We start from the raw sequence: 56,345 nt of genomic DNA on the forward strand, positions 1-56,345 counted from the left end.
GGGGCGGAGCCCCGAAGCGCCGCAGGCTTTCGGGAAGGGGCGGGTAGGGGACAGTCCCAGGCCCGCCACCTCGAGCGGACACAGAAGGGGCCCGGGGACAACTCCCCGGGCCCCTCGTCGTACGCGCACGCAGTGACTAGCCGAGCGACGGCAGCCCACCCGTGGGCAGCGTCTCGACCGGCAGCTCGTTCTGCGTGGCGGAGCCCGCCGTCTCACCGAGCGTCTCGGTCGCGCCACCGACAAGGCCACCCGCGGCCTTCTTCGCGACCGGGGCCGTGCTCTTGCCGGTCTTGCCGACGGTCTTGCTGGTCTTGCCGACGGTGCTGCCCGCCTTCTTGCCCGCCGCCGGCACGGTCTTCCCGGTGGCCTTGTCGCTCGCGTTGCCCGCGAGCCCGGAGACGTTGTCGGTGGCACCCTCGACGGTGCTGCCGAGGGCGCCGCTGTCCGGGGCGGTCACGCCACCGAGGCTGCCGGGCGCGCCCGGCAGGTCGACGGCGCTCGCGGAGCCGGCCGCACCGACCACGGAAACTGCTCCCGCTGCGCTGAGCAGCGCGGCACGGGCGATCCGGCGGGTCAGGGGGAGGGACATGGTGCTCCTTGTGTGACGGAAGACAGTTGGTGTGTCCGCGTGGTGCCTCCGGCCTGGACCGGCGTACGGACGCCGTGACTACCGCTCGAAGCCGTCGAAGGTTGCGGGACGGCAACGTAAAGAGTTGGTAATGCGTCGCATTATCGGCTGCGACTAAAACCGGACGAACAATGCGGAAAGGGTGTCCGCGCGGGACGCCCTGCAGAATCCTCACTTCGCTTGGTGCGCAAGGGAATTGGCGATCTCGCGGAGGGGTGTCGGACGTACGTGCGCCGAGACCCGTGCGGCGTCGCCGCGAGCTGACCCCGCTCCCTCGAACGGGTGAGGGTCCGCACTACTGGGCGGTCGTGATCACTACCTCGTCCGCGGCACCGCTCGCGCCGCCCGAGGAGCCCGCCGCACCCGCGGCCTGCTCCGAAGTGTCGCCCGATGTCCCGTCCGAGGCCTTGCGCCAGGTGTGCCCGGAATCCGCGGCATTCCACTCGCGGCCCGCGTAGGAGACCCGTTCGATGCGCAACACGGACGCGTGGGCCACCGCCCAGTGCGCCAGCTCCCAGCCGCGCTGACCGTCCCGGCCGCGCGCCGACACCGCCGCCCCGACCGGCACCCGCAGCGTGGGCGACGCGCCCTTCGCCTTGTCGTCCCCGGCGGGCTCGGCACCCTTCGGGCGCGGCAGCACGTCCTTGCCGAAGTCCCGGACCAGCGCCTCCCGCACCCGCTCCGGCTCGCCCGGCTCCCGGGACGGTTCGGTGCCGCAGGTCAGGGTCGCGGCGGCGCGGCCGGTCAGGGCGGCGGAGAGCAGCGCGGCGTCCGGCTCGTGCTTCGCGTACGCCTGCGGGAAGCCGCTGCGCTGCACGCGCTGCGCGGCCACCGTGAGCGGAAGGCGCGAGTAGCCGGGGACCTTGTCCAGGTGCTCGTAGAACTTCCCCGACGCGTACACCGGGTCCATGATCTGGTCGGTGTCCCCCCAGCCCTGCGAGGGCCGCTGCTGGAACAGGCCGAGCGAGTCACGGTCGCCGTGGTCGATGTTGCGGAGCGCCGACTCCTGCAGGGCCGTCGCGAGCGCGATCGTCACGGCCCGCTCGGGCATGCCGCGCGAGGTGCCGACCGCCGAGATCGTCGCGGCGTTCACGGCCTGCTCGGTGCTCAACTCGTACGCGGCCCCGTCGCCGGCCGCCGAGACCACCCGGCAGCCGGGTGCGGGCCGGCCGCCGCCCTCGTACTGCAGGAGCAGGTAACCGGCGAGCGCGAGCAGCACGGCGAAGGCCGCGCCGGCACGCAGAAGGCGGCCGCGCCTGAAGCGGTTGGGGGGCTGCTCGGACACGCCGCCAACCGTACTGGAGTCCGGGATACGGCTCGCACAACGCCCTTGTGAACGGAGCACGTAGGGTCGATGGCATGCCCGAAACCGCACTTGACCTCACCCTGGACGCCGCCCGGCTGACCGCCCGGCTCGTGGACTTCCCCTCGGAGAGCGGCACCGAGAAGCCGCTGGCCGACGCCATCGAGACCGCGCTGCGCGGCCTGCCGCACCTCACGGTGGACAGGTACGGCAACAACGTCGTGGCCCGTACGAACCTCGGTCACGCCGAACGCGTCGTGCTCGCCGGGCACATCGACACCGTGCCGATCGCGGACAGCCCTCGCAACGTACCTTCCCGCCTCGACGACGACGGCGTCCTGTGGGGCTGCGGCACCTGCGACATGAAGTCCGGGGTCGCGGTCCAGCTGCGCATCGCGCAGACCGTGACGGCGCCCAACCGCGACCTGACCTTCGTCTTCTACGACAACGAAGAGGTCGCCGCCCACCTCAACGGCCTCGGACATGTGGCGGACGCACACCCGGACTGGCTGGAGGGCGACTTCGCGATCCTCCTGGAGCCGTCCGACGGTCAGGTCGAGGGCGGCTGCCAGGGCACGCTGCGGGTCCACCTGAAGCTGTCGGGGGAACGCGCCCACTCCGCGCGCGCCTGGATGGGCGACAACGCGATCCACAAGGCCGCCCCGATCCTGGCCCGGCTCGCGGAGTACGAGCCGCGCAGGCCGTTCGTCGACGGACTCCAGTACCACGAGGGCCTCAACGCCGTCCGGATCGAGGGCGGCGTCGCCACCAACGTGATCCCCGACGCCTGCACCGTGGTGGTCAACTTCCGCTACGCGCCGGACCGGAGCATGGAAGAGGCCGAGAAGTTCGTACGGGAGTACTTCGCGGACTGCGGCGTCGAGGAGTTCGTCGTCGACGACCACACCGGCGGGGCCAGGCCCGGGCTCGACCACCCGGCCGCGGTCGCGTTCATGGCGGCCGTCGGCGGCGAGGCCCGGCCCAAGTACGGCTGGACCGACGTCTCCCGGTTCAGCGCGCTCGGCGTACCCGCGGTGAACTACGGGCCCGGCGCCCCGCTCCTCGCGCACAAGGCGGACGAGCGCGTGCAGACCGCCGAGATCCTGCGCGCGGAGGAGCGGCTGCGGGCCTGGCTGGCCTCCTGAGCCGACCCGCGGCCAGAACCTGCGGCCTGAGCCCGAGGCCTGGACCCGAGGCCTGGACCCGAGGCCTGACCCGAGGCCTGGACCCGAGGCCTGGACCCGAGGCCTGGACCCGAGGCCTGACCCGAGGCCTGGACCCGAGGCCTGAGCCCGAGGCCTGACCCGAGGCCTGACCCGAGGCCTGACCCGAGGCCGTGCCGGGGTCGCCCCGTCCGCCTGTTCACATCGATCTTGCTCGCAATGACGTTGTTCGTCACCCCTGTCCGCCTACGCTGAAACGGCAACAGTGTCAGCGGAAGGGGATGTTCATGGGCAATCCGGAAGCACAGGGCCCGCTGGAGGAACAGCACCTCGGCCCGGTCGTGCGGCGCCGTGAACAGGTCACGCCCGGCACCACGGACCAGCGCCTCCTCGACTCCGAGGGCGACTCCGAGTGGGTGCACACCGACCCCTGGCGGGTCATGCGCATCCAGTCGGAGTTCGTCGAGGGCTTCGGCGCGCTCGCCGAACTCCCGCCCGCGATCAGCGTGTTCGGCTCCGCCCGTACGCCGGTGGGCTCGGCCGAGTACGAGGCCGGCGTGAGCCTCGGCCGCGCGCTCGTCGAGGCCGGCTTCGCCGTGATCACCGGCGGCGGGCCCGGCGCGATGGAGGCGGCGAACAAGGGCGCCCGCGACGCCAGGGGCATCTCCGTCGGCCTCGGCATCGAGCTCCCCTTCGAGCAGGGCCTCAACCCGCACGTCGACATCGGCGTGAACTTCCGCTACTTCTTCGTCCGCAAGACCATGTTCGTGAAGTACGCCCAGGGCTTCGTGGTCCTGCCCGGCGGATTCGGCACCCTGGACGAGCTCTTCGAGGCGCTCACCCTCGTCCAGACCCGCAAGGTCACCCGCTTCCCGATCGTGCTGTTCGGCTCCGAGTACTGGAGCGGCCTCGTCGACTGGATCCGCAAGACCATGATCGCGGGCGGCAAGGCCTCGGAGCCCGACCTGCACCTCTTCCACGTCACGGACGACGTGGAGGAGGCGGTGTCCCTGGTGACGAAGGAGGTCGGGCGGTAGCTCCCGCCCCCGGCCCGTACAGGAAAAGCCCCCGCACGCGCGCGTGCGGGGGCTTTCGCGTGCTCGTGCGCTCGTGCGCTCGCGCGCCCGGGCGCCCGTGTGCCCCGGGCGCCCGTGTGCCCGGGGTCGGCCCCGCCCGCTCAGGCCAGCCCGCGCCTGGCCACCGCCGGGTCCCGGTGCCCGGCGATCGTGGCGACCATGTCCAGGACCTGCCTCGTCTCGGCGACTTCGTGCACCCGGTACACCTGCGCGCCCAGCCACGCCGAGACCGCCGTCGTCGCCAGGGTGCCGATCACCCGCTCCTTCACCGGCCGGTCCAGGGTCTCGCCCACGAAGTCCTTGTTGGACAGCGAGACGAGCACCGGCCAGCCCGTGTCCACCATCTCCCCGAGCCGCCGCGTCGCCTCCAGGGAGTGCCGGGTGTTCTTGCCGAAGTCGTGCCCCGGGTCGATCAGCACGGACTCGCGCGGCACCCCCAACTCCACCGCCCGCTCGGCCAGTTGGACGGTCACCCGCAGGATGTCCGCCATCACGTCGGCGTACGCGATCCGGTGCGGGCGCGTGCGCGGTTCGGCGCCGCCCGCGTGCGTGCAGACCAGGCCCGCGCCGTACCGCCCGGCGACCTCGGCCAGCTTCGGGTCGACGCCGCCCCAGGCGTCGTTGAGCAGATCGGCGCCCGCCTCGCAGACCGCCTCGCCGACCTCGTGGCGCCAGGTGTCGACGCTGATCACCACGTCCGGGAAGCGGCGGCGGACCTCGGCCACGAAGCCGACGGTGCGCCGGACCTCCTCGGCGGCCGTGACCTCCTCGCCCGGTCCGGCTTTGACCCCGCCGATGTCGATGATCGCGGCGCCCTCGGCGACGGCCTGCTCCACGCGCGCCAGGGCGGGCTCGTCGCGGAACGTGGCGCCCTGGTCGTAGAAGGAGTCCGGGGTCCTGTTGACGATCGCCATGATCACTGGCTCGTACGCGCCGAACTCGCGTCGTCCGAGCCGCAGCGGGCTGCCCATCCCCTGATTCCTCCTCGCATCGGTCGCCTGCGACCCTAGCTGTCAGTGGCGCATGGCACGATCGGACGTGGTGAGCCTCCCGGCGCCCGGCCGGGCGCGCGGGACGGCGCGCCCGACAGGAAGACTCTGTCAGTCCGCTTTCCTCGCGCGTCCGGCGGCCCGGACCGGCGCGCGGCCCGCACCCGGGAGTTGTTCGTGTTCTGGTTCCTGCTCATCGCGCTGGTCGTGGTGGTCGCCGCGGTCACCCTCGCCGTCGTGGGCGGCGGCGAGTCCACCGCGCTGCCCGACGCGGAGCCCGAGCGGCTCACCGACCCGCTGCCGGTGACGCGCCCGGTGCACCGAGCCGACGTCGAGGCACTCCGCCTCCCCCTGGCCCTGCGCGGGTACCGCATGCTGGACGTCGACGACGCGCTCAGCCGCCTCGGCGCCGAACTGGCCGAGCGGGACGCCCGGATCGCCGAGCTGGAGGCCGCCCTCGCGGGCGCGCAGGCGATAGCGGTGGGCGGGGGCCGCGGACTGGTCGAGGAGCCCGAGGACACCGCAGGTGCCCCGGACCTTCACGACGCCCCGCCGGGCAGACCGGACCAGCCGGGCACACCCCCGGACGCCCCCGAGGAGCCGCGACGATGACCGAAGGTGCCGCCCTGCCCGGCCCGGACGGCGCGCTGCGCTGCCCCTGGGCCCTCTCCACTGCGGACTACGTCGCGTACCACGACGAGGAGTGGGGCCGCCCGGTCCACGGCGACGACGCGCTGTACGAACGCCTCTGCCTGGAGGCCTTCCAGTCCGGCCTGTCCTGGATCACGATCCTGCGCCGCCGCGAGGGGTTCCGGCGCGCCTTCGCCGCATTCAAGATCTCCGCGGTCGCCGAGTTCACGGACGCCGACGCCGAGCGCCTCCTCGCCGACCCCGGCATCATCCGCAACCGCGCGAAGATCGCAGCGACGCTCGCCAACGCCAAGGTGCTCGTCGACTGGGCGCCGGGTGAACTGGACGCGCTGATCTGGTCGTTCGCCCCCGACGCGGAGGGCAGACCGGTGCCGCGCACGATCTCCGACGTGGCGGCGATCACGCCCGAATCGACCGCGCTCTCCAAGGAGTTGAAGAAGCGCGGCCTCCGCTTCGTCGGCCCCACGACGGCCTACGCCCTGATGCAGGCCTGCGGCCTCGTCGACGACCACCTGAAGGACTGCGTGTCCCGGCGCGCGTAGGGGGCGTCTCCCCGATCTTTGCGGGTCCGCGTCCCCCAGCCTCCGGCCGGGAGGTGCCCCCAGGCACGCTCCCCCAGCCTCCGGCCGGGAGGTGCCCCCAGGCACGCTCCCACAGCCTTCGGCCGGGCCCCCACTCGCCGCCCGCCCGAATCCTCCAAGTACGTCCAGTACGAGGGCGATCCGGGCGCACTCCCCCAACCTCCGGCAGGCGGACCCCATGACGCCGAGGCCTGAACCGCGAAGATCGGGGAGACGCCCCCTGGCCCCGCCGGACCACAAGCCTTGCGTCTCAGTGGCCCAGGTACTTCGGCTGCTCCTTGGCGATGAACGCCTCCACCGCGATGTGGTGGTCCGCGGACGAGCCCGCCCTGGACTGCAGCTCGTCCTCCTTCTCCAGCGTCTCGTCGAGCGAGTGCCCGGCCCCGTACGCCAGGGACTCCTTGAGCGCGGCGTACGCCAGGGTCGGTCCCGCGGCCAGGGCGCGGGCCGTGCGCTCCGCCTCGGCGGCGAGCTCGTCGGCGGGCACCAGCTTGTTGGCGATGCCCAGGTCGTACGCCTCCTGCGCCTTGATGCCGCGCGGGAAGAACAGCAGGTCGGCGGCGCGGCTCTGGCCGATCAGGCGGGGCAGTGTCCAGGAGACCCCGGAGTCGGCGGTCAGCGCGACACCCGCGAAGGACGTGTTGAACGAGGCGGTGTCCGCGACGACGCGGTAGTCCGCGGCGAGCGCGAAGCCGAAGCCCGCGCCCGCGGCCACGCCGTTCACGCCCGCGACGACCGGCTTCGGCATCCCGGTGAGGGCCCGCACGATCGGGTTGTAGTGCTCGCGGACCGTGCTCATCGTGCCGTTCGTGCCCGCGTCCCGGTCCTCGGCGAGCTTGCCGATGTGCTCCTTGAGGTCCTGGCCGACGCAGAAGGCCCGGCCGGTCGCGGTGAGCAGCACGGCCCGTACGGCGGTGTCGGCGGCCGCCTCCTGGAGCGCGTCCCGGAGGGCGGCCTTCGCGTCGGTGTTCATGGCGTTCATCGCGTCGGGGCGGTTCAGCGTGATCGTCGCGAGTCCGTCGCTCACCTCGTAGAGCACGGTGTCGGCCATGTCGGTCCCCTCCATCGGTGCGGCTCCCGGCCGTTCACGGCCGTGGGCGCGGGTCTGCTCGGCGTCGTTCACGCACAGCATGGCGGAGATCATCTCGGCCCGGCATGGGCCCCGGCATGTGACCTGCGTCAAACAATCGATGTGCGGCAGGGCGTGCGAGGTGGCGCAGTATCGCAGCCACATCGCCGAATTGAGTGGTTTTGGTCAAGCGCGTTGCGCAAGCGATGCCTACCGATGTTGGTCATCGGGTCCTGCGATGCGGGATAATGGCTGGGAAGCAATGTGTTCGATGCCGGTGACACAGCGCCTGTCATGGGGCCGCCGGCTGCGATGAGCTGGTTTCAGGAAGGGGAACGAGCATGGCGGCCATGAAGCCGCGGACGGGCGACGGCCCGCTCGAGGTGACCAAGGAGGGGCGGGGCATCGTCATGCGCGTTCCGCTCGAAGGCGGCGGTCGGCTCGTGGTCGAGCTGACGCCGGACGAGGCCAAAGCGCTCGGCGACGAACTGATGAAGGTCGCCGGCTGAGGCGGAAGCGCTCACCACTTTTCAACTGCCCCGGCACACTAACAGCGTGCCGGGGCAGTGTCGTATCGACCCCCGGGGGACTGTTTTCGGGGGCCCGGCCGATCTTGATCAGGGGCGCGGGGAACTGCGCACCGAGCCCCGGAGAGGGGCGCCGGGAGCACGCCCCGAGCCCCGGACAACCTCGATAGGGGCGCGGGGAACTGCGCGACCGAGCCGCGACCGAGCCGCGGGTGACCCGAGCTGACCGGACGACCGGCAGACCCGGCTAGCGCCGCACGGCACAGAGCAGCCCGTCGCCCATCGGCAGCACCGCCGGCACCAGATCACCGCTCTCCCGCACCGCGCGCAGCAGTTCGCGCAGCTTCACGACCTCCGCGGGCTGCGACCCCGAGTCGACCGTACGGCCGTCGGCGAAGACGCCTTCGAAGCAGACGAGACCGCCGGGCCGCAACAGGCGCAACGATTCAGCTAGGTAGTCGAGGTACTCGGTGCGATCGCCGTCGCAGAACACCAGGTCGTATCCGCTGTCCGCGAGCCGCGGCAGTACGTCGAGGGCGCGGCCGGGGATGAAACGGGCGCGGTTGCTGGCGAAACCGGCGGCGCGGAAGGCCTGGCGCGCGAACTGCTGACGCTCGGGCTCCGGGTCGACCGTGGTCAGGACACCGTCGGGTCGCATGCCGTGCAGAAGGTGGATACCGGAGACTCCGGTTCCGGTGCCGATCTCGGCGATGGCCTTGGCGCCCGCGGTCGCGGCGAGCATCCGCAACGCGGTACCGGTGCCGGGCGACACCGGGCGAAGCCCCGTCTCCCGGGCCCGCTCACGGGCCCAGTGCAGGGCTTCGTCCTCGACGACAAAGGCGTCCACGAACGCCAAGGTCGGCTGACGGTTGCCGGTAATCGCCCTCTCCTGTCCCCGTTGTCGACGGCCTTCGGCCTGCCGGTGACTGTATCCGTTGGGGCCGGGAACCCGCAGATGGGACCGGGCGTTAAGAAGGGGTGGAAAGGAAAGCCGGGGAACGCGGGGAACCGCGGCCCGACTTCCAAATTCACGTAAAAACGCTTATCCGGAGCTAACGGGCGAGGTGGCTATGGTAGGGGCTCCACTGGACACCACCAGAGCCGACAGGGGAGGTGCGGCTGCGGCCGAGGGCCGGGGAAGGATGCCGCGACTGCGGCGTCTCCTCAGGTCGGAGGTCGGGCCGAAATCCGTGACCAACACCGCTGACCGATCCCGCGCCGCCGACTCCGTGCAGACCGCGACCTTCGCCGCCGAAGCGGATTCGCAGGCGTGGACTCCGCCCACCTGGGAGGAGATCGTCAGCACCCACAGCGGCCGGGTGTACCGCCTGGCGTATCGTCTGACCGGCAATCAGCACGACGCCGAGGACCTCACGCAGGAGGTCTTCGTCCGCGTCTTCCGCTCGCTGTCGACGTACACCCCGGGCACCTTCGAGGGCTGGCTGCACCGCATCACGACCAACCTCTTCCTCGACATGGTCCGCCGCCGCCAGCGCATCCGCTTCGACGCCCTCGGTGACGACGCGGCCGAGCGCCTGCCCAGCCGCGAGCCCTCGCCCCAGCAGGTCTTCAACGACACGCACTTCGACGCCGACGTCCAGCAGGCGCTCGACACCCTCGCACCCGAGTTCCGCGCCGCCGTCGTCCTGTGCGACATCGAGGGACTCTCGTACGAGGAGATCGCCGCGACCCTCGGCGTGAAGCTCGGCACGGTCCGCAGCCGGATCCACCGCGGCCGGTCCCAGCTCCGCAAGGCCCTGCAGCACCGGTCGCCCGAGGCCCGCGCGGAGCGCCGTTCGCTCGCGGTCACCGGTGTGCCCGTGCTGGGAGGAGGGGGCGCGACGGCGTGAGCGGATCACGGCGAAACCCGGCCGAGCGACACCTCGCCGAGCAGCATCTGGGAGACCGGCTCGCGGCCCTGGTGGACGGCGAGTTGGGCCACGACAGCCGCGAGCGCGTCCTCGCGCACCTCGCGACCTGCGCCAAGTGCAAGGCGGAGGCCGACGCCCAGCGCAGCCTCAAGTCGTACTTCGCGTCCACGGCACCCCCACCCCCCTCCGACTCCTTCCTGGCCCGCCTGCAGGGACTACCCGCGGGCGGTGACGACGACCGCGGCGACTTCAGCGGCCCCGTCACCGACCCGCTCTTCGGTATGCGCGCGGACGGCGTCTTCGGCAGAGGCGGAAACCTCTTCGGGTACGACCCCTCGGGCGCCCACGGCGGGATGCTGCCCGGCGACGCCCTGCCGGGCGGGCCGCTGTCCGGCGGGCTGCTGTCCGGCGGACCGCTTGCCGACGGGCCTCGCGCCGATGGCCCGCTGCCCGACGGGCCGCTCTCCGACGGGCCGCTGTCGGAGCGGGCGTTGCCCGATGCCTCCCCGGAGCGTGGCTTCCGGATCCATGACGTGGGGCGTTCCCTGCAGGAGCGGGCGGCCGCCTCGCGCGGGCGCCGGTTCGCCTTCGCGGCGGCGGGCGCCGTCTCGCTCGCGGCGATCGCGCTCGGCGGCGTCTCCGCGGGCGCGCCCGTCCCGGCCGACCCATCGGCCGACGCCCGCGGCTCCAAGGCCAGCCCGATGCGTACGCAGGGGGCGAACGGGAACGGTGCCCGGGACACCCAGCGGCGGCGCGGCAGCCATCCCGCCGCGGCGCTACCGGGCAGCAGACCCGGGGCGCTCTCCGCACCGATGGCCGCCACCGGAGTGGCGGCGCCGGAAGTGCCGGGAGTGCCGCTCGCACCGCACCGGCCACGCGCCCTGCGGGACTGGATGGCATCACCGATGCTCACCGGCTCCTCGGTGCTCTCCCCGCTGATACGCCGTCCGGCTTTCGGGTTCCCGCAGTACCCGGCACAGCCGAAGGCGAAGAAGCAGGGGGAGCGGTCCGGTTCGTCGTCCGACTCGGAGGAGCCCACCCAGTCCACGGCGTCGACGGCGCTGCCCTCGGCACCGCCCGGCTCCGGGACGGCGCTCTCCTCCGGCCGCTGAACCGGGTCTCCGCACTGGCTCTCTGCACCGGCTCTCTGCACCGGCCGTTCGCAAACCTGGTTGAATCCTCGGTGTCCGTGCCACCCGAGCGGGGGGGCGCGGACACCGAGGACTCTGATGGAGCGGCGGACCGCCGCGTGGCCGCCCGCGGGCCCTGCCGCGGACCAGGTGTGGGGAGAGCATGGACGAGGGCAAGCCCACCGGACCGAAGGCGAAGTGGTGGAGCCGCCCGGCCGCACGCGCGTCCGACGACCGTGAGCGCGCCTCGGGCGGCGAGATATCCGAGGACCGGGGCGCGCAGGGGGAGGGCGTTGCCGCCGACTCCCCTGCTGCGGAAGGGAGTACGGCCGCCGCCGAGCCGACCGTGGAGCGGTCCCCGGAGCCGCCCACCGAGTCCGCTGCCCCCGCTGCCCCCGCTGCCCCCGCTGCTGCCGCGCCCAAGGCCAAGAGCGGCGTGACAATCGCCAAGGGGGCGGGCGCCCGCCGGGAGCAAGCCCAGGACCCGGCCGCTGCCGAGCAGGCCGCCGAACCCTCGGCCGCGCGCCCCAAGCCGCTGCACGACCCCGACCCGTACGGCACACCGCCCTACGGGGAACCCGGCCCCTGGGCTCCCGCCCCGCCCGTACAGCGCCCGGTGCCGACTCCCGCCCAGGGAACGGCAGTTCAGCCCTCGCACGGCACGCCTGCTCAGGGAACGTCGATGCAGGGCACGCCTGCTCAGGGATCGCCGATGCAGGGCGCGCCTGCTCAGGGAACGTCGATGCAGGGCGCGCCTGCTCAGGGATCGCCGATGCAGGGCGCGCCTGCTCAGGGATCGCCGATGCAGGGCGCGCCTGCTCAGGGATCGCCGATGCAGGGCGCGCCTGCTCAGGGAACGTCGATGCAGGGCGCGCCTGCTCAGGGATCGCCGATGCAGGGCGCGCCTGCTCAGGGATCGCCGATGCAGGGCACGCCTGCTCAGGGAACGTCGATGCAGGGCACGCCCTCGCACGGCACGCCCACGCAGGGCACCCCCGCCCAGGGCATGCCCGCCCAGGGCACCCCCGTACCGTCGTACGCCGTGCCGCCCACGCAGACCGCAGCCGCACCCGGCCAGGCCGCACCCGGTCAGGCCGAACCCGCGGCCGCACCCGGCCAGGCGGCCCCCGCAGCCGCACCCGGCCCGGCCGCACCCGCCTCCGCGACCCCCGCCTCCGCGACCCCCGCCTCCGCGACCCCCGCGAACGGCACCCCGCACCCGGCCGCCGCACCCCACCAGAGCGCCCAGCATGCCCCGCCCGGCCCGGCCGCCCAGGCCACCCCGCCGCACGGCGCACAGCCGCAGCCGCAGCCCCAAGCGCAGCCGCAGGCCGGAGGGCACTGGCAGCAGTACGACCCGTGGCGGGCGCCGCAGGCTCAGCGGCCGTTGCTGATGGCCGACGGGCCCGCGCCCGCGAAGGAGCCGCGGCGGGGCCGGCTGTTCGCGGCCGCGCTGGTGCTCGCGCTCGTCGCGGGCGGGGTCGGCGGCGGTGTCGGCGCCTACATGGAGCGGCACGGCGGCATCAGTACCGTCGAACTCCCGCAGGCGGACGCGGGGTCCCAGGAGCGGGCGCCGGAGAGCGTCGCCGGGATCGCCGCGAGCGCGCTGCCCAGCGTCGTCACGCTGCACGTCAGCGGCGACAGCGCGCAGGGCACCGGAACCGGCTTCGTGCTCGACGACAAGGGCCACATCCTCACCAACAACCACGTCGTGGAGCCCGCGGGCGACGGCGGCGAGGTGTCCGTGACGTTCAGCGGCGGTGAGGTGGCCAAGGGGCGGGTGGTCGGCCGGGACTCCGGTTACGACCTCGCGGTGGTCGAGGTGTCCGGGGTGAGCGGACTCAAGCCGCTGCCGCTCGGGAACTCCGACAACGTCCAGGTCGGCGATCCGGTGGTGGCGATCGGCGCTCCCTTCGACCTGTCCAACACGGTGACCTCCGGGATCATCAGCGCCAAGGAGCGGCCGATCACCGCGGGCGGCGAGGAGGGCGACGGCAGCGACGTGTCGTACGTGGACGCGCTGCAGACCGACGCCCCGATCAACCCGGGCAACTCCGGCGGCCCGCTCGTCGACCACAAGGCCCGCGTCATCGGCATCAACAGCGCGATCCGCTCGGCGGGCAACGGCTCGGAGCTCGACGGCGGGCAGTCCGGCTCGATCGGGCTCGGCTTCGCCATCCCCATCAACCAGGCCAAGCGGGTCGCCGAGGAGCTGATCAACACCGGCAAGGCCACGCACCCGGTGATCGAGGTGACCCTGGACACCCGGTACACGGGCGACGGCGCCCGCGTCGCCGAGGAGGGCGGCGACGGCGGTCCCGCGGTCACCCCGGGCGGCCCCGGCGACAAGGCGGGCATCGAGCCGGGCGACGTGATCACCGAGGTGGACGGCCAACGGGTGCACTCCGGTGAGGAGTTGATCGTGAAGATCCGCGCCCACCGCCCCGGCGACCGCCTGGAACTGACCCTGGAACGCGGCGGCGCCGAGCGCACGCTCTCCCTGGAGCTGGGCGCGGCGGGCGGCTGAGGGGGCCCTGTCATCCGCCGCTCGTCCGGACGCCACCGAACCGTCCCGGGACAGTACCGGCAGTACAGGATCGCCGGGTACCGTGGAACCGGCCCGTACCCCGGATTCCGTCCCTCCTGTCCCGGGCCGCGGACATCGCAAGGAGCTGCAAGGTGTTCAATGACATAGGCGCACTTGAGCTGGTGACGCTCGTGGTCCTTGCCGTGCTCATCTTCGGCCCGGACAAGCTGCCCAAGGTCATTCAGGACGTCTCCGGCTTCATCCGTAAGATCCGCGCCTTCTCCGACAGTGCCAAGAAGGACATCCGCGAGGAGCTCGGGCCGGAGTTCAAGGACTTCGAGTTCGAGGATCTCAACCCCAAGACGTTCATCCGCAAGCAGCTGGACGGTGACGAGCTGGGGCTCAAGGAGATCCGTAACGGCTTCGACCTCCGCAAGGAGATGGCCGACGTCACGGACGCGGTGAACGGGCACGAGAGCGAGTCGGCGAGCGGCGCCGCGTCCGGCCCGAGCCTGACCAAGGGCGGCGGCACCGACCTGCAGAAGAAGCCGCAGCCACCGGCCAAGGACGAGCGCCCCCCGTTCGACGCCGACGCCACCTGAGCCGTACGAGCCCCGTACGGAACCCCGTACGAACCTCGTACGGAACACCCCGCGCAAGGGCCCCGTGCGACCCGCGCACCCCGCTGGAATCCGACGCGGCGAACCGGGGTGGCTATTCTCCTCTGTTGTTGTCCGGACTCAGGACGCCCGAGGGGGGCGGGCCGCTCCGGACCGGCAGAGAACGAGGAGGCGGCCGGGTACATGGAGACGACGAGTCACACCGGGGCACGCGCGGTCGACGGCTACTTGCCGGCGGCGTTCCCCTGGTACGGCCTGGATGAGGCATTCACAGGTCCGCGCTGGCTGATGCAGGTCGGGACGGGCGCGGACGGGACGGTCGAGCACGGCTCCATCGGCCACGGTGACGAGCCCGCGCCGCGCGCCGACGAGTCCGGCGCCAAGGACCGGTTCGCGGTCGTGGTGACCGTGGCGTCCAACCCCGTCCGCCGCAGCGGCGACGGCACCGGCGTCCTGGAGGCCACGTCGGTCTCCTCGGCCGCCTGGCTCGCGGGCGTCGGCCTGCTCACCCGGACCTGGCCGCAGCAGATGGACCACGCGCTGCGCGACGACTGGCTGGACCAGCAGACCGAGACCGCCTGGGTGCTCGCGGACGACCTCGACAGCGAGCCCTGGACGACGCTGACCCTCCCGGTCGACGGCGTGCCCACGCCGTTCCACTACCGCGAGTCCGAGTTCGGCTGGGTCCTGGCCGGCTCCACGGAGAGCGGCGCCCACCTCGGTGCGTACGGCCGCGGCATGAGCGCGTACGGCCTGGGCTTCTCGGTGGTCAAGGACATCACCGCGTACGAGGGCCGCTGAGCGTCGATACGCGAAGGGGGGCGCCGTCACCAGGTGACGGCGCCCCCCTTCGCGTACGGGCTCGTGTACGGGCTTGTGCGGCGGTCAGAACGTCAGAACTTGTTCTTCGGCGTGAGGCCGAGCGTCATGCCCGACAGGCCGCGCTGACGACCGCCCAGCTTGCCCGCGATGGACCGCAGCGCGGAGCCCGCGGGGGAGTCCGGGTCGGTCAGGACGACGGGCTTGCCCTCGTCACCGCCCTCGCGCAGGCGGACGTCGATCGGGATGGCGCCGAGCACCGGGACCTGCGTGCCGGTGGTCTTCGTGAGGCCCTCGGCGACCCTCTCGCCGCCGCCCGTGCCGAAGACGTCGACCATCTCGTCGCAGTGCGGGCAGGGCATGCCCGACATGTTCTCGACGACGCCGACGATCTTCTGGTGGGTCTGTACGGCGATGGAGCCGGCGCGCTCGGCGACCTCGGCCGCGGCCTGCTGCGGGGTGGTCACGACGAGGATCTCGGCGTTCGGCACCAGCTGGGCCACCGAGATCGCGATGTCACCGGTGCCGGGCGGCAGGTCGAGCAGGAGGACGTCCAGGTCGCCCCAGTACACGTCGGCGAGGAACTGCTGCAGGGCGCGGTGGAGCATCGGGCCGCGCCACACCACCGGGGTGTTGCCCGGCGTGAACATCCCGATGGAGATGACCTTCACGCCGTTCGCCGACGGCGGCATGATCATGTTCTCGACCTGGGTGGGCTTGCCGTCGGCGCCGAGCATGCGGGGCACGCTGTGGCCGTAGATGTCCGCGTCCACGACGCCGACCTTCAGGCCGTCCGCGGCCATCGCCGCCGCCAGGTTCACCGTCACCGAGGACTTGCCGACGCCGCCCTTGCCGGAGGCCACCGCGTACACCCGGGTCAGGGAGCCGGGCTTGGCGAAGGGGACCTCGCGCTCGGCGGTGCCGCCGCGCAGGGCCTCGGCCAGCTCGCGGCGCTGCTCGTCGCTCATCACGTCGAGCGTGACGGCCACGGAGGTGACGCCCTGGACGCCGGAGACCGCCTCGGTCACCCGGTTCGTGATGGTGTCGCGCATCGGGCAGCCGGAGACCGTGAGGTAGACGGTGACGGCCACCGCTCCGTCGGCCCCGATGTCGACCGATTTGACCATGCCGAGCTCGGTGATCGGCTTGTTGATCTCGGGGTCGTTGACCGTGGCGAGCGCTTCGCGGATCGCCTCGTCGGTCGGATACGTGTCGGTAGCCATACGGGAATGGTACGGCGACGGGGTGACACCCGGGGAAGCCCTATCGGCGGTCGCCTTCGTCACGCGCGAGGGCCGGGCGGCCGGTCTGCTCCGGCGGGAACACGTCGAACCGTTCGTCCATGTCCTTCACCATGTCCTGGAGTTCCGAGCGGATCCAGTCCCGGGTCGCGACCTCGCCGAGGCCCATCCGCAGGGCGGCGATCTCCCGGGTCAGGTACTCGGTGTCCGACATGGAGCGTTCGTTCTGCTTGCGATCCTGCTCCAGGTTGACCCGGTCCCGGTCGTCCTGCCGGTTCTGGGCGAGCAGGATGAGCGGAGCCGCGTACGAGGCCTGCAGCGAGAGCGCCAGGGTGAGGAAGATGAACGGGTACTCGTCGAAGCGCAGCGATGCGGGCATCGACACGTTCCACACCACCCACAGGATGATCACGACCGTCATCCAGACGATGAACCGCCCCGTGCCGAGGAAGCGGGCGATCTTCTCGGAGAGCCGGCCGAAGGCCTCCGGGTCGTACTCGGGCACCAGCTTGCGGCGGGGCGGGCGCGGCAGGTCCAGACGGATCCGGGGGCGGCCCGCCTCGGCCCGTTCACGTTCGCGCTCGCGGTCACGGTCGCGCTCACTCACCGTGGTTCACCTCCTCGGCCAGATGGAACTCGGTCTCGCGCCAGTCGTCGGGCAGCAGATGGTCCAGTACGTCGTCGACGGTGACGGCGCCGAGCAGCGAGCCGCTCTCGTCCACGACGGGCGCCGCGACCATGTCGTACGTGGCGAAGAAGCTCGTGACCTCGGGCAGCGGCGTGTCCGGGCGCAGGCTCTGCAGATCCTGGTCGATCACCGTGCCGACCAGGGTGAACGGCGGGTCGCGCAGGAGGCGTTGGAAGTGCACCAGGCCCAGGTACTTGCCGGTGGGCGTCTGGTCGGGCGGGCGGCAGACGTAGACCTGGGCGGCGAGGGCGGGGGAGAGGTCCTGCTGGCGGACGCGGGCGAGGGCGTCGGCGACCGTGGCGTCGGGCTGGAGCACGATCGGCTCGGTCGTCATCATGCCGCCGGCCGTGCGCTCCTCGTACTGCATCAGGCGCCGCATGTCCGCCGCGTCGTCCGGCTCCATCAGGTCGAGGAGACGCTCCTGGTCCTCCTCGGGCAGCTCGGACAGGAGGTCGGCGGCGTCGTCCGGGTCCATCGCCTCCAGGACGTCGGCGGCGCGCTCCTCCTTGAGTTTGCCGAGGATCTCGATCTGGTCGTCCTCCGGCAGCTCTTCGAGTACGTCGGCGAGCCGGTCGTCGTCGAGCGCCGCTGCGACCTCGGCCCGGCGCTTGGGGGTGAGGTGGTGCAGGACGTTGGCGAGGTCGGCGGGGCGCAGCTGCTCGAACGAGGCGAGCAGACTCTCGGCCCCCTGGCCGTGCTCCTCCAGGGAGAACCCGGTGACGGCCGACCACTCCACGGTCACCGCCTCCCCCTTGCGCCGCAGCGCCCCGCCCTTGCCCTTGCGTACGAAGACCCGGTCGATCTCCCAGTCGCGGCGGGCCGGGAGCTGCTGCACGGAGACGTCGAGGACGGTGACCTCCTCGCCGGTGTCGACCAGGGTGACGCGGCGGTCGAGGAGTTCGCCGAGGACGAGCCGCTCGGTGGGCCGCTGCTCGAAGCGCCGTACGTTGAGCACGCCGGTGGTGATGACCTGGCCGGACTCGATACCGGTGACCCGGGTCATGGGCAGGAAGATGCGGCGCCGGGTGGAGAGTTCGACGACCAGGCCGAGCAGTCGGGGCGGGCGGCGGCCGACGCGGAGCATGGCGACGAGGTCGCGGACACGGCCCACCTGGTCGCCGTTGGGGTCGAAGACGGCGATGCCGGACAGATGGGAGACGAAGATCCGGGAAGCAGCCGCCATGGTCCGTCTCCTTTCGGCCGTATGCTGCTATGTCTGAGTTATGTCTCGTATGTCTGGCTGATGTCTCGCTTCATGCGTACATCTGACGGTTTGCGGGCTTCAGGCTAGCCCGTCCCGGTCGGATACGCCCTGGTGGGCGGCGCAGAAGGCTCTCTGCCGGGTGGCGCTCGTGGCGCGGGTACGCTGCCGTACTGTCGCTCCGAACCCCCACACGAGAGGCAGCCCCGCACGTGACCACCAGCGCTCTGGGCCGAGCCCGCCGCACCGCACTCGCCGGCGCCCTGTGCGTCGGCCTGGTCGCGGGGATGACGGGGCTCGTGGGGTGTGGCGCCGAGGAGGACCCGGACGCCGGGACCAACGGCGTCGGCAAGCTCTCCGCCGCGAAGATCCAGCGCAAGGCGCAGAACGCGGCCAAGAGCGCGGACTCGCTGCGGCTCACCGGTTCGGTGGTCAGCAAGGGCGCCACGTACAAGCTCGACATGAAGCTGACCGAGGACGGCGGCAGCGGTGAAGTCCGGCTCAAGAACCGCACGTTCGAGCTGCTGCGGGTCGACGGCCAGCTCTATCTGAAGGCCGACGCCGACTTCTGGGCCTCGCAGGGCGACAGCTCCCAGGGCGGGCGCGGGCAGGGCAAGCCGGACTCGGCGGACGAGCTGGCGGCGGACAAGCTCGACGGCAAGTACGTGAAGGTCCCCGAGGGCGACCCCGCGTACAAGCAGCTCAGCGGCTTCACCGACAAGGGCCTGCTGCTCGACGGCCTGCTCACGCTGCACGGCACGCTGTCGGCGGGCGAGCGCGGCACCGCCGACGGCAAGCGCACCGTCGAGGTCAGCGGGGACAAGGGCGCGGGCGGCACCCTGCACGTGTCACTGGAGGGCACCGCGTACCCGCTGCGCCTGGAGCGCGCCGGCGGGGCCGGCACGCTCCTGCTGACCGACTGGGACAAGGACTTCGTGTTCCGCAAGCCGGACGCGAGCCACACGGTGGACTACGGAAAGCAGCTGCCGACGTCCTGAGCGGGGCTCAGCCGCGGAGCTGCCCCAGCACCTGGCCGGCCGCCCGTCGCACCGCCTCCCGTGCCGCGTCCGTGTGGTCGATCGTCTCGAAGCCGTGGTGGGCCGCCGGCACCTCGATCACCTCGACGCGGGCCTCGGCGTCCTCGGCGGCGGCCAGGAACGTGTCCTGGGTGGCCGCGATCTCCGGCAGGTCGAGTCCGGCCCTGGTCAGCACGAACGGCAGCCCGCCCGCCGAGCGCACCGCCCGCGCCGGCTGGAACCGGGTCTCGCCGAGCCCCCAGCTCGGCAGCGGCGCGAGGATCGGATACGTCGCCGCCACGCACCGCAGCCAGGCGGGCGGCTCCGCCAGCCAGTCCGCCGCGAGCAGCCCGCCACCGGAGAAGAACCACAGCGCGACCCGGTCGGCGTCCACGCGCGGATCGGCCCGCACGAGCGCGACGGCGGCGGCGACGTCATCCGCGGCCCGCGGGTAGTCGGCCACGTCGTGCAGCCGATGGTCGACGGTCGCGGCGAGCACACCCCGACCGGCCAGGTAGCGGGCGTACCCCACATAGCCAGGCCAGTCGCGGGGCGTCGGCGATACGCCTTCGGGCACGGGGCCGCCGTGCACGAGCAGGACGGCGGGGCGGGGCACGGCTCGGGGCGCCGGGGTCGCAGGGTCCGCAGCGTGCGTCGGGGTCGTCGGGGTCGTCGGGGCCGCAGCGTCCCCAGCGTGCGCCGGGGCCGCAGCGTCCGCAGGGTCCGCCGGGGTCGCCGATTCCGCCGCGTCAGCAGCGTGCGCCGGGTCCGTCGGGGTCGCCGGGTCCGCAGCCTGAGCCGGGGTCGTCGGGGGGGTCGCCTGGGCCGCAGCGTCCGCCGGGGTCGCCGATTCCGCCGGGTCAGCAGCGTGCGCCGGGGTCGTCGGGGTCGCCGCGTCCGCCGGGTCCGCCGGGTCCGCCGGGTCCGCCGGGTCCGCCGGGTCCGTCGGGTCAGCAGTGTGCGCCGGGGCCGCCGGGGTCGCCGGGTCCGCAGCGTCCGCCGGGGCCGCGTCCGGCGGGTAGAGGTCCACGCGGCCCACCCGCTCGCGCGGGCGCTCCGGCAGGTCGAGCAGGAACGGCCGCAGGTGCGAGGGCGGCCCGCTCGGCGCTGTGAGCCGCTCGCCCTCGCCGGCCGCCGCGCGCAGCAGCAGCGCGGCCAGCTCGTCGGGCGCGGACAGCATCGGCCAGTGCCCGGAGGCCAGTTCGAGGAAGCGCACCCGCGGCTCGGTCAGCGCGAGCAGCCGCGGCTCGCCGAGGCCGACGACCTGCCCCAGTACGGCGAGGGTCGAGCCGTTCGCCGTGCACAGCACCCCGGTCGAGGGCAGCGCGGCCACCTCCGGCGGGATCCGCACGGGCCGGGTCAGCGTGCCGGAGGGCTGCGGCGCGGCACGGGCCACGAGCCGGTCGAGGGCCGCGCCGGGCACGTCGTCCAGATGCCCCCAGTGCGGCCAGCGCTCCCTGTCCGGCGGCGGGACGAGCGAGCCGGGACCGTCCGCCCCGGTCAGCGCCTTGCGTACGTCCGGGTCCGGGATCAGCGCGAGCGCCGGGTCGCCGTCCTGCGCCGGCGCGGTGTCGACGTACACGATCCGCGCCACCCGTCCCGTACGGCGGGCCGCGGCCTCCAAGACCGGGTGGATGCCGTAGCAGTGGCCGACCAGGACGACCTCCGCGGTGGCGGGCAGCCGGTCGATGCGGCGGACGACGTCGTCGATGTGCGTGCCGAGGCCGACGTCCCCGAACTCCCCCTCCGCGTGGGCGGCTTGAGCCTCGTCCCGCATACCCGTAAGCGTCACCGGGTGCGCCTCGGCCCCGGCCGCGCGCAGCCGCTCGGCGACCTCCTGCCACACCCAGCCGCCGGTGTGCGCGCCCGGCACGAGCACGAATGCCGTCATCCTCATCTCCTCCTCCAGCCGAAGCCGTACAAGCGGGCGGGCCTCCTCGGCCGTCCGCGCTCGCCGGTACCGTAGGAACTCCCCCTGAGGGAGGTTCAAGCCGTGCCGCAAGCCGTGTCGCAAGCCGTCTCGCCCGACGGTCTGTGGAGCATCGGGGAGCTCGCCGAGCAGGCGGGCGTCACCGTCAAGACCGTGCGCTTCTACTCCGACCGCGGACTGCTGCCCGAGGCCGCGCGCAGCTCCGGCGGCCATCGGCGGTACGGCTCGGACGCGCTCGACCGGCTCCGTACGATCCGCGCGCTGCGCACCCTCGACCTGCCGGTGCCCGATGTGGGGCGGATCCTGGAGGGGGAGGGCGCTCTGGAGGACGTCGTCGCGGACCGGCTGCGCGGCATCGGCTCCCAACTGGCCGCGCTGCGCTGGCGGGAGGCGGCGCTGCGGCTGCTGCACGACTGCCCGCCCGGCGAGCACGCGGAGCGGCTACGGCTGGTCGGCGCGGTCACGGTCCCGCCGAGCACGGACGCGCTGGCCCGGTTCTGGCGCCGCTGGCTGCCGCCGCGCCTCCCGGCCGGGGTGCGGTCGGCGGTGGTCGAGCAGGCGGTGCCGCAGCTGCCCGACGATCCGGCGCCGCACCAGGTCCTCGCCTTCGCCCGGCTGCACGCCTTCGTGTCCGGCCCGTGCCCCGGTGACGCGGTCCGGGACGACTGCCAGCCGGCCGCCCACCGTGTGTCCGACGGCTACCGTCCCGCGGTGCTCTACACGGCCCTCGCGGAGGCTTTCGAGCTCGCGGCTCCGGCACTCCGGTCGGGCCAACCGCCGCACGCGGGCGAGGAGTTGGACGGTTTCGTGGGCGCGTACGCGGCGGCGCAGGGCGTACGGGACACTCCGGCGTTCCGCCGCGCGCTCAGCGCAGCCCTGGCCGGGGATCCTCGCATCGACCGCTACTGGCACCTGGTGACGGACCTGACGGGCCCGGGTGAGCCGAACCCTGGCACGGCTCATGACTGGCTGAGCAGGGCGCTGGCGCAGGAGGTGGGCGCTCTTTTCCCCACCCCGCCCCTTTTCGCAGCTTCGGGGCTCCGCCCCGGACCCCGTATCGCGCTGAGGCGCTCGTCCTCAAACGCCGGACGGGCTGTTTTTAAGGGGCGCGGGGCTGTGACATTTGCGGCTCCGCCGCGGGGCGCGACCGGCCACGACGGTGGGTCAGCCGAACGACAGCCCCGTAAGACCTAACCCCTCCTCCGCCGCCGGAACAGAATCCGAGGCAACGCCCCCGGCAACGGGCCCCGAGTCGTCGCGGACGTAGGCAGCGGTGCCTCCGCCAGCGACCCGTCCGGCTGCACCGTGTCCACCCCCGTCGGCTCAAGCCGCAGAACCCGGCACTCGCGCGCCCACCGCTCGACCATTTCCTCGCTGTCCGGCGCGTTCAGACGCTTGCCCTTGAGCTCGGCGACCGCCGCCTCCCACTCGGTCGAGCGCGGCGCGAGCTCGACGACCCGCGCCGTCCAGACGACGAGCCGGCCGCCCTTGTCCTTGCTGCGGACGGTGACCTCCGCGGTCGCGCCGTCCGCGAGGTCCGGCAGCGGCTGCTCGCCGGGGCCGTCGCCGACGAGGTGCGCGGCGCCCTCGTGCCATACGTGCCACAGGGCGCGCACGGGCCCGGAGCCGCGCACCCAGATCAGGGCCGACTTCTTCGTGGCCTCCTCGACGAGGGCGCGGTCGAGCGGCGAACCGGCGGACGGACCGGCAGGCGAATCGGCGGACGGATCGGCAGACATGGCTGCAGCTTAACTACAGCCAGCCGTTGCGCTTGAGGGTGCGGTGGATGGCGAAGCAGACCGCGGCGATGCCGACCATCACCGTCGGATAGCCGTACTCCCACTTCGTCTCCGGCATGTGCTCGAAGTTCATGCCGTACACCCCGCAGATCATCGTGGGTACGGCGACGATGGCCGCCCACGAGGTGATCTTGCGCATGTCCTCGTTCTGCGCGACGGTCGCCTGCGCGAGGTTGGCCTGCAGGATCGAGTTGAGCAGCTCGTCGAAGCCGATGACCTGCTCCTGCACGCGCGCGAGGTGGTCGGCGACGTCCCGGAAGTACTTCTGGATGTCGGGGTCGACCAGGCGCATGGGCCGCTCGCTCAGCAGCTGCATGGGGCGGAGCAGCGGGGAGACGGCGCGCTTGAACTCCAGTACCTCGCGCTTGAGTTGGTAGATCCGGCCGGCGTCGGTGCCGCGCGGGCTGCCCTTGCCGGGCTGCGAGAAGACGTCGATCTCGACCTCGTCGATGTCGTCCTGCACGGCGTCCGCGACCGCGATGTACCCGTCCACGACGTGGTCGGCGATGGCGTGCAGGACGGCCGAGGGGCCCTTGGCGAGCAGCTCCGGGTCGTCCTGGAGCCGGTGCCGCAGCGCCCGGAGCGAGCCGTGGCCGCCGTGCCGCACGGTGATGAAGAAGTCCCGCCCGGTGAAGCACATCACCTCGCCGGTCTCGACGACCTCGCTGGTCGCGGTGAGCTCGGTGTGCTCGACGTAGTGGATGGTCTTGAAGACGGTGAACAGGGTGTCGTCGTACCGCTCCAGCTTGGGGCGCTGGTGGGCGTGCACCGCGTCCTCGACGGCCAGCGGGTGCAGCCCGAACTCCCGGGCGATACCGGAGAATTCGTCCTCGGTGGGCTCGTGCAGCCCGATCCAGGCGAAGCCGCCGTCACGGCGGACGTCGAGCATCGCCTCGTGCGGCGTGAGCGGCTTCTCGCTCGGCACGCGCCGCCCGTCGCGGTAGACGGCGCAGTCCACGACGGCACTGGCGGCCGTCGCGTCCCGGGTGCTCTCGTACGGGCTGCCGGACGCGGCGTCCTTGCGGAGCTGGGGGCGGACGGCGGCACGCAGGTCACGGATCATCGACATGGCAGGCTCCTTCGCGGCGCGGCCGACGCGCGCGCGGGGTGGAACTGCCCGGAATGGGGACGTAGGGCTCAAAGGTCACGTCCGCAAAGCGGGCGGCACCGGTCCGACGCGGTGGCGGCCTTCGCTCTGACTCAGATCAAGCGGGGACGAAATGCCCTTCCGGGAAGCGTCCGCCGAGCGCGAGATGAGGTTGCCGTGAACTTCGCGGTTTACCCGGCGTATGCACGGGTACGGAAAGCCTCGGTCGCTGGGCGCCGCTAACTGGCGGAAGAGCGGGTAGTACTGCACGGTCGACTTCGATCCATGTCAGCCCCACCTCCTCCGGCCGGTCCCCCGTGGGGGATGTCCCAACGCCGGGCCCCGGAACGCCGCTTGAGCGGTCGGTCCACGTGCTGCCCTGGCCAGCGGCCAAGACTATCAGCCGACTGAAGTGTCAAGCCGCGGCTTTGCCGGTTCTCTACGAGTTCTATGCTCGCGGCATGGCTGATGTTCTCGCTCTCGTCGAAGCCCGGCTGCGCAGCGCCCTGGGGGATCCGGACGCCCGCGCGGCCGTGACGTTCCTCGGTGCGGACCGCATCGAGGTGCTCCGCTTCAGCGACGAGCACGACGGCGGCACCGTGCGGTACGCCACGCTCGGCATGTCGGCCGCCCCGATGGCCGACCCCACGGCTCCCCTGGCCGATCAGGTGCGCGGGCCGCGCGCCGAGCTGATCCTCTCCGTGCGCGCGGGCGTCGCCGACACCGACAAGGCGCTGCGGCCCCTCGCCGTACTCGCCGCATCGCCCCAGGTCGAGGGCCTGGTCGTGGCCCCGGGTGCCTCGCTCGACGTGGGTGAACCGCTGTGGCCCGGCGCCCAGTTCACCTCGGTCCTGGTCGCCGAGCCGGGCGGCCTGGTGGAGGACCTGGACCTGGACGAGCCGATGGAGCCGGTCCGCTTCCTGCCGCTCCTGCCGATGACGCCCAACGAGGCGGCGTGGAAGCGGGTGCACGGCGCGGCCGCCCTGCAGGAGAAGTGGCTGGCACACGGAACGGACCTGCGCGATCCGCTGCGCAGGTCCGTCTCCCTGGACTGACTTCCCGTACGGACTGAGTTCTCGTACGGACTGACTTCCCGTACGGACTGACTTCCCTTACGGAGAGGGTCAGTTGGCGAAGACCGCCACCCCGTCCTCCGTGCGGTGCCTGGGTTCGAGCTCCTCGGCCTCGTGCCGCAGCGAGGCGCGCCGCACCCCGACGATCCCGGCGCCCACGACGGCCGCCACGGCCGCGACCACGAACGGGATGTGGATGTTCGTCCACTCCTCGATCTTCGGCGCGAGGAACGGCGCGGCAGCCGCGGCGAACCAGCGCACGAAGTTGTACCCGGCGCTGGCCACCGGGCGCGGCGCGTCCGAGACGCCCAGGGCGAGCTCCGTGTAGACGGTGTTGTTGAGGCCGATGAACGCGCCCGAGACGATCGTGCCGACGACGGCCGCCGTGTGGTTCCCGTAACCGAGCACCACCAGGTCGACGGCGAGCAGCAGCAGCGAGCCGCCGAGCACCTTCAGCGAGCCGAACCGCTTCTGCAGCCGCGGCGCGACGAGTACCGAGAACACCGCGAGCAGCACGCCCCAGGCGAAGAAGACGGCACCCGAGCGGTACGGCGACATGTTCAGGACGAACGGCGTGAACGCCAGGATCGTGAAGAACGCGTAGTTGTAGAAGAACGCGGAGGCCGCGGCCGAGGCGAGGCCGCCGTGGCCGAGGGCCTTCACCGGGTCGAGCAGTGAGGTCTTCCGCGCGGGCCTGGGCTGCTCCTTCAGGAACGCGGTGATGGCGAGGAAGCCGATGGCCATCAGGGCGGCGGTGCCGAAGAACGGGTAGCGCCAGCTGGCGTCGCCGAGCACCGCGCCGAGCAGCGGGCCGCAGGCCATGCCGAGGCCGAGCGCCGACTCGTAGAGCAGGATCGCCGCGGCGCTGCCTCCGGCCGCGGCGCCGACGATCACGGCGAGCGAGGTCGAGACGAAGAGCGCGTTGCCGAGCCCCCAGCCCGCCCTGAATCCGACGAGTTCGCCGACCGAGCCCGACGTACCGGACAGCGCGGCGAAGACCACGACGAGCGCGAGCCCGGCGAGCAGGGTCTTCTTGCCGCCGATCCGGCTGGACACGAAGCCCGTCACCAGCATCGCGACGGCGGTGATCAGGAAGTACGAGGTGAACAGGAGCGAGACCTGGCTCGGTGTGGCCTCCAGCCCCTTGGCGATCGACGGCAGGATCGGGTCGACCAGGCCGATGCCCATGAAGGCGACGACGGAGGCGCCGGCCGTGGCCCAGACCGCGCCGGGCTGGCGCAGGATGCTCACCGGGCCCGAGCCCTGGTTCAACGGATCGTCCCCTGTCGGGCCGCTGTTGCTGCTTCGCATGCCCTCTCCCTCACTGCTTCGCTGTGTGTCGGATGGTTGATGTCTACACATAGTAAGTTAGGCAAGCTAACTAATGCAAGCTACATCTAATGCTAGATACATCTACATTTCCCGGTTCCTCCGCACTCCGACGGGTGATCGCTCCTTGACGCGGCGACGGCTCCGGAGGACCGTTGAACGCTATGAGGGGCGAACCCAGTTGCCCGAAGTGCGGTGGCCGGGTCAGGGCTCCCGGTCTCTTCGCCGACACGTGGCAGTGCGACGCGCACGGTGCCGTGCATCCGCTGCAGCCCGTGGTCCCGCCGAGCGTCGAGGCGCTCGGCGTCGTGGTGCACCGCACACAGGTGCCCGTCTGGATGCCGTGGCCGCTGCCCCTCGGCTGGCTCTTCACCGGAGTCGCCTGCGCAGGGGACGACCGCAGCGGCGGCCGCGCCACCGCCGTCGCGTGCTCAGGGCCCGGACCGCTGGGCGGGGTGGGCGAGTTGGTGCTCGTCGCCGAGGAGCTGGGCGTCGGACTCGGCGCGCGGTACGCGGGCATCGACGGCCCCGACCCCGGCCCGTACCTGAGCGTCGAGAAGCCCCCGCAGGCCAAGGTCCTCGCCGCGGGGCGGCCCACCCCGCTCTGGCATGTCTCCGGCACCCCGGAGGACCGCGCGGTCTTCGCCGGAGAGGCCTTCGGCCTGTGGCTCTGGGCCGTCGTCTGGCCCGAGCAGTCCGGCCTCCTGATGTACGACGAGCTGGTCCTGACCGATCTGCGGGAGGCGGGCGCCGAGATGGAGATGCTGCCGTGCGGGGCGCTGTCGCCGCGCCTGCTCGACAGCTGAGCCGGGGTGCTGGCTGAGCCGGAGCGCTGGCTGAGCCGGGGTACTAGCTGACCGGGGCCCTGTGGTCCGGGGATGTCGGCGCGCCCCGTTATCCTTGAGCGTCCCCTTCCGTCCCGTCAGAGCCTGGAGTACGCGTCGTGCGCATCGACCTGCACACCCACTCCACCGCCTCCGACGGCACGGACACCCCGGCCGAGCTGGTCCGCAACGCGGCCGCCGCCGGGCTCGACGTCGTCGCGCTGACGGACCACGACACCACCCGAGGCCACGCCGCGGCGGCCGCCGCGCTGTCCGAGCTGTCGACGGGGCTGACGCTGGTCACCGGCGCCGAGCTCTCCTGCCGCCTCGACGGCACCCCGCTGCACATGCTCGCGTACCTCTTCGACCCCGAGGAGCCGGAGCTGCTGCGCGAGCGGGAGCTGGTCCGGGACGACCGCGTGCCGCGCGCCCGCGGCATGGTCGGCAAGCTCCAGGAGCTGGGTGTCCCGGTCGCCTGGGAGCAGGTCGCCCGGATCGCCGGGGACGGCTCGGTCGGCCGGCCGCACATCGCGGAGGCGCTCGTCGAGCTGGGCGTCGTGCGTACGGTCTCGGACGCGTTCACGCCCGAGTGGATCGCGAACGACGGCCGGGCGTACGTGGAGAAGCACGAGCTGGACCCCTTCGAGGCGATCCGGCTCGTCAAGGCCGCGGGCGGCGTCACCGTCTTCGCGCATCCGCTGGCCGTCAAGCGCGGCGCGTGTGTGCCGGAGTCCGCCGTCGCGGAGCTGGCCGCCGCGGGTCTTGACGGCATCGAGGCCGACCATATGGACCATGACCAGGCCACCCGCACCCGGCTGCACGGCCTCGCCGCGGACCTCGGCCTGCTCGTCACCGGCTCCAGCGACTACCACGGCAGCCGCAAGACCTGTGTGCTCGGCGAGTTCACCACGGACCCCGAGATCTACGGCGAGATCACCCGCCGCGCCACCGGCGCCTTCCCCGTGCCGGGCGCCGGGGGAACGCGCTCCTGACGTCCGTATCTCTGTTGTCGGTTCGGGGCCGAACGGTCCCGGACCTCTCCCGGCGTGGGCGGCGGTAGACCTCCGCCCCGCTCTCACCGGTTCCCTTTTCTCCGCAAGTGCAAGGCTCACTGTGTTCGACGTCGCCGTCTTCGGATCCCTTTTTCTCACCCTATTTGTGATCATGGACCCGCCCGGGATCACCCCGATCTTCCTCGGGCTCACCGCGGGCCGCCCCGCCAAGATGCAGCGGCGGATGGCCTTCCAGGCCGTGTGCGTGGCCTTCGGTGTGATCGCGCTCTTCGGCGTGGTCGGCCACCAGATCCTCGACTACCTGCATGTCTCCGTGCCCGCCCTGATGATCGCGGGCGGACTGCTGCTCCTCCTTGTCGCGCTCGACCTGCTCACCGGCAAGACCGACGAGCCGAAGCAGACCAAGGACGTGAACGTCGCCCTCGTACCGCTCGGGATGCCGCTGCTCGCCGGGCCCGGCGCGATCGTCGCGGTGATCCTCGCCGTGCAGGACGCGGACGGGTTCGGCGGACAGCTGTCGGTGTGGAGCGCGATCGTCGCCATGCATGTGGTGCTGTGGCTGGTCATGCGGTACTCGCTGGTGATCATCCGCGTGATCAAGGACGGCGGCGTGGTCCTCGTGACCCGGCTCGCGGGCATGATGCTCTCCGCGATCGCCGTGCAGCAGATCATCAACGGCGTCAGGCAGGTCGTCCAGGGCGCCTGAGGCGTCGTGTTCTTCCGATGTCCCGCGGTGTCATCACCGCTCCGGGCACGCGAAGGCCCCCGCGCGAAGCTCGCGCGGGGGCCTTCGAAGCTGTGCGGCGCTACGGAGCCGCGGGTACTGCGGCGTTACGAAGCCGCGGATTCGGCCGGGCGGATATAGATGCGCTGGCCGATCGAGGCGGCCTGCTGCACGATCCGGTTGACGGAGGCGGCGTCCACGACGGTGCTGTCCACGGCGGTGCCGTCGACGTCGTCAAGGCGCATGATCTCGAAGCGCATAGGGCTTCTCCCTTCGTCTGGTCATCCTCCTGCAGGAGAACTACTTGTGCGAGACGATCACTGTTCGCCAGTTATGTCCCGCTTTACGGCCGGGCGGTTGCCCGGCCGTCAAGAGCAGGTCGCACGGTGTCCTCACCGCGCTTCCACAGGGTCCAACGACTTGCTCCCTGCAAACATTCCCTACGCTAAAGAAAATTTTCGACGAGCTAAGTAATCGCAGGTCGTGCAACCGTTTGTACTCGCTGCGTGACCGGCTGGACAATGGATCCCCTATGAATGGGTCACGTTTGAACAAGGGTCCGGTGAGTGAAGGTCCGGCGTACGACACCGTGGATCTCGGCGCCCGGATCGACCGCACCAACGAGCTCCTCCAGCGCATGCTCGCCGAAGTGGCCAAGACCCCGTCGACGCACGCGATCTTCGTCGACGCGGGCTATCTCTACGCCGCCGCGGGCCGACTCGCCACCGGGACCGAGGACCGCCGCGCCTTCGACCTCGACGCCGAGGGGCTGATCGACGCCCTGATCGACAAGGCCCGTACGGTCTTCGCCGACAGCAGGCTGCTGCGCGTCTACTGGTACGACGGCGCCCGCCGCCGTATCCACACCGCCGAGCAGCAGTCCATCGCCGAGCTCCCGGACGTCAAGGTCCGCCTCGGCAACCTCAACGCCAACAACCAGCAGAAGGGCGTCGACTCCCTGATCCGCTCGGACCTGGAGTCCCTCGCCCGGCACCGGGCCATCAGCGACGCGGCCCTGATCGGCGGCGACGAGGACCTGGTCTCCGCGGTCGAGGCCGCCCAGGGGTACGGCGCCCGCGTCCACCTCTGGGGCATCGAAGCGCCCGATGGCCGCAACCAGGCCGACCCGCTCCTCTGGGAGGTCGACAGCCAGCGCACGCTTGAGCTGGACTTCTTCAAGCCGTACGTCACACGCCGCGCCGGACTCCCGTACGACCCGGCGAGGCCGCGTCCCGCGCGCGAGGACGTGCGCTTCGTCGGTGCCCGGATCGCCGCCGAGTGGCTCGCCTCCCGGGGGCGCGAGCCGCTCGCGGAGCTGCTTCCCGGCCACCCCTACCTGCCGGGCTCGGTCGACCAGGACCTGCTCGTCGAGGCCGAGCGCCTCCTGGAGTACTCCCTGCGCGGCCAGGCCGACCTGCGCCGCGCGCTGCGGGACGGGTTCTGGGAGCACCTGCGCGCGCAGTACTAGGCCTGTCCGGTGGGCGTTGTCAGGCGGCCGTCACAGCTCGTCCCAGAACGCGATCAGGGCGGTGGCCGTCGGCTCCGGGCGGTCCGTGTTGGGGGAGTGGCCGGCGCCCTCGATGATCGTGCGGCGGGCGGAGAGGCGCTCGGCCATCGCGTCGAGCAGCGGGACCGGCCAGGTGTCGTCGCTGCCGCCCGACAGGACGTGCACGGGCAGGTGCAGCGCCGCCAGCTCGTCCACACGGTCCGGCTCGACCCTCAACTGCTGCCCTGTGGCGGCGAGTTGGGCCGGGCTGTGGCGCAGCCAGCGGTCCCGCAGGGCGCCGTCGCCGTCGCCGGTCTCGGCCTCCTCCGGTGGTTCGAGCGACTGCATCGCCTGCCAGACCTGCGCCATGTCGAGCACGGCGAGCCCGTCCTGCAGCAGCTTCACCCGCTCCTGCTGCGAGGCGGAGATCTGCGCGGGGCCCGAGGACATCAGCGTGAGGGACGCGAAGGGTGCGGGGTCCAGGAGTACGGCCGCACGCGAGATCTGCCCCCCGAGCGAGTGCCCGAGCAGATGCACCCGCCCACCGAGCGCCTCCACCTGCGCCAGTACGTCCCGCGCCAACTCGCCCTGCTGGTAAGGGGATGGGTCATCGGAGGGCCCCTCCGACTCGTACTGCCCGCGGCCGTCGACGGCCACCGCGCGATACCCCGCGGCGGCGATCGGTGCGAGCAGCGCGACGAAGTCCTCCTTGCTGCCGGTGAATCCGGGCAGCAGCACGACGGTGCCTCGCGGTACGCCCTCCGGCGCGAGATCGTGCACGGCGAACTCGCCGCGCTCGGTGCCCAGTCGGTACGCCCTGGTCCCGGGCGGCGGCGTGAACGTGGGAGGCCTGCTCATGCGACGAGGCTAGCGGCACGGGCGGCAGGCGGCTTCGGCGGGCGTGCCCGCGACGGGCGGACGCACGCCGGCCCGGCTCCCACGAGGGGAACCGGGCCGGTCGGTGTGCGGGGAGGTCAGTCCTCGGTGGACTCCACCGCGGGCTTCGCGGCCCGCGTACGGCGGCGACGCGGCTTGGCCTCGGCGTCCGCCGTCTCCGTGGCGACGGGCGTCTCCGCGGCCTTGCGGGTGCGGCGGCGCGGCTTGGCCTCGGTGTCCGCCGTCTCGGTGGCGAGGGGTGCCTCCGCGGCCTTGCGGGTGCGGCGACGCGGCTTGGCCTCGGTGTCCGCCGTCTCGGTGGCGAGGGGTGCCTCCGCGGCCTTGCGGGTGCGGCGACGCGGCTTGGCCTCCGGGTCGGCCTGCTCGGCAACAGCCTCCGTGGCTACCGCGACCTCAGCCGTCTTGCGGGTGCGGCGGCGGGGCTTGGCTTCGGCGGCCTCCGTGCCTTCGGCCGTGTCGAGCGCGGCTTCGGCGGCCTCGGCGGTCTTGCGGGTGCGGCGGCGCGGCTTGGCCTCGGTGGTCTCCGTGCCCTCGGCCGTGTCCACCGCGACCTCAGCCGTCTTGCGGGTGCGGCGGCGCGGCTTGGCTTCGGCGGCGTCCGTGCCTTCGGCCGTGTCCACCGCCGACACCGCGGGCGCCTCGGTCACCGCAGCGGCCTCGGCCTCCGCGGTCGCGCCCGCGCGGGTGCGGCGACGGCGGCGCGGGGTGCGCGGCTTGTCCTCCGCCGGGGCTTCCGCGGCGTCCGTGGCGGGAGCCCCGGTGGACGTGGCCTCGGCGTCCAGCGGCGTACCGCCACGGGTGCGGCGGCGCTGGCGCGGCGTACGGGTGCGCTTGGGGCGCTCCTCCTCCGCCTCGCGGCGGCCGCCACGACCACCGCGGCCACCACGGCCGCCGGTCTCGCCCAGGTCCTCGATCTCCTCGGCACCGAGGCCCGCGCGCGTGCGCTCGGCACGCGGCAGGACACCCTTGGTGCCCTCGGGGATGCCCAGCTCCTCGTAGAGGTGCGGGGACGTGGAGTACGTCTCGACCGGGTCGTTGAAGCCCAGGTCGAGGGCCTTGTTGATCAGCTGCCAGCGCGGGATGTCGTCCCAGTCGACCAGCGTGATCGCCGTACCCGAGGCGCCCGCGCGGCCGGTGCGGCCGATGCGGTGCAGATACGTCTTCTCGTCCTCGGGGGACTGGTAGTTGATGACGTGCGTGACGCCCTCGACGTCGATGCCGCGCGCCGCGACGTCGGTGCAGACGAGCACGTCCACCTTGCCGTTGCGGAACGCGCGCAGCGCCTGCTCACGGGCGCCCTGGCCGAGGTCGCCGTGGACCGCGCCGGAGGCGAAGCCGCGCCGCTCCAGCTGCTCGGCGATGTCGGCCGCCGTGCGCTTCGTACGGCAGAAGATCATCGCGAGCCCGCGGCCGTCGGCCTGCAGGATGCGGGAGACCATCTCCGGCTTGTCCATGGAGTGCGCGCGGTACACGCGCTGCGTGATGTTCGCGACGGTCGCGCCCTCGTCGTCCGGGGCCGTGGCCCGGATGTGCGTGGGCTGCGACATGTAGCGACGGGCCAGGCCGATGACGGCGCCCGGCATCGTCGCGGAGAAGAGCATGGTCTGGCGCTTCACCGGAAGCATGTTGATGATCTTCTCGACGTCGGGCAGGAAGCCCAGGTCGAGCATCTCGTCGGCCTCGTCGAGGACGAGGGCGCGCACGTGCTTGAGGTTCAGCTTCTTCTGGCCCGCGAGGTCGAGGAGGCGGCCGGGGGTGCCGACGACGACGTCGACGCCCTTCTTCAGGGCCTCGACCTGCGGCTCGTAGGCACGGCCGCCGTATATGGCGAGGACGCGGACGTTGCGCACCTTGCCGGCGGTCTGCAGGTCGTTGGTGACCTGCTGGCACAGCTCGCGGGTGGGGACGACGACCAGGGCCTGCGGAGCGTCGGTGAGCTTCTCGGGCTCGGCGCGGCCCGCCTCGACGTCGGCGGGGACGGTCACGCGCTCGAGGAGCGGAAGACCGAAGCCGAGCGTCTTGCCGGTGCCGGTCTTGGCCTGGCCGATGACGTCGGAGCCGGAGAGCGCTACGGGAAGCGTCTGCTCCTGGATGGGAAAGGGGGTCGTGATGCCGACGGCCTCAAGGGCTTCGGCCGTCTCGGGAAGGATCCCGAGCTCTCGGAACGTAGTCAGGGTGCTGCCTCTTCTGTGAGACGCGGCGCGAGGCGAACGCTGGGGGTCGTGACCGAGCCGGGGTTTGCATCCGGCCGCTGAATCGCGAGGCCGGGTGGCATACGGGACCACTGCCGTCGCTCGAGCGTCACGCCGCTGAGGGCCCCTCCTGCGCACGCACTGATGCATACGGCCCGGAGGGCTGTCGGGTCGGAGCCGATCGGGCCACCGACCGGGCATCCTCATACGGATGTCCCGCCGATTTGACATGCATACTCGGCGGGCGCATTACCACTGTACCCCGGATCGGCGCAGGCGTGTCGGCCGAATTGCCCCGCACGGCGCCCACAGGCCCCCGCAACAGCGGCCTGTGCGGGGCCGGGAAATATTTTCGTAGCCGTCGTCACAGTGACTGACCAGGGACTTCCGGGCGTGGGCCGGCGGGCTATTGTGCGCTCCATGGAGACGCCTGACAACGCCAAGGACGCTGCCGCCGAAGCGACCCCCGAAGCCACCGCCGCACCCACTGGAATCGCCGCCCAGGACTGGGCCACGGCCTCCGCGGACCCGACCTACCGCGCCGCCGTCGTCGACCTGCTCGGTGCTCTCGCGTACGGCGAGCTCGCGGCGTTCGAGCGGCTCGCTGAGGACGCGAAGCTCGCCCCGACCCTGGCCGACAAGGCGGAGCTGGCGAAGATGGCGTCGGCCGAGTTCCACCACTTCGACCAGCTGACGGGCCGGCTCGCGGAGATCGGCGCCGAGCCGACCGAGGCCATGGAGCCGTTCGTCGCCGCCCTCGACGGCTTCCACCGCCAGACCGCGCCGTCGGACTGGCTGGAGGGCCTGGTCAAGGCGTACGTCGGTGACTCCATCGCGAGCGACTTCTACCGTGAGGTCGCCGCCCGCCTCGACTCCGACAGCCGCAAGCTGGTGCTCGCCGTCCTCGACGACACCGGGCACGCGAGCTTCGCGGTGGAGAAGGTGCGCGCCGCGATCGAGTCCGACCCGCGCGTGGGCGGGCGGCTCGCGCTGTGGGCGCGGCGGCTGATGGGCGAGGCCCTGTCGCAGTCGCAGCGCGTGGTCGCGGACCGGGACGCCCTGTCGACGATGCTGGTCGGCGGCGTCGCCGACGGCTTCGACCTCGCCGAGGTCGGCCGGATGTTCTCCCGCATCACCGAGGCCCACACGAAGCGGATGGCTGCGCTGGGCTTGGCGGCGTAAGTGTTCTTACGGGGGTGTCCGGCGCCGTCGACTCGGGCACCGTCTCGGGGGCTCCGCCCCCGGACCCCCGTATCCCCGTTTCTCTGCCCAGGCCGAGATCCGGTGCCGCGCCGTCGTGGCTGGGCGCGCAGTTCCCCGCGCCCCTGTAGGGGCGCGGGGAACTCGCTACGCCGCCGAAGTGGGCCGGGCCGTCCGCCTCGGCTGCGGGCGGAGCAGCAGGGACAGCAAGGCTGTCGCCAGGGTCGCCGCGCCGAACAGCGTCGCCAGGACGTATCCGGAACCCAGCGCCGAGTGCGTGATGAACGCGCCGAGCAGGGCGCTCGCCACGCCGGTGGCGAAGACGAGGTTGCGGGCCGGGAGCCGGTGGGCGAGCCGGTGGTCGGCGGCCCAGGCCAGAGCCAGACCGAGCAGTACGGAGCCGAGCGTCTCCCAGATCATGTGTCCTCCCACGCCGGCCGGGTGCAATCGGTCCTAGCCCGTCCTACCCGAGGTGGCCGGAATGCAATCCTCCGTCTCACCGCTCCGGCGGACCGGCGACGGCGTACGAGCACACCAGGTCAGGGGGATGTTTCCGCCCGACACACAAGGGCGCGGCCCGGTGGGTTGTCCCACCGGGCCGCGCCCTTCGTGCTGTGCTGCTCGCTCGCGTGCTCAGAGAGCGCTGAAGCCCACCTTGCGCGCGGTCGGCTCGCCGAGCTCGACATACGCGAGCTTGCCGGCCGGAACCAGGACCTTGCGGCCGTGGTCGTCCACGAGAGTGAGCAGCTCGGTCTTGCCGCTCAGCGCCTCGGCCACCGCCTTCTCGACTTCCTCGGCGGTCTGGGCGCTCTCCAGAACGATCTCGCGGGGCGCGTACTGCACGCCGATCTTGACCTCCACGGCTTTGTCCCTCCGACGGTCAGTGATGTGCGCGGCCGTCCGCGCCGTACTCCGCACACATTAGCCCGGTGAGGGGACTGGTAAGCCGTGCTGCTGCACGCTCGCAGCGAACACGCCCCGGCGACCGGCGCCGCGTCGACCGGCGCTGCCTGTGCGGCCCTCAGTGCGGTCGCAGTGCGGCCTCAGTACGGCATCAGTGCTGCGACTGCTCCGAGCCGTGCAGCGGGAAGCCCGCGATGCCGCGCCAGGCGAGCGAGGTGAGCAGCTCCACCGCCTTGTCGCGGTCGACCTTGCTGTCGCTGGAGAGCCAGTAGCGCGCGACCACCTGCGAGAGGCCGCCGAGCCCGACGCCGAGGAGCATCGCCTCGTCCTTGGGCAGTCCGGTGTCCTCGGCGATCACCTCGCCGAACGCCTCCGCGCACTCCAGGGTGACCTTCTCGACGCGCTCGCGGACCGCGGGCTCGTTCGTCAGGTCGGACTCGAAGACGAGGCGGAAGGCTCCGCCCTCGTCCTGGACGTAGCTGAAGTACGCGTCCATCGTCGCGGCGACCCGGAGCTTGTTGTCCGTCGTGGACGCCAGTGCCGTACGGATGGACTGCAGCAGGGCGTCGCAGTGCTGGTCGAGGAGCGCCAGGTAGAGGTCGAGCTTGCCCGGGAAGTGCTGGTAGAGCACGGGCTTGCTGACGCCGGCCCGCTCCGCGATGTCGTCCATCGCCGCCGCGTGGTACCCCTGCGCGACGAAGACCTCCTGAGCCGCGCCGAGGAGCTGGTTGCGGCGGGCCCGGCGCGGCAGGCGCGTGCCCCGCGGGCGCGCCGCATCTGTCTGCTCGATGGCTGTCACGCCGCCTCCCATGTCATTGAGCACGGCCTTGACGCATTCGCTTGATACATCCAAGGGCCGTTCCGTGTGCGGTGTGCTGCCGCGCCGCCATCGTACTTTTCGGTAACCGTCGTGTGCGCGGTGCGGACCGAGAATTTCACGGAGCGGACGGGGGACAAGGCTCCTGTTAGGGCGAGAAAAGCTGATATCGCGGGCTGTCGGGCAAGCCACGGATCCGCTCGCGCGAGGACGGCCACGCGTGCGTGCGGGTGCCGTGGTCGGCGCAGGTCAGCGGTAGTCGTCCTCGTCCAGGTCGACGACGCGGGCCTGCTCGGCGGCGTCCGCCGGGTTCGCGGTGGAGGGGTCGTAGTGGGGGAGGGGTTCGTCGCGCTCCTGGCGCAGATCGGTGTGCTGCTCGGCGGCGTCGGCTTCCGGCGTCTCCTCGTCGAGGTCAGCCTCGGGCTCTTCCGGATCGAAGGTCTCGGGGTCGCTCGGGTCGACAGTCATGCTGGCTCCCCTTTCCGGTGCGGGCGCCCTACACGAGGAAGTGTCCCGCTCTCTCTATGAGCCTAGGAGAGTCCCTTTCATGGCGCTATGTCATCCGGTGGCCGACATGACGTGGCCGATCGGGCCTGTGACGGCGAACACGTGATCCAACGCGTGATCGTCTCGTAACATTGCCACCATGTCGTCGACCGAGCTGCCGGGAGCCCTCGCCGCCGCGGTGACCCCCAGAACGCTGCCTGTCCGGGTCGCCGAGGGGGAGCGCATGCGTGCGGTGACCCTGCCGGGGCTCACGCTGTCCGTGCGCTCCAGGCCGGGGACTGCGGAAGGGCTGCCGCCCGCGCTGTACGTCCACGGGCTCGGCGGCTCCTCGCAGAACTGGTCGGACCTGATGCCGCTGCTCGCGGACGCCGTGGACGGGGAGGCCCTCGACCTGCCGGGTTTCGGTGACTCCCCGCCGCCCGACGACGGCAACTACTCCGTGACCGGGCACGCGCGCGCGGTGATCCGGCTCCTCGACGCCGCCGGGCGCGGGCCCGTGCATCTCTTCGGGAACTCGATGGGCGGGGCCGTCGCCACCCGCGTAGCGGCCGTACGACCCGATCTGGTGCGGACGCTGACGCTGGTCTCGCCCGCCCTGCCCGAGCTGCGGGTGCAGCGCACGGCGGTGCCCACCGCGCTGCTCGCGGTGCCCGGCATCGCCCAGCTCTTCGCGCGCCTCACCAGGGACTGGACGCCCGAGCAGCGCACCCGCGGCGTGCTCGGGCTCTGCTACGGCGACCCCGGGCGCGTCACCCCCGAGGGCCTCGCCAACGCGGTGCACGAGATGGAGCGCAGGCTTCAACTCCCCTATTTCTGGGACGCCATGGCGCGCTCGGCCCGTGGCATCGTGGACGCGTACACGCTCGGCGGGCAGCACGGGCTGTGGCGGCAGGCCGAGCGGGTGCTCGCACCGACCCTGCTCGTCTACGGTGGACGGGACCTGCTGGTGTCGTCCCGCATGGCGCAGAAGGCGGCGCGGTCCTTCCGGGACTCCCGGCTGCTGACCCTGCCGGACGCGGGGCACGTGGCGATGATGGAGTATCCGGACACGGTGGCCGCGGCCTTCCGCGACCTGCTCGCGGAACACGACGCGACGCACGGCGCGACGCACGACGCGGAACACAGCGCGACGCATGAAGCGGCGCACGACGCGGCGCACGATGTGACGCACGATGTGACGCACGACTCGACTTCGGGGAGCTGAGGGGGCGCGTGGGACGGCACTCACGGCGGGGGGCCGCCGAGAAGTCCGACACCGGGGCCGTGCCGGTCGCGCAGCCCGCGCAGCCCGCGCAGGGTCCCGGCTCCGGGCGCCGTAGGCGCGGCGCACCGGGCCGGGCTCCTCGCGAGGAGGGCTCGCGCCCCGCGCCGCCCGAAGGGCCGCGCCCGCACCCCGAGCACCGTGAACAGGGCGGCGCCTGGGGCGAGTTGGGCACCGGGGCGTATGTGACGCCGAACCCTTCCCAGCCCCTTGGGCAGTCCCGTATACCTGGCCCGCGGCACGAGTACGTCGCGGCCTTCGACGGACTCGACCCGCACGGCCCGGACCGCGACCCGGACGACGTGTTCGCCGCCGGCGCCCCGCCCAGGCGGCCCACGGACGCGGACGACCCGTACGACGGCCTCGCCGACCGGGATCCCGATGGCGAGGCCGAGGACTTTCCGGCCGAACAGCCCGATGCCGTACGGGAGAAGAGCGGCCGGGGCCGCGCCTTCGCCGGGATCGCCGCGGCCGCGGTGACGACCGTGCTCGCGGGCGTCGTCGCCGTGCAGGTCGCCGGCAGTGACGGCGACGCCCGCGCCGGAGCCGTCGACGCCGGTGAGGTGCGCGAGCAGGCCGAGGCGGCGTCCGACGCGTCCCGTGACGCCGAGCGCCCGCCGCCGTCCGAACCGGCCGCCGAGCCGAAGCCGGAGACGTACGAGCAGAAGATGGGCAAGAAGGTCCCGCTCGACCCGGACCTGAAGGGCGGCGGGAAGTTCGAGGCCATCGGCGGCTTCGACAAGGCGCCCGGCACCGGCGAGAGGTTCCGGTACCGCGTGGACGTCGAGAAGGGGCTCGGCCTCGACGGGAAGATGTTCGCGCAGGCCGTGCAGAAGACCCTGAACGACGAACGGAGTTGGGCGCACGGCGGCGCCAGGACCTTCGAGCGGGTCTCCAGCGGCGAGACCGACTTCGTGATCACGCTCGCCAGTCCGGGCACGACCGACGTGTGGTGCGCCAAGTCAGGGCTCGACACCAGCGTCGACAACGTCTCCTGCGACTCCGCCGCCACGGAGCGCATCATGATCAACGCCTACCGCTGGGCGCAGGGTGCGAAGCCGTACGGCGACGCCATCCACGCGTACCGCCAGATGCTCATCAACCACGAGGTGGGCCACCGGCTCGGCTACAACCACGTGATGTGCAGCAACGACGGGGCGCTCGCGCCGGTCATGCAGCAGCAGACCAAGTTCCTGGAGCACGACGGCATCAAGTGCCGCCCCAACCCCTGGGCCTTCCCCGGAAATTGACGCTCCGTAGCCGGATCCGCGCTTAGCGCAACAGAACGCCACCCGCGCGCGAAAGTTACGACCGTTCACCCCTTTTGGTGGCGCGGCGGACGACTGTCCATCGTGTCACCGCCGTCCCCGCGTACGTTCGTCCCGCTGCGGGCCGACCGAGCAACGGCGGCCCCCCACAAGGGAGATCGGGGGTGTACTCGTGCGCATCGGACTGCTCACGGAGGGTGGCTACCCGTATGTGACCGGTGAGGCCAGGCTCTGGTGCGACCGGCTCGTGCGCGGCCTTGAGCAGCACGCCTTCGACGTGTTCGCCCTGACCCGCAGCGCCCACCAGGAGCAGCAGGGGTGGATCGAACTGCCGCCCCAGGTACACCGGGTGCGCACCGCGCCGCTGTGGAGCGCCGACGACGGCTCCGGCCGCGGCGGCCGGCTCGGTGACGGCACGGGCTACCGCCGCCGGCAGCGGCGCCGCTTCGCCGAGCACTACGGCGAGCTGGCCGCCGCGATCTGCGCGGGCGCTGCGGGCGCTGCGGGCTCGTCGGGCGCTGCGGGCTCGGCGGGTGACGGCTCCGCCGAAGTGGCGGACCGTTTCGCCAGCGCTCTCTACGGGCTCGCCGAACTCGCCCGTGACGAGGGCGGACTCGCCGTCGCGCTGCGCTCCGAGACCGCCGTGCGCGCCCTGGAACGCGCCTGCCGCGCCCCCGGCGCCGCCCGCGCCGCGCACGAGGCCCGCGTCCCCGATCTCCTGGTCGTCGCGGCGCAGTTGGAGCAGGCGCTGCGGCCCCTCTCCCTCGACTGGTACGAGGACGAGGAGGGCGGGCTCGGCTCCGTCGACCTCTGCCACGCCGCCTCCGGCGGCTGCGCCGCACTGCCCGGACTGCTCGCCCAGCACTTCTTCGGGGTGCCGCTGCTCGTCACGGAGTACGGCGTGCAGCTGCGCGCGCACTACCTCGCGGGCGCCGGTGAGCAGGCGGGTGCTCCGGCGCGTGCGCTGGTCGCCGCCTTCCACGGCCGGCTCGCCGCGGAGGTGTACCGGCAGGCCGCGCTGATCACCCCGGGCAACACGCACGCCCGCCGCTGGCAGGAGAAGTGCGGTGCCGATCGGGCCAAGCTGCGCACCGTCTACCCGGGCATGGCCGCCGGCCGGTTCGCCGAGGTCGGGGAGGCCGGGGCGGACCAGGCGGACCCGGACACCCTGCTGTGGGTGGGCCGGATCGAGCCCGCCAAGGACCTGGTCGGACTCCTGCACGCCTTCGCCGAGGTGCGCAAGGAGGAGCCGAAGGCGCGGCTGCGGATCGTCGGCGCACTGGCGCACGGCGAGGAGTGCGAGACCTATCTCGCGCACTGCCGCGCGCTGGCCGCGCAGCTCTTCCCGGACGAGGCGGACGGTGTGCACGCGGTGGGCGACAACCCGGTCTCCTTCGAGGAGTTGGGTGGCCCCGAGGTGCCCGAGCTCCCGGACGCGTACGGGGCGGGCAGCGTCGTCGTCCTCTCCAGCGTCGTGGAGGGCTTCCCGATCAGCCTCGTCGAGGCGATGTTCTGCGGGCGGGCCACCGTGTCCACCGACACCGGCGCGGTCGTCGAGGTCATCGGCGGTACGGGGCTCGTCGTCCCGCCGCGCAACCCCAAGGCGCTCGCCGACGCGTGCGTGGCGCTGCTGCGCGACCCCGAGCGCCGTGAGCGCCTGGGCGCGGCCGCCCGCGCGCGGGCCCTCGAACTCTTCACCGTGGAGCAGAACATCGCCGCCTTCCACGGCATCTACCTGGAGATCGTCTCGCACTGCCCCGTACGCAGGGATGTCCTGGACGAGGACGGCGATCCGCTGCCCTTCGCCAATCCCGCGGAGACGCACGTGGCGGGCCGCTGGTCCACCGCACCCGGCACGGACGGCGAAGCCGGGCCGCGATTCGGCCAGTGGCTCGCCGCGCGCAAGGGGACGCGGAGCGGGCCGAGTTGGGCCGCGAGCGGGACCACCGCGCCTGAGGGCGAGCCGGTGGCCGCCGCCGCGGCCGGCGAGGGGGAGGCATGAACAAGTTGCTTGCGGCCGTGCGGGACTGGCCGGTGACGCCGAGGAGCCCGGGAAGCTGGGACGCCCGCTCGGCGGCGGCGCTCGCCGCACCTGCTCCGGCGCCCGCACCCGCCCTCGCGCCCACCCCTGCGCCGGTCCCCGCTTCCGCGCTCGCGTCCGCCCCGGTTCCCGCCGCCGCGCCCGCGCCTGCGCCCGTCTCCGCTTCCGCGCCGGCGTCCGCCCCGGTTCCCGCCGCCGCGCCCGCGCCTGCATCCGTCTCCGCTTCCGCGCTGGCGTCCGCCCCGGTTCCCGCCGCCGCGCCCGCGCCTGCATCCGTCTCCGCTTCCGCGCCCGCGTCCGCCCCGGTTCCCGCCACCGCGCCCGCGTCCCGTTCCGCGTGGTGTGCCGCTTCGGCGGGCGGTGAGGGGGAGGGATGAGTGACTCTCGTACGGCGCGTACGGGCATGGCGTCTGACAACGCCCCCGTCGGCGACGCCGAATCCGGTGCCGGGGTGACGCAGCGCAGGACCGGTCGGCGCGGTGCCGTCGATCCCGTCAAGGCGCTGATCCACCGTCACCGCGGGCTCTGCGAACGCGCCGTCGACCCGCTGGAGATCGCCGCCGGGCTTGAGGCGCACGGCGTCACCGACCGGACCGCCGCGCGCTACCGGCACCGGGACGTGTTCTCGCTCGCCGAGGAGATGTACGCGCGCGTGCCCCGTGACGAGCGCCCCTCCGCCATGCGCCCCGCACCCACTGCCGATCCCGCCGCAGGCAGGCCGCCCCGCGCCCACGCCCTGCTGGCGCTGCTGCCTCCGGCCGTGGGCGTCGGCACCGTGGTCGCGTACGAACTCACGGGCGGGCGCGGCCGGTTGGCCGCACTGGGCGTCGGGATGTTCGCGCTCGCCGTCGCGCTGCGGATCGCCCTGCGCCGCGGCCCGCTGCGCGCCCGCGGCGGGACCCTGCCCGGCACGCGCGCGTGGACCGTGTTTCTGCTCCTGTACGCACTGTTCGGCGACGGGCTGCTCCGTGCCGCCCTCGCCGGTGGGCCCGACGCGCCCTGGCCGCCGGACACCGCCACGCTCCTCGGCCTGGCCCTCGCGTACGCGCCCGCCGTCTGGTGCGCCCGGCTCTTCGCCACGGGCGCGCGGCGGCGGCTCGGCCAGAGCCGGGGCCTGGAGGAGTTCGCGGCCGGGACGCGCCCGCTGCTGCTCGCCCTGGTCGCGCTGTACGCGGCGGCCGCCGGCGGGCTGCTCGTGCTCGCCGGGCAGGTCCTCGGCCAGGCCGGACCGCCGCTCGGGGCCGTGCTGCTCTGCGTCCTGCTGCTGCTCGCCCGGATGCTCACCGCGTACGGCTTCCGCGTCGCGCCGGGCTTCGTGCTCGGCGGGGTGTGCGCCCTCGAAGGGCTCGCCGTCGCCGCGGTGTTCGGGGCGCGGCTGCCCGGCTGCGAGCTGCTCGCCGTACCCGTCGAGACCGTGGGTGCCGGGGCCGTCCCGGCGCTCGCCTGCGGGGCCGGGGTCCTCGTCCTGCTCGTCGCCGCGACCCGACGCCTCACCCGCGCCTCCGCCCATGCCGCCGGACCGGGGGACTCCCCGTGACCCCCCGGCCCGCCTTGCCCACCGCCCCGTACCACCCCGAACGCTCCCGCGTGGCCGACCCCGCGGGCCTCCACCCCGTGCACCACCCGTGCACCACCCCGTGCAACACCCCGAAGGAGAACGCCAGATGACCACCCTCGCTCACCGAGCATCCGTCCCTGGGGGCGCCCGATGAGGGTGCTGCTCCTCGGAGCCAACGGATTCCTCGGCCGCTACGTAGCCGACCGGCTGCTCGCCGACCCCGCCGTCCAGCTCACCGCGCTCGGCCGCGGCGACGACGCGGACGTACGCTTCGACCTCGCCAGCGGCAGCCCGGGCGCCCTCGCCCGGTTCCTGGACGCGGTGCACCCCGGCGTCGTCGTCAACTGCGCGGGTGCCACCCGCGGCGGCGCCCGCGAGCTCACCCGGCACAACACCGTTGCCGTCGCCACCGTCTGCGAGGCGCTGCGCCGCAGCGGCTGCGGGGCGCGGCTCGTCCAGCTGGGCTGCGCCGCCGAGTACGGGCCCAGCCAGCCGGGATCGTCCACCGCCGAGGACGCCGCGCCCCGGCCCGGCGGCCCGTACGGCGTGAGCAAGCTCGCCGCGACCGAACTGGTCCTCGGCTCCGGGCTCGACGCCGTCGTCCTGCGGGTCTTCTCGCCCGTCGGGCCCGGCACCCCGCCCGCCACCCCGCTCGGCCGGCTCGCCGAGGCCATGCGCCGGGCCATGCAGTCCGGCGACGGCGAGCTGAAGCTGGCCGGACTCGGCGTGCAGCGGGACTTCGTCGACGTACGGGATGTCGCGCGGGCCGTGCACGCCGCCTCCCTCTCCGCCGCGCAGGGCGTCGTCAACATCGGCTCGGGCCGCGCGGTCCGGCTGCGGGACGCGGCCGCCGTGCTCGCCCGGGTCGCCGGATACGGCGGCGCCCTGCACGAGCTGGACGCCGGGCCCACCGGCCGCCCCGCCATCGGACACCCGCGGCCCGACCCGGACCACGCGATGCCGGCCGTGTACCCGTACCCGGACGGCTGCGGCAGCTGGCAGCAGGCCGATGTGCGCACCGCGCGCGACCGGCTCGGCTGGCGGCCCCGGATCAACCTCGAAGAGTCACTCGCCGACATCTGGATGGAGGCGGCATGCCGCATCTGATCGACCGGACGGGTCCCGCGCACGCCCTCGCCGGCGCCACCATGGGCCTGGGCGTGCCCGGCTACGCCCACCCGCTGCTCGCGCCCGTCGAGTGGGCGGAGCTGAGCCGCCCCGACACCCCGCTGCACTGGGTCGTCCTGAATGTCGCGAACGGCCCGGGCGCCCGCCCCGACCCGCACTGCCTGGAGGCAGCAGGCCGTCTCAGTAACGCCGACGTACGGGTCCTCGGCCACCTCGACCTGCGCCACGGCACCCGCGACTTCGGCGAGCTGGTCTCGGACGCGCACCGCTACCTCGACTGGTACCGGATCGACGGCTTCCTGCTGCACCACGCGCCCGCCGAGCGCGCCGCACTGCCCGAGACCCGGCGCGTCGCGAGCACACTACGGGCGCTGCTGCCCGAGGCGCACCTGGTGTTCGGGCACGGCACCCACCCGTATCCGGGGTACGCGGAGGAGGCCGACCAGCTGGTCACGTTCTCCGGCACCTGGGCGGACTACCGCTGGTCACAGGTGGCCGAGTGGACCGCCGACTATCCGCCCGAGCGGTTCTGCCACCTGGTGCACGGCGTCCCCGGCGGCCACCTGGAGGAGGCGCTGCGGGTGGCCCGCTGGCAGGGCGCGGGCACGATCTGGTTCACGGACCGCACGGACCGGCGCGGCACCGTCGACCCCTTCGGAGCGCTGCCCGGGTACTGGGACGAAATCGTCTCGCGTATCGGACGCGGTGTCTCGGAATGAAGAAGGGTGTGGCAGCGTTACGGAGAGAACAACTGTTCCGCATTACCGATCTACGGAGTTCCCGTGTCGCTGCCACCCCTGGTCGAGCCAGCTGCTGAGCTCACCGTCGACGAGGTCCGCAGGTACTCCCGCCACCTGATCATCCCGGACGTCGGGATGGACGGGCAGAAGCGGCTGAAGAACGCCAAGGTGCTCTGTGTGGGCGCCGGCGGCCTGGGTTCGCCCGCGCTGATGTACCTGGCCGCGGCCGGCGTCGGCACGCTCGGCATCGTGGAGTTCGACGAGGTCGACGAGTCGAACCTGCAGCGCCAGATCATCCACAGCCAGGCGGACATCGGCCGCTCCAAGGCCGCGTCCGCGAAGGACACGGTCCTCGGCATCAACCCGTACGTCACGGTGAACCTCCACGAGGAGCGGCTCGAGGCCGACAACGTGATGGAGCTGTTCGCCCAGTACGACCTGATCGTCGACGGCACCGACAACTTCGCCACGCGCTACCTCGTCAACGACGCCTGCGTGCTCCTGAACAAGCCGTACGTCTGGGGCTCGATCTACCGCTTCGACGGCCAGGCCTCCGTGTTCTGGTCCGAGCACGGCCCCTGCTACCGCTGCCTCTACCCGGAGCCCCCGCCGCCCGGCATGGTTCCGTCCTGCGCCGAGGGCGGCGTGCTCGGTGTGCTCTGCGCGTCGATCGGCTCCATCCAGGTCAACGAGGCCATCAAGCTGCTCGCCGGCATCGGCGACCCGCTGGTCGGCCGCCTGATGATCTACGACGCCCTGGAGATGCAGTACCGCCAGGTGAAGGTCCGCAAGGACCCCGACTGCGCGGTGTGCGGCGAGAACCCCACGGTCACCGAGCTCATCGACTACGAGGCGTTCTGCGGCGTCGTCTCCGAGGAGGCCCAGGAGGCCGCGCTCGGCTCCACGATCACTCCGAAGCAGCTCAAGGAGTGGATCGACGCGGACGAGAAGATCGAGATCATCGACGTCCGTGAGCAGAACGAGTACGAGATCGTCTCGATCCCCGGCGCCAAGCTGATCCCCAAGAACGAGTTCCTCATGGGCAACGCCCTCCAGGACCTGCCGCAGGACAAGAAGATCGTCTTGCATTGCAAGACGGGTGTCCGCAGTGCGGAAGTCCTCGCGGTCTTGAAGTCCGCGGGCTTCGCCGACGCCGTCCACGTGGGCGGCGGCGTGATCGGCTGGGTCCACCAGATCGAGCCGAGCAAGCCGGTGTACTGAGGGTTCGTACGGACTGAATATGGGCCCGACTCCCAACGAGGGAGTCGGGCCCATTCCCTATGCGCACGTCTTCCCGTGCTCCGGCACCGTCCCGTCCAGCAGGTACGCGTCGACCGTCGACGTCACGCACGCGTTGCCCGCGCCGTACGCCGTGTGCCGTTCGCCCTCGTAGGTGAGCTGGACGCCGACGCCGGGGCCGAGTTCTTCGACCATCCGCTCGGCGCCCTCGATCGGCGTGGCCGAGTCGCCGGTCGTGCCGACGACCAGGATGGGGTCGGCGCCCGGCGCGCTCACCTCGGGGGTGTCGTGCGCGCCCGGCACCGGCCAGGCGTGGCACCAGCCCGCGACGTCCCAGCCGAGGAACGCGCCGAAGACCGGCGAGATCCGGCGGAACTCCGGGAGTACGGCCCTGGCCTGCGCCGCCGTGGGCCGCCTCTTGGCGTCGGCGCAGGAGATCGCCCGCTGGGCGTGGCTCTGGGTGCCGTAACTCCCGGACGCGTCACGGTCGTTGTACTGGTCCGCGAGGGCAAGGAGCTTTCCGCCGCGGCCTGCGCGCGCGTCGTCCAGGGCGGCGGTGAGCGAGGACCAGGACTGCTCGCTGTAGAGGGAGGCGAGGATTCCGGTCAGGGCGAGGCTCTCCGTCAGCTCGCGGCCGTCGCCGGCGGGCAGCGGCTCCGCGTCGATGCGCTTCAGCAGGCCGACCAGGGAACGGGTGCCCTGCTTCGGGTCGGCGCCGGTGGACCTCAGGTAGTTCTCCAGGGCGCGCTGGAAGCCGGTGGTCTGGTTCCTGGCGTGGCCGACGCTGTCGGCGCTCGGGTCGACGACCCCGTCGAGGACGACCCGGCCCACGTTCTCGGGGAACAAGTGGGCGTACGTACCGCCCAGTTCGGTGCCGTACGAGAATCCGAAGTAGTGCAGCTTGTCGTCGCCGAGCACCTGCCGCATCAGGTCCAGGTCGCGGGCCGCGTCGGACGTGCCGATGTGCGGCAGGACCTTGCCCGAGCGGCGCTCGCAGCCCGCGCCGAAGTCCGCGGCGTCCGCGAAGTACGCCTTCTCCTCGGCGGCCGTGTCCGGCGTCAGGTCGACCTCGGCGCCCGCGGCTTCGAGCTCCTGGTCCGAACGGCACCGCACACCGGAGCTGGCGGCGACCCCGCGCGGGTCAAAACTCACCAGGTCGTACCGGGAGTTGAGGTTCGTGAAAAGGGAGGCCATGGCGGGCAGCCCGGACACGCCCGAGCCGCCGGGCCCGCCGAAGTTGAAGAGGAGCGAGCCGATCCGCCCGTCCCGGTCGGTGGCCTGCCTGCGGATCAGCGCGAGGTCGATGGTCTCGCCGTCCGGCTTCGCGTGGTCGAGGGGCGCCTTCATCGTGGCGCACTCCCAGCCCTCGCCGGGCGCGCCGGTCTCGCACGTACCCCAGTCGAGCCGCTGGCCGGTGAGCGAGGCGGGCAGACCGCCGGCCGCGCCACTGTCGGCGGGTCCGGGCTCCTTCTCCGCGGCGCCCCGACCGGGGCCGCCGCAGCCGGTGATCAGCAGAGCCCCGGCGAGCACGGCCGAAGCGAGGCGCCGTACGGCCGTACGCGATATGCCACCGGCGGAATCAGCGGAATCAGCGGAATCAGCGGAATCAGCGGAATCAGCGGAATCAGCGGAATCAGCGGAATCAGCGGAATCAGCGGAACCAGATGCGGGCATGAACGGCTTCCCCTCGAAAACGCCCTCCCCCCTGGGAAAACGTCCCGCAATAGTAGAGGCGGTTTTCCGGCGCCCGGCACGGTCCCTCTCAGGGGCAGACCGTGCCGGGCTTCGGGGTCTTGCCGTCGAGCAGATAGCCGTCGACCGCCCGTCGCACGCATCGGTCACCGCTGTCGTACGCGCCGTGCCCCTGCCCCTTGTACGTGACCTCGACGCCGACGCCCTTGCCGAGCGCGTCGACCATCTTGCGGGTGCCCTCGTACGGCGTCGCCGGGTCGCCGGTGTTGCCGACGACCACGATCGGGGCCGAGCCCGCGGCGCTCACGTCCGGGTGGTCGGCGGCGCCCGGAACCGCCCAGTCCGTGCAGCCGACCATGCCCCAGGCCAGGAAGTCGCCGAAGAGCGGGGAGGCCTTGCGGAACTCGGGGAGCTTCGCCTTCACGGCGGCCATGGAGTAACGCGGCTTGTCGTCCGCGCAGTTGATGGCGATGTTGGCGGCGCCGATATTGCTGTACGTGCCGTCGGGGCTGCGGCCGTTCATCGAGTCGGAGAGCGCCATCAGGATCTTCCCGTCCCCGTCGTACGCCTGCTCCAGGCCCTCCGTCAGGTACTCCCAGAAGTCCTGCGAGTACAGCGACTGCGCGATGCCGTTGGTCGCCGCGGTCTGGGTCAGCTCGCGCGGGCCGATGCCGGGCAGCGGGTTCGCGTCGAGGTCCTTGAGGAGCTTCGCGATCCGCGCCTGCACGTCCTCGGGGGTGTCGCCGACGGGGCAGTCCTCCACCTTCGACGTGCAGTCCTTGGCGTAGTTCTCCAGGGCCAGCTGGAAGCCCTTGGCCTGGCCGAGGGAGCCCTGCTCCGCGTTCTGCGTCGGGTCGACCACCGCGTCGAACACGGCCCTGCCGACGTTCTTCGGGAACAAGTGGGCGTAGACACCGCCGAGTTCGGTGCCGTACGAGATGCCGAAGTAGTGCAGCTTGTCGTCGCCGAGTACCTGCCGCATCAGGTCCAGGTCGCGGGCGGCGTCCGTGGTCGCCACATGCGGCAGCACCTCGCCGGACTTCTCCTCGCAGTCGCCGTTGAAGCCCTTCACCTCGTTCACGTACGACTTCTCCTCGGCGGCGTCGTCCGGCGTCGCGTCCTGCTGGTAGTACGCGTCGAGCTGCTTGTCCGTACGGCAGGTCACGGGGGCGCTGCGGCCGACGCCGCGCGGGTCGAAGCTGACCAGGTCGTAGCGGGTACGGAGCTTCGCGTACTCCTCGCCGAAGGCGGGCAGCGTCGTGACGCCCGAGCCGCCGGGGCCGCCGAAGTTGAAGATGAGGGAGCCGATCCGGTTCTCCGCCTTGCCGGAGGCCTGGGCGCGGATCAGCGCGATGTCGATGGTGTCGCCCTTCGGCTTGTCCCAGTCGAGCGGCGCCTTCATCGTGGCGCACTGCCATTCCGCGCCGCCGGGCAGCGGGGAGGGGGAGTCGCCGCCGCCCTGCTCGGCCGAGGGCGCCGGGCAGTCCTTCCAGGACAGCTTCTGCGACGGGAGGTCGGCCTCGTCCCCGCCGTCCCCGCAGCCCGCGGCGAGCGCGGCGGTCAACAGGGTCACGGAGAGGACAGCGGCACGCGCGCGTGCGGGACGTTTCGGCATGCCTCCATCCTGCGCCGGGGCCTTGGGGGGCGCTCTTGGCGGGGTCCGTACGGGTGGGGGTGCCCAGGGCTCGGCCCTGCGAGGCCGCCGCCTCCGGGCCCCGCCGCTACAGCTCCTGCGCCGCCCGGCGGCCCGAGGCCACGCAGGCCGCCACGCCCACTCCGTCGTAGGCCGCGCCGCACACGGTCAGGCCCGGAAGCTTCCCGACCGCCTCCCGGATCCGCGCCACCCGGTCGACGTGTCCGACGCCGTACTGCGGAAGGCCCCGCTCCCAGCGCGTGACCAGGGACGCGACCGGCGTGCCCGTGAGGCCCGTCGCGAGCCGCAGTTCGGACAGGGCCGTGCGCGCCAACTCCCGGTCCGGTACGGCCAGTCGGTGCCGCTCGCCGTACCGGCCGAGGGAGACCCGGACGACCCGCAGGTCCGGGTGGCGCTCCGTGCGCCACGGCCACTTCGCGGAGAGGAACGTGGCCGCCTTCACGGCCCGGCCCTCGACGGCCGGCACGAGGAAGCCGTTGCCCCGCGGCAGGTCCGGCGTACGGGACGGGTCGAAGGCCAGGGTCACCACGGCCGAGTCGGCGTGCTCCACGGCGCCGAGGTCCTCCGCCGCCGCCGGGGAGTGCGCGCGCAGCAGCCCGGCGGCGGCGTACGCGGGCAGCGCGAGGACCACCGCGTCCGCCTCCAGGAGCAGTGGGCCGTCGGCCGTGTCCGCCGCGACCTGCCAGCGTCCCGCCGGGGTGCGGCGCAGGGCGCGGGCGCGCGCGGAGGTGCGGACGCGGGCGCCGCTCGCCGCCGCGACGGCCCCGGGGAGGCGGACCGTGCCGCCGCAGATGCCCTGCACCGCGGCGGCACCGGGCGCCCGCCCCGTCCGCCCCGCGCGCAGGGCGGCGAGGAGCGAGCCGCCCTGCGCGGCGAGGGCCGCGAGGCGGGGCAGGGCGGCGCGCAGCGAGAGGTGCTCGGGGCGGCCCGCGTACACCCCGCCGAGCAGCGGCTCGACCAGCCGGTCCACGGCCTCCGCGCCGAGCCGGTCGGTGAGGTACCCGGCCACGGAGAGGTCGGCGCCCGGTGCGAGCGGCGGCGCCGGGAGCTCCTCCTCGCGGGCGAGGCGCGCCAGGCCCTCCGGGCTGAGCAGACCGGTGCCGGTGAGGGCTCGCGGATCGGCGGGGATGCCCATGACGTGGCCCGGCGGGAGCGGGCGCAGCGCCCCGTGGGACCACAGGGTGGTCGGCGCGGGTGCCGGGTCGCACAGGTCCGCCCCCAGGCCGACCGCCCGCGCCAGCTCCACGGCTTCCGGGCGCAGGGCCATGACGGACTCGGCGCCGGTGTCGACGTGGACTCCGGCGAGGGAGGCGGAGCTGAGCTTGCCGCCGACGGTCCCGGCGGCCTCCAGGACGGTGACGCTCGCGCGTCCGCGCAGCTGCCAGGCGGCGGTCAGTCCGGCGATTCCGCCGCCGAGGACGAGCACTTCGGGCATGGGTGGAGCCTCCGGGTAGATGTTTCGCGCAGATGTTTCGCGCAGATGTTTCGCGTAGGTGTTCATTCGCCCCGGGTCGTTCTCGGTCACTGCTGCGGCAGCAGGTGCTTGAGCTCCTCCCCGTACGGGAACGACCCCGGCTCGTACGCGCACCAGGGGTCGGGGGCGAGGACGCGGCCCGTGAGGCCGTACGCACGTGAGCGCGAGCCCCCGCAGACCGTGCGGAACTCGCAGGCGCCGCACCTGCCCTCCAGGAGCGAGGGGTCGCGCAGCGTCGTGAAGAGGGCCGAGGTGCGGTAGATGTCGGGCAGCGAATGGTTGCGGACGTTGCCCGCGGACAGCGGCAGGAAACCGCTCGGGTGCACGTCCCCGGTGTGCGAGACGAAGACGAACCCGCGCCCCGAGCTCACGTCCAGGGGCGGGCGCCGCACCGCCCGGCGGGCGCCGTCGAACAGGCCGAGCTCCGCCGCCCGCCCCCGCAGCGCCGCGTACAGGGGTCCGGTCGCGGGGCGTTCCCCGTGCCGTTCCAGGACCGTGCGCTGGAGCACGATCCGGCGGAAGTGGTGGCCCTCGGTGGTCTTCGTGGCGAGCACGGCGCCCGTGTCGTACAGGAAGTGCAGGGCGTCCTCGACCTCCGTCGCGCTCAGCGAGCGGAGTTGCCCGCCGCGTCCGGTGGGCACGAGCACGAAACCGCTCCACAGCATCGCGCCCTCGCGCCGCACGACGGCCGCCAGGTCGGCGAGGTCGTGCAGGCTGTGCCGGGTGACGGTGGTGTTGATCTGCACTTTGAGGCCGAGTTCACGGGCCGCGCGCCAGGCGTTGAGCGTCAGGTCGTACACGCCGGGCACACCCCGGAACGCGTCGTGGCGCTCGGCGGTCGAGCCGTCGAGGGAGAGCGACAGGGCGACGGCGCCCGCGTCCCGCACGCGCGCCAGGCTGTCCCGGGTCAGCGTCGGCGTGCCCGAGGGCGAGACCGCGACGCGCAGGCCGAGCGCCGTGCCGTACGCGATCAGGTCGTCCAGGTCGGGGCGCTGGAACGGGTCGCCGCCGGTGATCACGAACAAGGGGTGCGGTGTGCCGAACGCCGCGATCTGGTCCATCAGCCGGCGGGCCTCCGCGCCGTTCAGCTCGTCCGGGTGGCGGCGCGGCTGTGCCTCGGCCCGGCAGTGCAGGCAGGCGAGGGGGCAGGCGCGCGTGGACTCCCAGATGACGAGGAACGGGCGCTCCCCGACGGCGTGCCGGGGCCGCCGCACCACCACGCGCGGGGCGTTCACGACGCCCGCTCCCAGCCCCGCCGGGCCTTCCGCTGCTCCAGCTGGCCCGTGTCCCGTCCGCGGTACACCACGTACGGGCGGAACAGGTACGTCAGCGGGGCGCTGACCATGTGAACCAGGCGGGAGTACGGGATCAGCGTGAACAGGGCCAGGCCGAACAGGACGTGCAGCTGGAAGGCGAGCGGGGCCCGGCCCATCAGGGCGTAGTCCGGCTGGAGTGTGAACAGGGAGCGGAACCAGAGGGAGACGCCGTCGCGGTAGTTGTAGTCGCCCATGGCGCCCGCGCTGTTGAGGACGGTGGCGAGGATGCCGAGGGCCATCGCGCCGAGCAGCACCGTGTACATCAGGTGGTCGCTGCGCAGCGTCGCCCGGCGCACCGCGCGGACCGTGAGGCGGCGGTGGACGAGGATGCCGATGCCGACGGCCGCGGCGACCCCCGCGACCGCGCCGGTGGAGACGGCGAGCAGGTGGTAGGTGTGGTCGTCGACACCCACCGCGTCCGTCCAGCTCTTCGGGATCAGCAGGCCCACGACGTGCCCGAGCACCACGAAGGCCATGCCGAAGTGGAACAGCGGCGAGCCGATGCGCAGCAGCCGGGACTCGTGCACCTGCGAGGAGTGCGTGGTCCAGCCGAACCGGTCGTGCCGGGCCCGCCACACGAGCCCCGCGACGAGCAGGACGACGCTCGCGTACGGCAGGACGCCCCAGAGGATGAGGTCCATCAGGCGGCCGCCCTCGCGGGAGCCTTGGGCCAGGGCAGGTCGACGCCGGGGCCGAGCGGCTCCATGCCGACCGCCTCGCTCGGCGGGCCCGAGCGGGCGAGTGCCTTCGCCTCGGCCTTCGTCTGCGGCGAGGGGCCCGGCAGCGTGGCACAGACCGCCCGCAGCACGCGCGCGTACGGGGTGCCCGCCTCGGTCACGGCGAGCCGCAGCAGTTCGAGCCCGGCCCGGTGCTCCTGGAGGAGGCGGGTTCCGGCCTCCGGGTGCAGGGCGGCGAACTCCAGGGCCACGGGCAGGAAGTCGGGCAGTTCCTCGGAGCTGAACTCCAGGCCGAAGTCCCGGTAGATCCGCTTCAGCCGGACCAGGGACAGGCCCCGGTTGCGGGTGTCGCCGTCCGTCCACCAAGTCAGGTACAGGCAGCGGCGGTTACGGGTGTCGAAGGTGTCCGTGTAGTGCGCGGCCAGGTCGATTTCCGGCACCACGCGCGCGTGCCCGAGGAACTCCCGCAGCAGCGCGGCAGGCCGGGCCGCCGCACCGTCCAGGGCCTCGTCGAGTGCGTCGAGGTCCGCGTACAGGCGGGCGTCCGGGTACTGCAGGCAGCGGCCCGCGACCAGCTGAACGACGGCGTCCGGGTTCATGAACTCCTCCGGGTGGGGCTGAGGTTGAGCAGGACCGGGCTCTCGCCGAACGCCTCGGCGGAGACCGGGCACGCGGCGGCGTCCGGGTCAAGCGGGTGCGCGTCGGCGAGGGCCTCGGCGTCCGCGCGCGCCGACGTCGGCACGACGTAGCGGTCCTCGTACTTGGCGATCGCGAGCAGCCGGAACAGGTCCTCCATCTCCGTGCCGGACAGGCCCACCGCGCGTGCGGCGGACTCGTCCCGCTCCTGGCCGAGGTTGACGCGCCGCATGTAGGCGCGCATCGCGGCCATCCGGCGCAGGACCGCGTCCACGGGGTACGTGTCCCCGGCGGTGAGCAGCTCCGCGAGGTACTCGACGGGGATGCGCAGCGCGTCGATCGCGCCGAACAGGTTGCCCGCGTCCTCCCCGTCCCGCCCGGCCGCGGCGACCGCGTCGACGACGGGGGAGAGCGGCGGCACGTACCAGACCATCGGCATCGTGCGGTACTCCGGATGCAGCGGGAGCGCCACCTGGTAGGTGCGGATCAGGTCGAAGACGGGGGAGCGGCGGGCCGCGTCCAGCCACTCGTCGGTGATGCCCGCGGCGCGCGCGGCGGCGGCCACGGCCGGGTCGTGCGGGTCGAGGAAGGCCTCCAACTGGGCCGGATACAGGTCGTGTTCGTCCTCGACGGCCGCCGCCTCGCCGACCTTGTCGGCGTCGTACAGCATCACCCCGAGGTAGCGCATCCGCCCCACGCAGGTCTCCGAGCACACCGTGGGCAGGCCCACCTCCACGCGCGGGAAGCAGAACGTGCACTTCTCTGCCTTGCCGGTGGCGTGGTTGAAGTACACCTTCTTGTACGGGCAGCTGCTGACGCACATCCGCCAGCCGCGGCACTGCTCCTGGTCGACCAGGACGATGCCGTCCTCGGCGCGCTTGTACATGGCCCCGGAGGGACAGGCCGCGACGCACGCCGGGTTGAGGCAGTGCTCGCAGACCCGCGGCAGATAGAACAGGAAGCTCTGCTCGAACTCCATCCGGATCCGCTCGCCGACCTCGTCGCGGATCTTCTCCACGAGCGGGTCCTTGACGGCGTGCTCGGGCGCACCGCCCAGGTTGTCGTCCCAGTTGGGGCCCCACTCGATCGTGTCGATCGCCTCACCGGTGATCTGGTTCACCGGCCGCGCGACCGGCAGGTCGTCACCGGCCGGGGCGTCGGTGAGGTTCCGGTACTCGTACGTCCAGGGCTGGTAGTAGTCGTCGATCCCGGGCAGTTCGGGGTTGGCGAAGAGGTGGCCGAGGCGCTTGAGACGGCTGCCGGCGCGCAGCCGGAGCCGGCCGGAGCGGGTGCGCTCCCAGCCGCCCTTCCACTTCTCCTGGTCCTCCCAGCGGCGCGGATAGCCCTGGCCCGGGAGGGTCTCGACGTTGTTGAACCAGACGTACTCGGTGCCCTTGCGGTTGGTCCACGCCTGCTTGCAGGTGACGGAGCAGGTGTGGCAGCCGATGCACTTGTCGAGGTTCATGACCATGGCGACCTGTGCCATGACGCGTCCGATTCTGGCTTCGCCTGGGGGCATGTCAGTACCGCACTTCCTGGTCGCGGCGGCGGATGACCGTGACCTCGTCGCGCTGGTTGCCCGTCGGGCCCAGATAGTTGAAGGCCCAGGTCAACTGGGCGTATCCGCCGATGAGATGGGTGGGTTTGAGCATCACGCGGGTCAGCGAGTTGTGGATGCCGCCGCGGCGCCCGGTCCGCTGCGTCTTCGGGACGCCGACGGTGCGCTCCTGCGCGTGGTTCATGTAGACGGTGCCGGGCGGCATCTTGTGGGAGACGATCGCGCGGGCCGTGACGACGCCGTTGCGGTTGACGGCCTCGATCCAGTCGTTGTCCCGGACCCCGATGGCCTCGGCGTCCTGCGGTGACATCCACACGGTCTGCCCGCCCCGGCCGAGCGTCATCATGTACAGGTTGTCCTGGTACTGGGAGTGGATCGCCCACTTGTTGTGCGGGGTGAGGTAGCGCACGGCGACGGTCTTCTCGTCCACCCGCCCCAACTGGGGCTCCCCGTACAGCCGGTGCATGTCAAGGGGCGGCTTGTAGACCGGCAGGGCCTCGCCGACCTCGTGGATCCAGTCGTGGTCGAGGAAGAAGTGCTGGCGTCCGGTGAGCGTGTGCCAGGGCTTCAGGTGCTCGGTGTTGACCGTGAACGCGGTGTAGCGGCGGCCTCCGGCCTCGCTGCCGGACCACTCCGGCGACGTGATCACCGGTGCGGGCCTGGCCTGCGTGTCAGCGAACGAGATCCGCCTGCCCTCCGCCTCGGCGGCCAGATGCGCCATCTCCGTGCCGACCTGCCGCTCAAGAGTGTGGAAACCCTGCGTCGCGAGGCGCCCGTTGGAGGTGCCGGAGAGCCGCAGGATCGTCTCGCAGGCGCGCTGCGCGGTGTCCAGGCGGGGCCGTCCGGCCGCCACTCCCTCCCGTACCGTCCCGTTCTTCGCCTTCAGATAGGCGACCTCCTCGCCGACCTCGTAGGTGATCGCCTTCGTGGTCACGCCGAGGGTGTCGACGAGCGGGCCGAGCGCGGCGAACTTCTCGCCCACGGCGCCGTAGTCCCGCTCCACGACCGCGAGGTTGTACATGGTCCGGCCGGGCACCGGCGCGCACTCGCCCTTCGACCAGTCGAGCGCGACCCCGCCGGGCTGGGCCATCTCGCCACCCGGGGTGTCGTGCTGCAGCGCGGTCGCGACGAGGTCGCGGCGTACGCCCAGGTGCTCCGCGGCGAGCTCGCCGAAGCGCCGGGCTATCGCGTGGAACGCGTCGTAGTCGGAGCGGGCCTGCCA

General features: G+C 72.7%; 53 protein-coding genes (1 of these 53 running past the window's edge). 26 read left to right on the plus strand and 27 right to left on the minus strand.

The window, feature by feature from the left end; genetic code table 11:
• Positions 1-136: 136 nt before the first annotated feature.
• Positions 137-589: an ATP-binding protein gene (locus QIT00_RS00005; protein WP_282532894.1), complete on the minus strand. Its 453-nt coding sequence runs from the start codon at positions 587-589 to the stop codon at positions 137-139.
• Between the two features lie 334 nt (positions 590-923).
• The gene (locus tag QIT00_RS00010; protein ID WP_282532895.1) at positions 924-1,913 is read right to left on the minus strand and encodes a heavy metal transporter; all 990 of its coding nucleotides are present in this window, start codon (positions 1,911-1,913) and stop codon (positions 924-926) included.
• A gap of 74 nt (positions 1,914-1,987) precedes the next feature.
• Here QIT00_RS00010 and dapE point away from each other — a divergent pair, with 74 nt between their 5' ends.
• Complete coding sequence (gene dapE, locus QIT00_RS00015; RefSeq protein ID WP_282532896.1) at positions 1,988-3,076, plus strand: succinyl-diaminopimelate desuccinylase; 1,089 nt, start codon at positions 1,988-1,990, stop codon at positions 3,074-3,076.
• 305 nt (positions 3,077-3,381) lie between these two features.
• A complete protein-coding gene (locus QIT00_RS00020; RefSeq protein WP_282532897.1) occupies positions 3,382-4,131 on the plus strand; it encodes an LOG family protein in 750 nt (249 codons plus the stop codon).
• Positions 4,132-4,271: 140 nt separating this feature from the next.
• Here the strand turns inward: QIT00_RS00020 and folP are convergent, their stop codons facing one another.
• Entirely contained in the window at positions 4,272-5,141 is an 870-nt protein-coding gene (gene folP, locus QIT00_RS00025; RefSeq protein WP_282532898.1) for a dihydropteroate synthase, read from the minus strand.
• Between the two features lie 195 nt (positions 5,142-5,336).
• Between folP and QIT00_RS00030 the strand changes: the two genes are divergently transcribed.
• Together QIT00_RS00030 and QIT00_RS00035 are read left to right on the plus strand one after the other, a co-directional pair.
• On the plus strand, positions 5,337-5,771 hold the full coding sequence (locus QIT00_RS00030) for a hypothetical protein (protein WP_282532899.1): 435 nt from the start codon (positions 5,337-5,339) through the stop codon (positions 5,769-5,771).
• The gene (locus QIT00_RS00035; RefSeq protein WP_282532900.1) at positions 5,768-6,352 is read left to right on the plus strand and encodes a DNA-3-methyladenine glycosylase I; all 585 of its coding nucleotides are present in this window, start codon (positions 5,768-5,770) and stop codon (positions 6,350-6,352) included. The genes QIT00_RS00030 and QIT00_RS00035 overlap by 4 nt, the downstream gene beginning before the upstream one ends.
• Before the next feature lie 289 nt (positions 6,353-6,641).
• On the opposite strand, the gene chcB is transcribed toward QIT00_RS00035, so the two are convergent.
• The gene (chcB, locus tag QIT00_RS00040) at positions 6,642-7,442 is read right to left on the minus strand and encodes a 2-cyclohexenylcarbonyl CoA isomerase (protein ID WP_282533213.1); all 801 of its coding nucleotides are present in this window, start codon (positions 7,440-7,442) and stop codon (positions 6,642-6,644) included.
• A 359-nt stretch (positions 7,443-7,801) separates the two neighbouring features.
• Between chcB and QIT00_RS00045 the strand changes: the two genes are divergently transcribed.
• Positions 7,802-7,969 (plus strand): DUF3117 domain-containing protein, encoded by a 168-nt coding sequence (locus QIT00_RS00045; RefSeq protein WP_282532901.1) that lies wholly within the window; start codon positions 7,802-7,804, stop codon positions 7,967-7,969.
• A 265-nt stretch (positions 7,970-8,234) separates the two neighbouring features.
• Here the strand turns inward: QIT00_RS00045 and QIT00_RS00050 are convergent, their stop codons facing one another.
• Positions 8,235-8,942: an O-methyltransferase gene (locus tag QIT00_RS00050; RefSeq protein WP_282533214.1), complete on the minus strand. Its 708-nt coding sequence runs from the start codon at positions 8,940-8,942 to the stop codon at positions 8,235-8,237.
• A gap of 115 nt (positions 8,943-9,057) precedes the next feature.
• Here QIT00_RS00050 and sigE point away from each other — a divergent pair, with 115 nt between their 5' ends.
• The 5 genes from sigE (at position 9,058) to QIT00_RS00075 (ending at position 14,936) form a co-directional block, all read left to right on the plus strand.
• Complete coding sequence (sigE, locus tag QIT00_RS00055; protein WP_282532902.1) at positions 9,058-9,837, plus strand: RNA polymerase sigma factor SigE; 780 nt, start codon at positions 9,058-9,060, stop codon at positions 9,835-9,837.
• Positions 9,834-10,970 carry a zf-HC2 domain-containing protein gene (locus QIT00_RS00060; RefSeq protein WP_282532903.1) on the plus strand — a complete coding sequence of 379 codons (1,137 nt, stop codon included), beginning with the start codon at positions 9,834-9,836 and terminating at the stop codon, positions 10,968-10,970. Before sigE ends, QIT00_RS00060 begins: the two co-directional genes overlap by 4 nt.
• 850 nt (positions 10,971-11,820) lie before the next feature.
• Positions 11,821-13,515 (plus strand): S1C family serine protease, encoded by a 1,695-nt coding sequence (locus QIT00_RS00065; RefSeq protein ID WP_408909692.1) that lies wholly within the window; start codon positions 11,821-11,823, stop codon positions 13,513-13,515.
• 152 nt (positions 13,516-13,667) lie between these two features.
• The gene (locus QIT00_RS00070) at positions 13,668-14,117 is read left to right on the plus strand and encodes a sec-independent translocase (protein WP_282532905.1); all 450 of its coding nucleotides are present in this window, start codon (positions 13,668-13,670) and stop codon (positions 14,115-14,117) included.
• Positions 14,118-14,318: 201 nt separating this feature from the next.
• Positions 14,319-14,936 (plus strand): hypothetical protein, encoded by a 618-nt coding sequence (locus tag QIT00_RS00075; protein ID WP_282532906.1) that lies wholly within the window; start codon positions 14,319-14,321, stop codon positions 14,934-14,936.
• Between the two features lie 92 nt (positions 14,937-15,028).
• Here QIT00_RS00075 and QIT00_RS00080 read toward each other — a convergent pair whose 3' ends face one another.
• Genes QIT00_RS00080 through QIT00_RS00090 form a run of 3 tightly spaced genes read right to left on the minus strand, consistent with a single transcriptional unit; the run spans position 15,029 to position 18,066 of the window.
• Positions 15,029-16,177, minus strand: coding sequence for an Mrp/NBP35 family ATP-binding protein (locus QIT00_RS00080; RefSeq protein ID WP_282532907.1), 1,149 nt, complete (start codon positions 16,175-16,177; stop codon positions 15,029-15,031).
• Between the two features lie 40 nt (positions 16,178-16,217).
• The gene (locus QIT00_RS00085; RefSeq protein WP_282532908.1) at positions 16,218-16,802 is read right to left on the minus strand and encodes a DUF1003 domain-containing protein; all 585 of its coding nucleotides are present in this window, start codon (positions 16,800-16,802) and stop codon (positions 16,218-16,220) included.
• Entirely contained in the window at positions 16,795-18,066 is a 1,272-nt protein-coding gene (locus QIT00_RS00090; RefSeq protein WP_282532909.1) for a magnesium transporter MgtE N-terminal domain-containing protein, read from the minus strand. Before QIT00_RS00090 ends, QIT00_RS00085 begins: the two co-directional genes overlap by 8 nt.
• A 230-nt stretch (positions 18,067-18,296) precedes the next feature.
• Between QIT00_RS00090 and QIT00_RS00095 the strand changes: the two genes are divergently transcribed.
• Positions 18,297-19,082, plus strand: coding sequence for a hypothetical protein (locus QIT00_RS00095; RefSeq protein WP_408909680.1), 786 nt, complete (start codon positions 18,297-18,299; stop codon positions 19,080-19,082).
• 7 nt (positions 19,083-19,089) lie between these two features.
• On the opposite strand, the gene QIT00_RS00100 is transcribed toward QIT00_RS00095, so the two are convergent.
• Entirely contained in the window at positions 19,090-20,991 is a 1,902-nt protein-coding gene (locus QIT00_RS00100) for a dienelactone hydrolase family protein (protein WP_282532910.1), read from the minus strand.
• Positions 20,992-21,093: 102 nt separating this feature from the next.
• Between QIT00_RS00100 and QIT00_RS00105 the strand changes: the two genes are divergently transcribed.
• The gene (locus tag QIT00_RS00105) at positions 21,094-22,224 is read left to right on the plus strand and encodes a helix-turn-helix domain-containing protein (RefSeq protein ID WP_349017149.1); all 1,131 of its coding nucleotides are present in this window, start codon (positions 21,094-21,096) and stop codon (positions 22,222-22,224) included.
• Here the strand turns inward: QIT00_RS00105 and QIT00_RS00110 are convergent.
• Complete coding sequence (locus tag QIT00_RS00110) at positions 22,221-22,769, minus strand: hypothetical protein (RefSeq protein WP_282532911.1); 549 nt, start codon at positions 22,767-22,769, stop codon at positions 22,221-22,223. The two genes, QIT00_RS00105 and QIT00_RS00110, sit on opposite strands and share 4 nt — an antisense overlap.
• Positions 22,770-22,782: 13 nt before the next feature.
• Positions 22,783-23,898, minus strand: coding sequence for a magnesium and cobalt transport protein CorA (locus QIT00_RS00115; RefSeq protein WP_282532912.1), 1,116 nt, complete (start codon positions 23,896-23,898; stop codon positions 22,783-22,785).
• A gap of 479 nt (positions 23,899-24,377) precedes the next feature.
• Between QIT00_RS00115 and QIT00_RS00120 the strand changes: the two genes are divergently transcribed.
• On the plus strand, positions 24,378-24,971 hold the full coding sequence (locus tag QIT00_RS00120) for a suppressor of fused domain protein (protein ID WP_282532913.1): 594 nt from the start codon (positions 24,378-24,380) through the stop codon (positions 24,969-24,971).
• Between the two features lie 69 nt (positions 24,972-25,040).
• Here the strand turns inward: QIT00_RS00120 and QIT00_RS00125 are convergent, their stop codons facing one another.
• On the minus strand, positions 25,041-26,300 hold the full coding sequence (locus tag QIT00_RS00125; RefSeq protein WP_282532914.1) for an MFS transporter: 1,260 nt from the start codon (positions 26,298-26,300) through the stop codon (positions 25,041-25,043).
• Positions 26,301-26,482: 182 nt separating this feature from the next.
• Between QIT00_RS00125 and QIT00_RS00130 the strand changes: the two genes are divergently transcribed.
• The 3 genes from QIT00_RS00130 (at position 26,483) to QIT00_RS00140 (ending at position 28,861) form a co-directional block, all read left to right on the plus strand.
• Positions 26,483-27,124 (plus strand): DUF6758 family protein, encoded by a 642-nt coding sequence (locus tag QIT00_RS00130; protein WP_282532915.1) that lies wholly within the window; start codon positions 26,483-26,485, stop codon positions 27,122-27,124.
• A gap of 137 nt (positions 27,125-27,261) precedes the next feature.
• On the plus strand, positions 27,262-28,134 hold the full coding sequence (locus QIT00_RS00135; RefSeq protein ID WP_282532916.1) for a PHP domain-containing protein: 873 nt from the start codon (positions 27,262-27,264) through the stop codon (positions 28,132-28,134).
• A gap of 121 nt (positions 28,135-28,255) precedes the next feature.
• Entirely contained in the window at positions 28,256-28,861 is a 606-nt protein-coding gene (locus QIT00_RS00140) for a MarC family protein (RefSeq protein ID WP_282532917.1), read from the plus strand.
• Positions 28,862-28,986: 125 nt separating this feature from the next.
• On the opposite strand, the gene QIT00_RS00145 is transcribed toward QIT00_RS00140, so the two are convergent.
• The gene (locus QIT00_RS00145; protein WP_282532918.1) at positions 28,987-29,139 is read right to left on the minus strand and encodes a hypothetical protein; all 153 of its coding nucleotides are present in this window, start codon (positions 29,137-29,139) and stop codon (positions 28,987-28,989) included.
• A 302-nt stretch (positions 29,140-29,441) separates the two neighbouring features.
• Between QIT00_RS00145 and QIT00_RS00150 the strand changes: the two genes are divergently transcribed.
• Entirely contained in the window at positions 29,442-30,347 is a 906-nt protein-coding gene (locus QIT00_RS00150) for an NYN domain-containing protein (protein WP_282532919.1), read from the plus strand.
• Between the two features lie 30 nt (positions 30,348-30,377).
• Here the strand turns inward: QIT00_RS00150 and QIT00_RS00155 are convergent, their stop codons facing one another.
• The gene (locus tag QIT00_RS00155) at positions 30,378-31,223 is read right to left on the minus strand and encodes an alpha/beta fold hydrolase (RefSeq protein ID WP_282532920.1); all 846 of its coding nucleotides are present in this window, start codon (positions 31,221-31,223) and stop codon (positions 30,378-30,380) included.
• A gap of 116 nt (positions 31,224-31,339) precedes the next feature.
• Positions 31,340-33,373 (minus strand): DEAD/DEAH box helicase, encoded by a 2,034-nt coding sequence (locus QIT00_RS00160; protein ID WP_456316484.1) that lies wholly within the window; start codon positions 33,371-33,373, stop codon positions 31,340-31,342.
• 501 nt (positions 33,374-33,874) lie between these two features.
• On the opposite strand from QIT00_RS00160, the gene QIT00_RS00165 reads away from it, so the two are divergent.
• Positions 33,875-34,636: a ferritin-like fold-containing protein gene (locus QIT00_RS00165; RefSeq protein ID WP_282532922.1), complete on the plus strand. Its 762-nt coding sequence runs from the start codon at positions 33,875-33,877 to the stop codon at positions 34,634-34,636.
• A 165-nt stretch (positions 34,637-34,801) separates the two neighbouring features.
• Here QIT00_RS00165 and QIT00_RS00170 read toward each other — a convergent pair whose 3' ends face one another.
• The 4 genes from QIT00_RS00170 to QIT00_RS00185 all read right to left on the minus strand — a co-directional run bounded on the left by QIT00_RS00170 (position 34,802) and on the right by QIT00_RS00185 (position 36,842).
• Positions 34,802-35,074 (minus strand): hypothetical protein, encoded by a 273-nt coding sequence (locus QIT00_RS00170; protein ID WP_282532923.1) that lies wholly within the window; start codon positions 35,072-35,074, stop codon positions 34,802-34,804.
• A gap of 213 nt (positions 35,075-35,287) precedes the next feature.
• A complete protein-coding gene (locus QIT00_RS00175) occupies positions 35,288-35,515 on the minus strand; it encodes a DUF3107 domain-containing protein (RefSeq protein ID WP_282515725.1) in 228 nt (75 codons plus the stop codon).
• A 193-nt stretch (positions 35,516-35,708) separates the two neighbouring features.
• Positions 35,709-36,356, minus strand: a complete 648-nt coding sequence (locus QIT00_RS00180) for a TetR/AcrR family transcriptional regulator (protein ID WP_282532924.1) — start codon at positions 36,354-36,356, stop codon at positions 35,709-35,711.
• Between the two features lie 267 nt (positions 36,357-36,623).
• Complete coding sequence (locus QIT00_RS00185) at positions 36,624-36,842, minus strand: hypothetical protein (RefSeq protein WP_282532925.1); 219 nt, start codon at positions 36,840-36,842, stop codon at positions 36,624-36,626.
• Between the two features lie 178 nt (positions 36,843-37,020).
• Between QIT00_RS00185 and QIT00_RS00190 the strand changes: the two genes are divergently transcribed.
• From QIT00_RS00190 to moeZ, 8 genes are all read left to right on the plus strand, one after another.
• Complete coding sequence (locus QIT00_RS00190; RefSeq protein ID WP_282532926.1) at positions 37,021-38,085, plus strand: alpha/beta fold hydrolase; 1,065 nt, start codon at positions 37,021-37,023, stop codon at positions 38,083-38,085.
• Between the two features lie 8 nt (positions 38,086-38,093).
• The gene (locus QIT00_RS00195; protein ID WP_282532927.1) at positions 38,094-39,392 is read left to right on the plus strand and encodes a DUF3152 domain-containing protein; all 1,299 of its coding nucleotides are present in this window, start codon (positions 38,094-38,096) and stop codon (positions 39,390-39,392) included.
• A gap of 190 nt (positions 39,393-39,582) precedes the next feature.
• On the plus strand, positions 39,583-41,412 hold the full coding sequence (locus QIT00_RS00200) for a DUF3492 domain-containing protein (RefSeq protein ID WP_282532928.1): 1,830 nt from the start codon (positions 39,583-39,585) through the stop codon (positions 41,410-41,412).
• Positions 41,409-41,828: a hypothetical protein gene (locus tag QIT00_RS00205; RefSeq protein ID WP_282532929.1), complete on the plus strand. Its 420-nt coding sequence runs from the start codon at positions 41,409-41,411 to the stop codon at positions 41,826-41,828. The genes QIT00_RS00200 and QIT00_RS00205 overlap by 4 nt, the downstream gene beginning before the upstream one ends.
• On the plus strand, positions 41,825-42,988 hold the full coding sequence (locus QIT00_RS00210; RefSeq protein ID WP_282532930.1) for a hypothetical protein: 1,164 nt from the start codon (positions 41,825-41,827) through the stop codon (positions 42,986-42,988). Before QIT00_RS00205 ends, QIT00_RS00210 begins: the two co-directional genes overlap by 4 nt.
• A gap of 171 nt (positions 42,989-43,159) precedes the next feature.
• The gene (locus tag QIT00_RS00215) at positions 43,160-44,116 is read left to right on the plus strand and encodes an NAD-dependent epimerase/dehydratase family protein (RefSeq protein ID WP_282532931.1); all 957 of its coding nucleotides are present in this window, start codon (positions 43,160-43,162) and stop codon (positions 44,114-44,116) included.
• Positions 44,104-44,856: a spherulation-specific family 4 protein gene (locus QIT00_RS00220; RefSeq protein ID WP_282532932.1), complete on the plus strand. Its 753-nt coding sequence runs from the start codon at positions 44,104-44,106 to the stop codon at positions 44,854-44,856. The genes QIT00_RS00215 and QIT00_RS00220 overlap by 13 nt, the downstream gene beginning before the upstream one ends.
• 63 nt (positions 44,857-44,919) lie before the next feature.
• A complete protein-coding gene (moeZ, locus tag QIT00_RS00225) occupies positions 44,920-46,098 on the plus strand; it encodes an adenylyltransferase/sulfurtransferase MoeZ (RefSeq protein WP_282532933.1) in 1,179 nt (392 codons plus the stop codon).
• Between the two features lie 57 nt (positions 46,099-46,155).
• Here moeZ and QIT00_RS00230 read toward each other — a convergent pair whose 3' ends face one another.
• The 8 genes from QIT00_RS00230 to QIT00_RS00265 form a co-directional block, all read right to left on the minus strand.
• The gene (locus QIT00_RS00230; RefSeq protein WP_282532934.1) at positions 46,156-47,646 is read right to left on the minus strand and encodes an alpha/beta hydrolase; all 1,491 of its coding nucleotides are present in this window, start codon (positions 47,644-47,646) and stop codon (positions 46,156-46,158) included.
• A 232-nt stretch (positions 47,647-47,878) separates the two neighbouring features.
• The gene (locus tag QIT00_RS00235) at positions 47,879-49,423 is read right to left on the minus strand and encodes an alpha/beta hydrolase (protein WP_282532935.1); all 1,545 of its coding nucleotides are present in this window, start codon (positions 49,421-49,423) and stop codon (positions 47,879-47,881) included.
• Positions 49,424-49,529: 106 nt separating this feature from the next.
• Positions 49,530-50,897, minus strand: coding sequence for a protoporphyrinogen oxidase (hemG, locus tag QIT00_RS00240; protein ID WP_282532936.1), 1,368 nt, complete (start codon positions 50,895-50,897; stop codon positions 49,530-49,532).
• Between the two features lie 86 nt (positions 50,898-50,983).
• Positions 50,984-52,171 (minus strand): TIGR04053 family radical SAM/SPASM domain-containing protein, encoded by a 1,188-nt coding sequence (locus tag QIT00_RS00245; protein ID WP_282532937.1) that lies wholly within the window; start codon positions 52,169-52,171, stop codon positions 50,984-50,986.
• A complete protein-coding gene (gene narI, locus QIT00_RS00250; protein ID WP_282532938.1) occupies positions 52,168-52,893 on the minus strand; it encodes a respiratory nitrate reductase subunit gamma in 726 nt (241 codons plus the stop codon). The genes QIT00_RS00245 and narI overlap by 4 nt, the downstream gene beginning before the upstream one ends.
• Positions 52,893-53,528, minus strand: coding sequence for a nitrate reductase molybdenum cofactor assembly chaperone (gene narJ / locus QIT00_RS00255; protein ID WP_282532939.1), 636 nt, complete (start codon positions 53,526-53,528; stop codon positions 52,893-52,895). The genes narI and narJ overlap by 1 nt, the downstream gene beginning before the upstream one ends.
• Positions 53,525-55,051, minus strand: coding sequence for a nitrate reductase subunit beta (narH, locus tag QIT00_RS00260; protein WP_282532940.1), 1,527 nt, complete (start codon positions 55,049-55,051; stop codon positions 53,525-53,527). The genes narJ and narH overlap by 4 nt, the downstream gene beginning before the upstream one ends.
• A 34-nt stretch (positions 55,052-55,085) precedes the next feature.
• Positions 55,086-56,345 carry the 3' end of a nitrate reductase subunit alpha gene (locus QIT00_RS00265; protein ID WP_282532941.1) on the minus strand. Its footprint extends 2,400 nt past the window's final position, so 1,260 of the gene's 3,660 nt are visible here — the last part of the coding sequence; the start codon falls outside the window, past its right edge — the gene reads right to left on this strand; it ends in the stop codon at positions 55,086-55,088.

This window comes from Streptomyces luteolus, from assembly GCF_029968015.1.
Classification (GTDB): Bacteria; Actinomycetota; Actinomycetes; order Streptomycetales; family Streptomycetaceae; genus Streptomyces; species Streptomyces luteolus.

What these genes read in the sequence shown, in the direction of transcription:
- QIT00_RS00170 (WP_282532923.1), bottom strand. Translation starts at nt 35,074, where the DNA reads ATGATCTGGGAGACGCTCGGCTCCGTACTGCTCGGTCTGGCTCTGGCC.
- QIT00_RS00020 (WP_282532897.1), top strand. Translation starts at nt 3,382, where the DNA reads ATGGGCAATCCGGAAGCACAGGGCCCGCTGGAGGAACAGCACCTCGGC.
- QIT00_RS00220 (WP_282532932.1), top strand. Translation starts at nt 44,104, where the DNA reads ATGCCGCATCTGATCGACCGGACGGGTCCCGCGCACGCCCTCGCCGGC.
- QIT00_RS00210 (WP_282532930.1), top strand. Translation starts at nt 41,825, where the DNA reads ATGAGTGACTCTCGTACGGCGCGTACGGGCATGGCGTCTGACAACGCC.
- QIT00_RS00080 (WP_282532907.1), bottom strand. Translation starts at nt 16,177, where the DNA reads ATGGCTACCGACACGTATCCGACCGACGAGGCGATCCGCGAAGCGCTC.
- sigE (WP_282532902.1), top strand. Translation starts at nt 9,058, where the DNA reads ATGGTAGGGGCTCCACTGGACACCACCAGAGCCGACAGGGGAGGTGCG.
- QIT00_RS00035 (WP_282532900.1), top strand. Translation starts at nt 5,768, where the DNA reads ATGACCGAAGGTGCCGCCCTGCCCGGCCCGGACGGCGCGCTGCGCTGC.
- QIT00_RS00125 (WP_282532914.1), bottom strand. Translation starts at nt 26,300, where the DNA reads ATGCGAAGCAGCAACAGCGGCCCGACAGGGGACGATCCGTTGAACCAG.
- QIT00_RS00215 (WP_282532931.1), top strand. Translation starts at nt 43,160, where the DNA reads ATGAGGGTGCTGCTCCTCGGAGCCAACGGATTCCTCGGCCGCTACGTA.
- folP (WP_282532898.1), bottom strand. Translation starts at nt 5,141, where the DNA reads ATGGGCAGCCCGCTGCGGCTCGGACGACGCGAGTTCGGCGCGTACGAG.
- narJ (WP_282532939.1), bottom strand. Translation starts at nt 53,528, where the DNA reads ATGAACCCGGACGCCGTCGTTCAGCTGGTCGCGGGCCGCTGCCTGCAG.
- QIT00_RS00120 (WP_282532913.1), top strand. Translation starts at nt 24,378, where the DNA reads ATGGCTGATGTTCTCGCTCTCGTCGAAGCCCGGCTGCGCAGCGCCCTG.
- narH (WP_282532940.1), bottom strand. Translation starts at nt 55,051, where the DNA reads ATGGCACAGGTCGCCATGGTCATGAACCTCGACAAGTGCATCGGCTGC.
- QIT00_RS00190 (WP_282532926.1), top strand. Translation starts at nt 37,021, where the DNA reads ATGTCGTCGACCGAGCTGCCGGGAGCCCTCGCCGCCGCGGTGACCCCC.
- QIT00_RS00045 (WP_282532901.1), top strand. Translation starts at nt 7,802, where the DNA reads ATGGCGGCCATGAAGCCGCGGACGGGCGACGGCCCGCTCGAGGTGACC.
- QIT00_RS00100 (WP_282532910.1), bottom strand. Translation starts at nt 20,991, where the DNA reads ATGACGGCATTCGTGCTCGTGCCGGGCGCGCACACCGGCGGCTGGGTG.
- chcB (WP_282533213.1), bottom strand. Translation starts at nt 7,442, where the DNA reads ATGGCCGACACCGTGCTCTACGAGGTGAGCGACGGACTCGCGACGATC.
- QIT00_RS00205 (WP_282532929.1), top strand. Translation starts at nt 41,409, where the DNA reads ATGAACAAGTTGCTTGCGGCCGTGCGGGACTGGCCGGTGACGCCGAGG.
- QIT00_RS00115 (WP_282532912.1), bottom strand. Translation starts at nt 23,898, where the DNA reads ATGTCGATGATCCGTGACCTGCGTGCCGCCGTCCGCCCCCAGCTCCGC.
- QIT00_RS00065 (WP_408909692.1), top strand. Translation starts at nt 11,821, where the DNA reads ATGCAGGGCGCGCCTGCTCAGGGAACGTCGATGCAGGGCGCGCCTGCT.
- QIT00_RS00110 (WP_282532911.1), bottom strand. Translation starts at nt 22,769, where the DNA reads ATGTCTGCCGATCCGTCCGCCGATTCGCCTGCCGGTCCGTCCGCCGGT.
- QIT00_RS00130 (WP_282532915.1), top strand. Translation starts at nt 26,483, where the DNA reads ATGAGGGGCGAACCCAGTTGCCCGAAGTGCGGTGGCCGGGTCAGGGCT.
- QIT00_RS00090 (WP_282532909.1), bottom strand. Translation starts at nt 18,066, where the DNA reads ATGGCGGCTGCTTCCCGGATCTTCGTCTCCCATCTGTCCGGCATCGCC.
- QIT00_RS00145 (WP_282532918.1), bottom strand. Translation starts at nt 29,139, where the DNA reads ATGCGCTTCGAGATCATGCGCCTTGACGACGTCGACGGCACCGCCGTG.
- QIT00_RS00165 (WP_282532922.1), top strand. Translation starts at nt 33,875, where the DNA reads ATGGAGACGCCTGACAACGCCAAGGACGCTGCCGCCGAAGCGACCCCC.
- dapE (WP_282532896.1), top strand. Translation starts at nt 1,988, where the DNA reads ATGCCCGAAACCGCACTTGACCTCACCCTGGACGCCGCCCGGCTGACC.
- narI (WP_282532938.1), bottom strand. Translation starts at nt 52,893, where the DNA reads ATGGACCTCATCCTCTGGGGCGTCCTGCCGTACGCGAGCGTCGTCCTG.
- hemG (WP_282532936.1), bottom strand. Translation starts at nt 50,897, where the DNA reads ATGCCCGAAGTGCTCGTCCTCGGCGGCGGAATCGCCGGACTGACCGCC.
- QIT00_RS00005 (WP_282532894.1), bottom strand. Translation starts at nt 589, where the DNA reads ATGTCCCTCCCCCTGACCCGCCGGATCGCCCGTGCCGCGCTGCTCAGC.
- QIT00_RS00155 (WP_282532920.1), bottom strand. Translation starts at nt 31,223, where the DNA reads ATGAGCAGGCCTCCCACGTTCACGCCGCCGCCCGGGACCAGGGCGTAC.
- QIT00_RS00075 (WP_282532906.1), top strand. Translation starts at nt 14,319, where the DNA reads ATGGAGACGACGAGTCACACCGGGGCACGCGCGGTCGACGGCTACTTG.
- QIT00_RS00235 (WP_282532935.1), bottom strand. Translation starts at nt 49,423, where the DNA reads ATGCCGAAACGTCCCGCACGCGCGCGTGCCGCTGTCCTCTCCGTGACC.
- QIT00_RS00185 (WP_282532925.1), bottom strand. Translation starts at nt 36,842, where the DNA reads ATGACTGTCGACCCGAGCGACCCCGAGACCTTCGATCCGGAAGAGCCC.